Origin of the sequence: Gemella bergeri ATCC 700627 (assembly GCF_000469465.1) — a bacterium.
GTDB classification, from domain to species: domain Bacteria; phylum Bacillota; class Bacilli; order Staphylococcales; family Gemellaceae; genus Gemella; species Gemella bergeri.
Genome location: NZ_KI271821.1, coordinates 1 through 57671, shown reverse-complemented (window position 1 = coordinate 57671; position 57671 = coordinate 1). Strand labels below are relative to the sequence as shown.

Annotated in this window: 47 protein-coding genes and 2 other annotated features (1 of these 49 running past the window's edge); of the genes, 10 read left to right on the top strand and 37 right to left on the bottom strand. The window is 30.1% G+C overall.

Annotated features, from left to right (window positions below):
• From HMPREF1983_RS02850 to HMPREF1983_RS02825, 6 genes are all read left to right on the top strand, one after another.
• Positions 1 to 999: the 3' portion of a dihydrolipoamide acetyltransferase family protein gene (locus tag HMPREF1983_RS02850; RefSeq protein WP_052526603.1), read on the top strand. The gene continues 315 nt to the left of window position 1, outside the view; 999 of the gene's 1314 nt are visible here — the last part of the coding sequence; its start codon lies off the left edge, out of view; it ends in the stop codon at positions 997 to 999.
• Between the two features lie 2 nt (positions 1000 to 1001).
• Positions 1002 to 2411 (top strand): dihydrolipoyl dehydrogenase, encoded by a 1410-nt coding sequence (gene lpdA, locus HMPREF1983_RS02845; protein WP_021752783.1) that lies wholly within the window; start codon positions 1002 to 1004, stop codon positions 2409 to 2411.
• A 176-nt stretch (positions 2412 to 2587) separates the two neighbouring features.
• A complete protein-coding gene (locus tag HMPREF1983_RS02840) occupies positions 2588 to 3637 on the top strand; it encodes a PTS sugar transporter subunit IIC (RefSeq protein ID WP_021752782.1) in 1050 nt (349 codons plus the stop codon).
• A gap of 69 nt (positions 3638 to 3706) precedes the next feature.
• On the top strand, positions 3707 to 4612 hold the full coding sequence (locus HMPREF1983_RS02835; protein WP_040460875.1) for a phosphate acyltransferase: 906 nt from the start codon (positions 3707 to 3709) through the stop codon (positions 4610 to 4612).
• A 2-nt stretch (positions 4613 to 4614) separates the two neighbouring features.
• Positions 4615 to 5682 (top strand): butyrate kinase, encoded by a 1068-nt coding sequence (gene buk, locus HMPREF1983_RS02830; RefSeq protein WP_021752780.1) that lies wholly within the window; start codon positions 4615 to 4617, stop codon positions 5680 to 5682.
• Between the two features lie 97 nt (positions 5683 to 5779).
• Positions 5780 to 6601, top strand: coding sequence for a lipoate--protein ligase family protein (locus HMPREF1983_RS02825; protein WP_021752779.1), 822 nt, complete (start codon positions 5780 to 5782; stop codon positions 6599 to 6601).
• A 44-nt stretch (positions 6602 to 6645) separates the two neighbouring features.
• Here HMPREF1983_RS02825 and HMPREF1983_RS02820 read toward each other — a convergent pair whose 3' ends face one another.
• Both HMPREF1983_RS02820 and HMPREF1983_RS02815 read right to left on the bottom strand, forming a co-directional pair.
• A complete protein-coding gene (locus HMPREF1983_RS02820; protein ID WP_021752778.1) occupies positions 6646 to 7374 on the bottom strand; it encodes a DUF554 domain-containing protein in 729 nt (242 codons plus the stop codon).
• A 180-nt stretch (positions 7375 to 7554) separates the two neighbouring features.
• A complete protein-coding gene (locus HMPREF1983_RS02815; protein WP_021752777.1) occupies positions 7555 to 8433 on the bottom strand; it encodes a LysR family transcriptional regulator in 879 nt (292 codons plus the stop codon).
• 276 nt (positions 8434 to 8709) lie between these two features.
• On the opposite strand from HMPREF1983_RS02815, the gene recD2 reads away from it, so the two are divergent.
• Positions 8710 to 11037 carry an SF1B family DNA helicase RecD2 gene (gene recD2 / locus HMPREF1983_RS02810; protein WP_021752776.1) on the top strand — a complete coding sequence of 776 codons (2328 nt, stop codon included), beginning with the start codon at positions 8710 to 8712 and terminating at the stop codon, positions 11035 to 11037.
• Positions 11038 to 11099: 62 nt separating this feature from the next.
• Here the strand turns inward: recD2 and HMPREF1983_RS02805 are convergent, their stop codons facing one another.
• From HMPREF1983_RS02805 to HMPREF1983_RS02705, 21 genes are all read right to left on the bottom strand, one after another.
• Positions 11100 to 12248, bottom strand: a complete 1149-nt coding sequence (locus HMPREF1983_RS02805; protein WP_021752775.1) for an MFS transporter — start codon at positions 12246 to 12248, stop codon at positions 11100 to 11102.
• An 11-nt stretch (positions 12249 to 12259) separates the two neighbouring features.
• Positions 12260 to 12955 (bottom strand): CPBP family intramembrane glutamic endopeptidase, encoded by a 696-nt coding sequence (locus HMPREF1983_RS02800; protein WP_021752774.1) that lies wholly within the window; start codon positions 12953 to 12955, stop codon positions 12260 to 12262.
• Between the two features lie 200 nt (positions 12956 to 13155).
• A complete protein-coding gene (locus tag HMPREF1983_RS02795) occupies positions 13156 to 13470 on the bottom strand; it encodes a thioredoxin family protein (protein WP_021752773.1) in 315 nt (104 codons plus the stop codon).
• 187 nt (positions 13471 to 13657) lie between these two features.
• Complete coding sequence (gene lspA / locus HMPREF1983_RS02790; protein ID WP_021752772.1) at positions 13658 to 14110, bottom strand: signal peptidase II; 453 nt, start codon at positions 14108 to 14110, stop codon at positions 13658 to 13660.
• A 20-nt stretch (positions 14111 to 14130) separates the two neighbouring features.
• Positions 14131 to 14772 carry an endonuclease III gene (gene nth, locus HMPREF1983_RS02785; protein WP_021752771.1) on the bottom strand — a complete coding sequence of 214 codons (642 nt, stop codon included), beginning with the start codon at positions 14770 to 14772 and terminating at the stop codon, positions 14131 to 14133.
• Positions 14753 to 15280, bottom strand: a complete 528-nt coding sequence (locus HMPREF1983_RS02780) for a DnaD domain protein (RefSeq protein WP_021752770.1) — start codon at positions 15278 to 15280, stop codon at positions 14753 to 14755. The genes nth and HMPREF1983_RS02780 overlap by 20 nt, the downstream gene beginning before the upstream one ends.
• 2 nt (positions 15281 to 15282) lie before the next feature.
• Positions 15283 to 16569 carry an asparagine--tRNA ligase gene (gene asnS, locus HMPREF1983_RS02775; protein WP_021752769.1) on the bottom strand — a complete coding sequence of 429 codons (1287 nt, stop codon included), beginning with the start codon at positions 16567 to 16569 and terminating at the stop codon, positions 15283 to 15285.
• A 142-nt stretch (positions 16570 to 16711) separates the two neighbouring features.
• Positions 16712 to 18568 carry an exonuclease domain-containing protein gene (locus tag HMPREF1983_RS02770; RefSeq protein WP_425402394.1) on the bottom strand — a complete coding sequence of 619 codons (1857 nt, stop codon included), beginning with the start codon at positions 18566 to 18568 and terminating at the stop codon, positions 16712 to 16714.
• 33 nt (positions 18569 to 18601) lie between these two features.
• Positions 18602 to 19771 carry a CCA tRNA nucleotidyltransferase gene (locus HMPREF1983_RS02765; RefSeq protein ID WP_021752767.1) on the bottom strand — a complete coding sequence of 390 codons (1170 nt, stop codon included), beginning with the start codon at positions 19769 to 19771 and terminating at the stop codon, positions 18602 to 18604.
• A gap of 73 nt (positions 19772 to 19844) precedes the next feature.
• A complete protein-coding gene (locus HMPREF1983_RS02760; RefSeq protein WP_021752766.1) occupies positions 19845 to 21029 on the bottom strand; it encodes an acetate/propionate family kinase in 1185 nt (394 codons plus the stop codon).
• A gap of 184 nt (positions 21030 to 21213) precedes the next feature.
• On the bottom strand, positions 21214 to 22200 hold the full coding sequence (locus HMPREF1983_RS02755; RefSeq protein WP_052526602.1) for a hypothetical protein: 987 nt from the start codon (positions 22198 to 22200) through the stop codon (positions 21214 to 21216).
• A gap of 334 nt (positions 22201 to 22534) precedes the next feature.
• Positions 22535 to 23914, bottom strand: coding sequence for a Fe-S cluster assembly protein SufB (gene sufB / locus HMPREF1983_RS02750; protein ID WP_040460878.1), 1380 nt, complete (start codon positions 23912 to 23914; stop codon positions 22535 to 22537).
• Between the two features lie 42 nt (positions 23915 to 23956).
• Positions 23957 to 24391, bottom strand: a complete 435-nt coding sequence (gene sufU / locus HMPREF1983_RS02745) for a Fe-S cluster assembly sulfur transfer protein SufU (protein WP_021752762.1) — start codon at positions 24389 to 24391, stop codon at positions 23957 to 23959.
• Positions 24381 to 25610, bottom strand: a complete 1230-nt coding sequence (locus tag HMPREF1983_RS02740; protein ID WP_021752761.1) for an aminotransferase class V-fold PLP-dependent enzyme — start codon at positions 25608 to 25610, stop codon at positions 24381 to 24383. The genes sufU and HMPREF1983_RS02740 overlap by 11 nt, the downstream gene beginning before the upstream one ends.
• 6 nt (positions 25611 to 25616) lie before the next feature.
• On the bottom strand, positions 25617 to 26912 hold the full coding sequence (gene sufD, locus HMPREF1983_RS02735) for a Fe-S cluster assembly protein SufD (protein ID WP_021752760.1): 1296 nt from the start codon (positions 26910 to 26912) through the stop codon (positions 25617 to 25619).
• A gap of 1 nt (position 26913) precedes the next feature.
• Positions 26914 to 27654 carry a Fe-S cluster assembly ATPase SufC gene (sufC, locus tag HMPREF1983_RS02730; protein ID WP_021752759.1) on the bottom strand — a complete coding sequence of 247 codons (741 nt, stop codon included), beginning with the start codon at positions 27652 to 27654 and terminating at the stop codon, positions 26914 to 26916.
• A 259-nt stretch (positions 27655 to 27913) separates the two neighbouring features.
• The gene (yihA, locus tag HMPREF1983_RS02725) at positions 27914 to 28507 is read right to left on the bottom strand and encodes a ribosome biogenesis GTP-binding protein YihA/YsxC (protein ID WP_021752758.1); all 594 of its coding nucleotides are present in this window, start codon (positions 28505 to 28507) and stop codon (positions 27914 to 27916) included.
• Position 28508: 1 nt separating this feature from the next.
• The gene (gene lon, locus HMPREF1983_RS02720) at positions 28509 to 30806 is read right to left on the bottom strand and encodes an endopeptidase La (protein ID WP_040460873.1); all 2298 of its coding nucleotides are present in this window, start codon (positions 30804 to 30806) and stop codon (positions 28509 to 28511) included.
• 22 nt (positions 30807 to 30828) lie between these two features.
• On the bottom strand, positions 30829 to 32040 hold the full coding sequence (gene clpX / locus HMPREF1983_RS02715) for an ATP-dependent Clp protease ATP-binding subunit ClpX (RefSeq protein ID WP_021752756.1): 1212 nt from the start codon (positions 32038 to 32040) through the stop codon (positions 30829 to 30831).
• Between the two features lie 343 nt (positions 32041 to 32383).
• On the bottom strand, positions 32384 to 33862 hold the full coding sequence (locus HMPREF1983_RS02710; protein ID WP_021752755.1) for an aldehyde dehydrogenase family protein: 1479 nt from the start codon (positions 33860 to 33862) through the stop codon (positions 32384 to 32386).
• Between the two features lie 250 nt (positions 33863 to 34112).
• Positions 34113 to 34700, bottom strand: a complete 588-nt coding sequence (locus tag HMPREF1983_RS02705) for a nitroreductase family protein (RefSeq protein ID WP_021752754.1) — start codon at positions 34698 to 34700, stop codon at positions 34113 to 34115.
• Between the two features lie 188 nt (positions 34701 to 34888).
• Here HMPREF1983_RS02705 and HMPREF1983_RS02700 point away from each other — a divergent pair, with 188 nt between their 5' ends.
• Positions 34889 to 35233 carry a winged helix-turn-helix transcriptional regulator gene (locus tag HMPREF1983_RS02700; protein ID WP_021752753.1) on the top strand — a complete coding sequence of 115 codons (345 nt, stop codon included), beginning with the start codon at positions 34889 to 34891 and terminating at the stop codon, positions 35231 to 35233.
• 9 nt (positions 35234 to 35242) lie between these two features.
• Positions 35243 to 35731 (top strand): hypothetical protein, encoded by a 489-nt coding sequence (locus tag HMPREF1983_RS02695; RefSeq protein ID WP_021752752.1) that lies wholly within the window; start codon positions 35243 to 35245, stop codon positions 35729 to 35731.
• Between the two features lie 26 nt (positions 35732 to 35757).
• On the opposite strand, the gene ppc is transcribed toward HMPREF1983_RS02695, so the two are convergent.
• The 5 genes from ppc to yaaA form a co-directional block, all read right to left on the bottom strand.
• Entirely contained in the window at positions 35758 to 38448 is a 2691-nt protein-coding gene (gene ppc / locus HMPREF1983_RS02690; protein ID WP_021752751.1) for a phosphoenolpyruvate carboxylase, read from the bottom strand.
• 308 nt (positions 38449 to 38756) lie between these two features.
• Positions 38757 to 41204: a DNA gyrase subunit A gene (gene gyrA, locus HMPREF1983_RS02685; RefSeq protein WP_021752750.1), complete on the bottom strand. Its 2448-nt coding sequence runs from the start codon at positions 41202 to 41204 to the stop codon at positions 38757 to 38759.
• A 16-nt stretch (positions 41205 to 41220) separates the two neighbouring features.
• Entirely contained in the window at positions 41221 to 43137 is a 1917-nt protein-coding gene (gene gyrB, locus HMPREF1983_RS02680; protein WP_040460872.1) for a DNA topoisomerase (ATP-hydrolyzing) subunit B, read from the bottom strand.
• 102 nt (positions 43138 to 43239) lie between these two features.
• The gene (gene recF / locus HMPREF1983_RS02675; RefSeq protein ID WP_021752748.1) at positions 43240 to 44379 is read right to left on the bottom strand and encodes a DNA replication/repair protein RecF; all 1140 of its coding nucleotides are present in this window, start codon (positions 44377 to 44379) and stop codon (positions 43240 to 43242) included.
• Complete coding sequence (gene yaaA / locus HMPREF1983_RS02670) at positions 44369 to 44584, bottom strand: S4 domain-containing protein YaaA (RefSeq protein ID WP_021752747.1); 216 nt, start codon at positions 44582 to 44584, stop codon at positions 44369 to 44371. Before yaaA ends, recF begins: the two co-directional genes overlap by 11 nt.
• A 351-nt stretch (positions 44585 to 44935) precedes the next feature.
• Between yaaA and HMPREF1983_RS02665 the strand changes: the two genes are divergently transcribed.
• Positions 44936 to 45748, top strand: coding sequence for a phosphotransferase (locus HMPREF1983_RS02665; protein WP_021752746.1), 813 nt, complete (start codon positions 44936 to 44938; stop codon positions 45746 to 45748).
• 51 nt (positions 45749 to 45799) lie between these two features.
• Here HMPREF1983_RS02665 and rplT read toward each other — a convergent pair whose 3' ends face one another.
• From rplT to HMPREF1983_RS02620, 9 genes are all read right to left on the bottom strand, one after another.
• The gene (gene rplT, locus HMPREF1983_RS02660) at positions 45800 to 46159 is read right to left on the bottom strand and encodes a 50S ribosomal protein L20 (protein ID WP_021752745.1); all 360 of its coding nucleotides are present in this window, start codon (positions 46157 to 46159) and stop codon (positions 45800 to 45802) included.
• 57 nt (positions 46160 to 46216) lie between these two features.
• Positions 46217 to 46411 carry a 50S ribosomal protein L35 gene (gene rpmI / locus HMPREF1983_RS02655; RefSeq protein ID WP_004631723.1) on the bottom strand — a complete coding sequence of 65 codons (195 nt, stop codon included), beginning with the start codon at positions 46409 to 46411 and terminating at the stop codon, positions 46217 to 46219.
• Positions 46412 to 46437: 26 nt separating this feature from the next.
• Positions 46438 to 46965 (bottom strand): translation initiation factor IF-3, encoded by a 528-nt coding sequence (gene infC / locus HMPREF1983_RS02650; RefSeq protein WP_021752744.1) that lies wholly within the window; start codon positions 46963 to 46965, stop codon positions 46438 to 46440.
• 29 nt (positions 46966 to 46994) lie between these two features.
• Positions 46995 to 47107: a sequence feature (ribosomal protein L20 leader region), on the bottom strand.
• A gap of 91 nt (positions 47108 to 47198) precedes the next feature.
• Positions 47199 to 50852 (bottom strand): DNA-directed RNA polymerase subunit beta', encoded by a 3654-nt coding sequence (gene rpoC, locus HMPREF1983_RS02645; protein ID WP_021752743.1) that lies wholly within the window; start codon positions 50850 to 50852, stop codon positions 47199 to 47201.
• A 95-nt stretch (positions 50853 to 50947) separates the two neighbouring features.
• Positions 50948 to 54745, bottom strand: a complete 3798-nt coding sequence (rpoB, locus tag HMPREF1983_RS02640; RefSeq protein WP_040460867.1) for a DNA-directed RNA polymerase subunit beta — start codon at positions 54743 to 54745, stop codon at positions 50948 to 50950.
• A gap of 149 nt (positions 54746 to 54894) precedes the next feature.
• Complete coding sequence (locus tag HMPREF1983_RS02635) at positions 54895 to 55491, bottom strand: class I SAM-dependent methyltransferase (RefSeq protein WP_040460866.1); 597 nt, start codon at positions 55489 to 55491, stop codon at positions 54895 to 54897.
• A gap of 155 nt (positions 55492 to 55646) precedes the next feature.
• Positions 55647 to 56009, bottom strand: coding sequence for a 50S ribosomal protein L7/L12 (rplL, locus tag HMPREF1983_RS02630; protein ID WP_021752740.1), 363 nt, complete (start codon positions 56007 to 56009; stop codon positions 55647 to 55649).
• A 40-nt stretch (positions 56010 to 56049) separates the two neighbouring features.
• Positions 56050 to 56550, bottom strand: a complete 501-nt coding sequence (rplJ, locus tag HMPREF1983_RS02625) for a 50S ribosomal protein L10 (RefSeq protein WP_021752739.1) — start codon at positions 56548 to 56550, stop codon at positions 56050 to 56052.
• Between the two features lie 32 nt (positions 56551 to 56582).
• Positions 56583 to 56715: a sequence feature (ribosomal protein L10 leader region), on the bottom strand.
• A 98-nt stretch (positions 56716 to 56813) separates the two neighbouring features.
• A complete protein-coding gene (locus tag HMPREF1983_RS02620; protein WP_021752738.1) occupies positions 56814 to 57548 on the bottom strand; it encodes a MerR family transcriptional regulator in 735 nt (244 codons plus the stop codon).
• Positions 57549 to 57671 lie beyond the last annotated feature (123 nt).

Below are 57671 nucleotides of genomic sequence, written 5' to 3'. Positions count from 1 at the left end.
AAAAAGGATAATAATAATAATAATGATATTGATATCCGTTTGTTAGCCATTCCGCGTGTTAGAAAATATGCACGTGAAAAAGGTGTAGATATCCGCCTAGTACCCCCGACCGGCAGACGTGGGCTAGTTACAATTAAAGATATTGATAATTATTTAAGCGGTAGCAACCAAGTAACGATAGATAAGCATTCAAGAGTAGATATTAGTCCGGAAGCAGTTATTGAAGATATAAAACCTGCTGTTCAAGAAGAAATATACTCACAAATTTCTTCTATTCCTACATATAAAGAACGCACCACACGTGTTCCAATGTCCGGTATTCGCAAAGTAATTGCCAAAGCAATGGTTTCAAGTAAGGCAATTTCTCCCCATGTAACAGTGTTGGATCAAGTTAATGTTGAACGATTGGTAGAACACAGAAACTCGATAAAACCACTCGCTAAAGATAGAGAAATAAAATTAACATATACAGCATATTTTATTAAAGCTGTTGCCGCTACATTGGCAAAATTCCCGGAATTGAATGCTTCTATTGATAATGAAAAACAGGAAATTATTTATAAGAACTATATTAATGTTGGTGTAGCAACAGATACTAAACATGGATTATTTGTTCCAAATATTAAAGATACCAACCATAAAAGTTTATTTACTATAGCCCGTGAACTGGAAAAAAATACAGAATTAGCGCATACAGGTAAATTGGGTCGTGATGTACAAACTGATGGATCAATGACTATAACTAATGTTGGAGCAATCGCTACCAGCGGTGTATGGGCAACTCCAATTATTAATCAACCGGAAGTTGCAATTTTAGGTTTTGGACGTTTTGAGGAAACATTTATTCCGGATGAAAACAAACAACCAAAACTTGTTCCTATGTTAAAACTATCATTCTCATTTGATCATCGTATAGTAGATGGCGGTACAGCACAACGTGCATTAAATACAATTAAAGAATACCTAGCTAATCCTGAATTATTATTGGTGGAGGGATAAGTATGGTAGTAGGAAATTTTATTCAAGAATTAGAAACAATCATTATTGGCGGTGGACCCGGTGGGTATGTAGCTGCTATTCGTCTTGCACAACTTGGTCAAAAAGTTACTCTCTTTGAAAAAAATAAAGTTGGCGGTACATGCTTACACCGTGGATGTATTCCCTCTAAAGCATTAATTTCAGTCGGTCATCAATACGAGAATACTAAAAACACTTCAAGGGGTATTAAAGCCGATAATGTTACTATTGATTTTTCACTTACACAACAATGGAAAAATGAAGAAGTAATAGGTTTGTTACATAATGGTGTTAAGAATTTATTAAAGAAAAATGGTGTAGAAGTAATCTACGGTGAAGTTAATTTTGTTAATAATAATACCATTAGTGTTATTTTAGATGAATTCCACAATAATACCTATCATTTCAAAAATGCTATTATTGCAACAGGAACTGAACCTATTGAAATTGAAGGTTTTAAATTTAAAGATCGTATTCTCAGTTCAACAGAAGTATTAAATCTAACTGAAATTCCGAGTTCACTTGTTGTTATTGGTGGAGGGTATATCGGAATTGAACTGGCAGGAGCATATGCTACACTTGGTACAAAAGTAACAATACTTGAAGGAACAGATAAAATATTGCGTGTCTTTGAAGATGATATTGCCAATGTTGTTATAAATAATCTCAAATCAAAAGGTGTGGAAATTATTACCAATGCTCATGCTGAAAATTCAGAAAGCAGTGATACATCTGCACTCGTTAATTATTCAATAGGTAACGAAAAATACTCTATTTCAGCAGATTATGTCCTTGTTTCTGTCGGTAGAAAACCTAACTTTGAAGAATTAGGTTTAGAATATGCCGGTATAGAGTTAGATAGTAAAGGTTTAATACGTGTTGATGAACAACGACGTACTACTGTAAAACATATTTTCGCTATCGGTGATATTGTTCCCGGTCCTACACTTGCACATAAAGCTATGTATGAAGCAAAAATAGCCGCTGAAGCATTAGTTGGAGACAGCACCGCTGTTGTAGATTATTTCAGTATTCCTACTGTATGTTTTACAACGCCGGAAATAGCACTTGTCGGATATACTAAAGAACAAGCTAAAGAACATGGTTATGATGTTGTTGTCGGTCAATATCCTTTCGGTCACAATGGCCGTGCATTATCTATTGGACAAAATCAGGGATTCGTCCGCATAATTGCATTAAAAGATACCAACAAGCTAATAGGTGCTGCTATTGTTGGTCCCGGTGCCAGTGATTTAATTGCGGAATTATCTCTCGCAATAGAACAAGGATTAACCGTTGATGATATTTCCTTAACTATACATGGTCATCCGTCATTGAATGAAGTAGTTGTTGAAGCGGCGGATATGATATTGAAAAAAGCTATTCATGGATAACTCCGGAGAATTTAGGGGGGATTATCCCCCCCTTCTCTTTCTTACATAATTAATATTAATATGTTTATGTAAACTTTATGGTATATTTATTACAAATTTTATACAAAAATACAATTTTGTTTTATAATATTTAACAAGTATTTTTACTACTAAATATTTATAAGGAGGTTACTGTTATGGAGGAAAAAGTAACGTTTAAAACATTTATTATGAATGTACTCAATGGTATTGCTTTAGGTACTGTTATTTGCTTAATACCCGGTGCATTACTAGGTGAATTATTAAAACCTTTAGTCAAAGCATATCCAAGTTTATCGTTTTTATCAATGTCAACAACAATATCTAATGCCGTTATTGGTCTTGCATCCGGTGTTATTATAGGGATGATGTTTAAGTTTACACCTATACAATCTATTTCCATCGGATTAGCTACACTTTACGCAAGCGGTTCTATTGTTTTAACACCTGATAAAACAGGACTTATGTTAAAAGGTACCGGTGACATTGTTACTATGATTTTTACAGCAGCATTAGCTACCGCTTTTATACTATTAATCGGTGATAAAACTAAGAATTATGCAGTATTGATACTACCTCCATTGACACTGGTCGGTGTTGGTGGTATTGGTAGATATACACTGCCTTTCTTTTCAGAATTGACTAGAATTCTTGGAGACGGTATTAAACATTTACTAACACTTCAACCCATTCTACTAACAATTCTAATTGCTATTATCTTCGCTTGTTTAATAATAACACCGATTACTTCTGTTGGCGTTGCACTCGCTATTAATATTGACGGTATTGCTTCCGGTGCTGCTAACCTTGGTATTTGTGCTTGTGGTTTTACCCTTGCAATTGCAGGATGGTATGTTAATAGTAAAGGTATTAGCTTAGCACACTTTATCGGTTCACCTAAAATTTCAATGGCAAATGTTCTTGCTAAACCAAAAATTATGCTCCCTGTTATATGCAGTGCCGCATGCACCGGTGTTCTAGCAACATTCTTTAATATTAAAGGTACTGCAATGAGTGCAGGTTTCGGTTTTAGTGGATTTGTAGGGCCACTGGCACACCTAAGTACTACTAATGGAGGAATTTTTGAGATAATTAAAACCTTTCTGATTTTTGCAGGAGTACCAATTATCACAGGATATTTCTTTGTTAAGTTATTTACAAAAATTATTCCTATTATTAAAGAAGAAGACTATAAAATTAATTTATAATATAATGCACCTAATATCAACAATAAATTCTGTTTTTATTAGGTGCATTTTTTACAAGGAGATTTATGTATGATAAAAAATTTTAAAGAAATTGATGAATTATTAAAAAAAACTGTAGCAACTCCAAAAAAAATTGTTGTCGTTAAAGCCGGTCAGAAACACGCATTACAGAGTGTTTTTGAGTTTGCACGTGCAGGATATTTAACTCCTATTCTAATTGATTCTAAGGAAACCATTATCAATATACTTTCCTCTATTGATACTGAAAATATTTCATATGAAATTGTTGATGAAGCTGACGATACTTTGGCTGCCAAGAAAGGTGTTGAATTAATAAAAAATAAAAAAGCCGATTTTTTAATGAAAGGTCAACTTAATACCGCAACATTACTTCGTGAAGTTGTTAACAGTAAAACAGGTATTCGAAACAATGATGTACTTTTTCATTTAGCACTTTTGGATATTCCAAATTATAATAAATTGCTTGGTATCACAGATGGTGGTATGCTCCTATTTCCAACTGTAGAACAAAAAAAACAAATTATTTCTGGTGTGACTGATATTTTTACAAAATTAGGTTATGAAAAAACAAAAATCAGTTTATTATCAGCCGCAGAAAAAGTTAACCCTAAACTGCAATCATCCGTTGAAGCTGCTGAAATAGCCGAACAATATAAGAGTAACACAGATATTATAGTTGAAGGTCCTCTATCATTAGATATATCACTTAATAAACTTATCGCCGAAGAAAAAGGATATACCGGTATTATTCAAGGTGATGCAGACGTGTTGCTGGTACCGGATATTGTTTCAGGAAATGCTGTATCTAAATCATTTATTCTAATGGCAAACGCTCAAATGGCAGGTCTTGTGCTTGGAGCAACCGTGCCTATTGTTTTAACATCGCGCTCTGCTACTGAAATAGAAAAAAAATATTCATTAGCACTCGCATTACTTGTCAGTGGAGGTAAATAAATATGAAAAAAATATTTGTTATTAACCCCGGTGCAACTTCGACTAAAGTTGCTTATTTTGAAGATGAAAAACAAATATTCGGAACTGAACTCACTTATAATATTGATGATTTAAAAGTATTTAAAACAGTTTTTGAACAACTTGATTTACGTTTTAAAGACATTAAAAATATTATTAATACCCATTTAACGAATATTAACTTTGATGCTGTCGTTGGACGCGGAGGACTTTTACCACCTGTTGAAGCCGGTGCTATAGAAGTAAACGATGAATTAATTGATTGCTTGAAAAATAGACCTATCTTAGAACATGCTTCTAATCTTGGTGCTGCTCTTGCAGACAAAGTTGCTAAGGAATTTGGTTCTATATCTGCAAAATCATTTATCTATGATCCCGTTACTGTCGATCAAATGGACAATATTGCACGTATTTCCGGTTCTTCTTTAATAGAACGAAGTAGCACCGGTCACGCATTGAATATGCGTGCAGTTGCCAGAACGATAGCTAAAACTCTTAACAAACCGTATGAAGAAAGCAATATAATTGTTGTACATGTTGGTGGCGGTGCCAGTGCTAGTGCACATAAAAAAGGCCGTATGATAGATGTTATTTCAGATGATGAAGTAATGTTTTCAAGTGAACGTACGGGTGGTATTCCTCTGAAACAATATATCAAACTGTGTTACATGTACGATAAACAAACCGTTACCGAACTAACTCGAAAAAAAGGTGGTCTTGTTTCGTATTTTGGCACAAATGATGCACGAAAAATACATGAATTGATGAACAATGGTGATGAAAAAGCGTTATTGGTTTTAAGAGCTATGGCTTATCAAATTGCTAAAGCTATTGGAGAATTAGCAACTGTTTTAAAAGGCAACGTAGATGCAACTGTACTCACAGGAGGGATTGCTCATTCTAGTTTTATTGCAGAAGAAGTACATGAACGTGTAAAATTTATTGCACCGTTTTTCACCGTCCCCGGTGAAAAAGAAATGTCTGCACTCGCTAACGGTGCACTACGTGTTTTAAATGGCGAAGAAACAGCTCAAATTTTTAAAGAAAAATAAATTATTTATCTTAATCAGGCTGATAATTATATTGGCTTGATTTTTTATTTTTGATATAATAAACATGTAACAAAATAATTTCATTTTTGGAGTCAATATGCTTAAACTGTTAACAAACAAAAAATTTAATATTTTTAAAACAATAAATATTGTAAATCCACTTATCCCAATTGCAACCGATGAAATGTTTTTAAGAACCAAACTGTACGATAATGAATGTATATTACACATATATACATTACCTAATTCAGCTATAATCGGTACTCCTGACACAAGAATTCCATTCTTTTATGAATCGCTTTTTACGTTTTATAGAAATGATATGATACCTGCTGTTAGAAATGTCGGTGGTCTTGGAATTATCGCTGACACCGGTATTTTAAATTTATCTATTATTATGACAAAACCCAAAGAAAATTTTTCAATCAATGAAGGTTATTTTCTTATGACTGATTTTGTTAAAGCTATATTCCCCGAAGGAAGTAAATCAATAAAAGCATATGAAATTAAAAACTCATATTGTCCGGGAGATTTTGATCTGAGCATTAACGGAAAAAAATTTGCAGGTATTGCCCAACGGAAAATAAAAAATTCTGTCGTTATCTCTATTTACATAAGCCTGTTTGGTAATCAAAACCGACGTGCCGATATTATGAAAGAATTTTATGACATCGGAATTGCTAATCAACAAATTAATTACAATTACCCCATTATTAAACCTGAGTGTATGGATACTTTAGAAAATTTGCTTGGAATTTCTTTAACAGTAGAAGACATTTTAAAACGTATTAATAAGGTTTTAGCTTCTTTAAACATTGTTATAAAAGAAGGAATTTATACTGCCGAAATGTTAAAAAATTATGAACAAATTTTTATTAAATTAAAAGAACGTAATGAATATTTTTTAAAGCAAAAATAAAAATGGACCGATTCAAAAGCCCATTTCTTACAATATATACATAATCATATTAAGTGCAAAATCACATTAACCCACAACCAACTGAGCGGCATAACGATAACCATCGACGGTATCATATCAGCAACCGGAAACATTTTAACTTTAATTATTCTAAAACCTGTCGCAACCATCAAAAAACCACCGCATGCTTTAAAATCAGCAACCATATCCGGTGTTGTTAACGGTACAATAAATCCAGCTGAAAAATATAAGCAAGAAAAAATAACTAATTGCGGTACAGCAACAAGTGATACAATGTAACCAAAGTTACAGGCAAAAATTGCAGCTGTAAAGAAATCTAAGACAGATTTAGCAATCAATAAACTGGCATCTCCCGTCATTCCTTCATCAAGACTACCATATATACCTGTACCGCTAGCACAAAAAAGTACAATCGCCGTAATTAACACTGTTAATGATTCTATTTTCGATATTGTATTTTTACGTGTAGGTATAATTTTAACCATTGCCTTTTGTAATTGTGCACAACCACGATATATCCATTCACCAAGATGAAATATAATTCCCAAAATTGTACCGAGAATTATTGCAAAGATCACTGCCGGCATATATTTCATAAGTCCTATTGCTGAAATTCCCATTCCAATTGAGCATAATCCAAAAATTAGATTAAGTTGTTCTTTAAACTGTTCAGAAAACTTATTACCAAATAATGCCCCGACTATACCACCGAGAAAAATTGCCGCCGTGTTGATTAACACTCCTATCGGCATACTACCCCTCTTTTCTATATTAAATAATTTTATTCACAACTACTATTGTAACACGTATTAAAAAAGATAACAATATTTTTATAAGTTAGTTTTTATTAATAAAAAATTTATATTTATTTACATAATTTATTTTATGTAAATACTATCTTTGCATTAAAAATTTTTTCTCCTTTATTTTCTCTATTTCAATATAGACTCAATAAACAACTCTGCCATTTCAGAAATTTCTTTATCCTTTCTATGTGCGACACCAATAAAATACTCTATATCCTCTTCCAACGGTATCCACTTAACATCGGAAAATTTCCCAATTTCCTCAAATTCCGCAGGTAATAGCACCATACTGTTAAACGTAAGAACACTTTTTACAAGAACTGTCCAATTATCATCAGTAAAAACTATATTAGGATCAAAACCATATTCACGACACTTAATATATATTTCATTACCTAAAACATAACTTTTAGATAAAGAACTTAATTTTTCATTTTTAAAATCTGCTATAGATAATGAACTTCTATCAGAAAGATGATGATTTTTTGGAAGTACAACCGCCGCCTTATACGAACCTTTTTTCTTTTCTATTTTTTCCATAATAATAGAATTCTCATACTGAGGAAATGACAATAATCCAATATCCAACTCATCATTCGCAACCATATGCTGTAATTTTTTAGAACCATGTTGTATTAAACGTAACTCAACCTTAGGTTGTGTAGCAATAAAATTTGAAATTTCATCCATATACTGTATAGCAAAAAGTACAGTAAGCCCTACTTTTAATACCGTTTGATTACTATTATGAAAATCATTCATTTTCTCTACAACTTTATTATAATTTTTTAATAGCTCTTTTCCGCTTTCATAAAGTACCCTTCCACTTTCAGTAAGTATTAACTGTCTATTGCTTTGTTTAAATAACACTGTTTCAAATTCTTTTTCTAATTTTTGTATAGCAAGCGATAATGTAGGCTGTGTTACATAAAGTTCTTTAGCTGCCAATGAATAATTTTTTTTATCAGCTACAGTAACAAAGTAATTAAGCTGTCTTATGTCCATATATTCTCCCTCCTATTATTCTTTACACTGTTATTATAACAAATTATATTTTTATTCGCCACTGGTTTTAGCGTTAAACTATACTTACAATATTATTAATATAATTCAAAATTTTATATGTCATTTATTTTGTGTACTACTTTTAATCTTTTTACCATATATACTTTAATTTAATATATCTATTAAAATTATAACTATCATCATTAGCTATTTATAGACTTTTTATCTATTATGTATTATTATAGTGTTATTACTTAGTTTATTAGGAGTTAGATAATGAAAACTGTTGAAGGATTTTTAAATAAAATAATTTTTCATAACGAAGAAAACAATTATTACATTCTTTCTATATTTTTAAATGATAATTACGATTTTATTAACGGAGATTATTTCAGTGTTGTTGGAACATTCCCCGATATTAAATTTGAAAATGAAGTGCTTTATATGTTTAAAGGAGAAATTATCGAACACCGAAAATATGGTAAACAACTTAGCGCTATCGTTGCCGAACCCATTATTGAAAAAGATAAAGAAGCTATAATTTCTTATTTATCAAGCTCTATTTTTCAAGGTATCGGGAGAAAAACTGCTGAACATATTGTTGATATTCTTGGTATTGAAGCACTTGACAAAATTTATAATGATAGAGATTCTTTGTATAACATTAAAGGTATCACTAAACAACGAAAAGATGTTATCTATTCTACTATTATCACTAATAAACAAACTCAAGATGTTATTTTGAAACTTAATGAATATAATCTTAGTAATAATTTAATTTTAAAAATCTATAATTTTTATAAACATAACACGATAAAAACTATAACCGAAACACCATATTCTCTTATACGAGATATTAAAGGGATAAATTTTAAAACTGTTGATAAAATTGCTGAAATTAATGGGATAGCTGCTAATGATAAAGAACGTATTTTGTATGGTTTTATTTATACAATAAATACATTTTGTTTTTCTACCGGAAATACTTACATTATGAAGAATAGTTTGCTATATAATACCTTTAATACACTTTATGCATCACGTGAAGAAGTTTTAGCTAAGGAAGATATTGTAAACTCTTTGAACTATGCACTTGATTTAGGAAAACTTATCGAACTTGATGATAAAATATTTTTACCTGAAATATATTATTCAGAATACTCTATTTATAGTGATATTGAAAAACGTCTGAAACGAGAAAACACTATTAATTTAGATGATAAATTATTGGAAACATATATCAAGGAAGTGGAAGAAGAATTAGATATTGAATATGATATTGTACAAATTGCTGCAATAAAAAATTCTATTCTAAATAATGTTTCTATTTTAACGGGAGGTCCCGGCACCGGAAAAACAACTATTATTCTTGCAGTAATAAAAATTTTTCAAAAAATAAAAAACTATGATCTTAGTGATCTATTAAACGAACATAAAAATATTCTGACACTTTGTGCACCTACCGGAAAGGCTGCTAAACGAATGGCAGAAAGCACCGGTTTCTACGCTTCAACGATACATAAAGCGATCGGTTGGACTAATGAAAACGAAAATATGGAAGAGTTTATTAGCGATAAAAGTATTAAGTCTGAACTTATTATTATTGATGAAGCCAGTATGATTGATGTTTTTCTAATGTATAATCTTCTTAAAATAATCAATTTTGATGCAAAAATTATTTTAGTTGGAGATAATGATCAACTTCCTTCAATCGCTCCCGGTAACGTTCTTAATGATTTAATAAACTCTAATACTATATCAACAGTTAAATTAAATAGAATTTTCAGACAAAGTGAAAATTCTAGTATTATAAATATATCCCATTCTATAAAAAATAATATTCCATTTGATGTACTTGAAAATTTCGATGATAAAGAATTCCTAATGGCTAATAAAAACGAAATCCTTGATGTAATAACTACAACTTATAGTAACTTATTAAAAACATCCGGAAAAGAAAAGATACAAATTATCGCCCCTATTTACAAGGGAATGGCAGGTATAAATGAAATTAATAAAACTATCCAAAATATGTTTAATAAAAACGAAATTTATATTGAATATGGAGAATTAATTTACAAGGTTGATGATAGAGTTATGCAACTTGTTAATCGCCCGGAAGATAATATTTTTAATGGTGATATTGGATATATCTATGATATAGTAAAAGAAGCCGGAAAATTTAAAATTATAATCAACTATGATGAAAACTTTGTTTCCTACGAAAAACAAGAACTTAATCAAATAACATTAGCTTATGCTTCTTCCATTCATAAGGCACAAGGTTCTGAATTTGATAATGTAATAGTACCTTTTATAGATTCTTACAATTTTATGTTAAATAAAAATTTAACATATACCGCTGTAACTCGTGCAAAAAAGAAATTAATTCTTTGTGGAAATCCTAATGTATTTTATAGATCTATAGAACCAACGAATACCATTAGCCGACAAACAGCTTTAGAATGGTTTTTTAAATATAATTCGTCTGGTAATGAATTTGATAATACATTTAGTGAAGATACTATACTAACTTTTAAAAATATTAATATAATAGATCCGATGATCGGTATGAATGATATAAAACCGGAAGACTTTCTATAGTCTTTCGGTTTTATTAATTTAATTTATATATTAATATTTTATAATATGATAAAAATTATTTTTTACTTCTCTTTTATTTTCATTGCAAATATTGTTCCGACTAATGCTATTCCTGCCGAAACATAAAAAACATATGTTGTACTAATATCCCACAATCCTCCCATGAGATAAAGCCCTACAGCCATACTTAGTTGAAAACCTATAGCCATATATAAATTCTGCATATCAATAATTTTTTTTGTACTAAATCCTTTATTTAAAAGCAAAATAAAAGCAATATGTGACATTGCAAATGTTATTGCATGAAAACATTGCATTGAAATAAAAACATAAATATTATGAAAAGTTCCCAGCATTGCCCAACGTATTACGCCACCAACTCCGGATAAAATAAAAAGATGAGTTGGTTTTATCTTACTGATTATATTTTTTGAAAAAATAAAAAACAATATTTCAGCTATTACAGAAATATTTAAGATTATTCCTGATAACCATTTTGTAGATATATTCATACTTTCTAAATAAATAGCATTATAGTTATTATAAGCTGTATGAGCTAGTTGATATAAAAAAATGGATATAATTAAAAATAAAGCATTTTTATCTTTTATTACCCATGAATATTGTTTTTCCCTTTTTACTCCTTCCTTTTCTACTTTAAGACTACTTACTAATTTTGGTTGTGGCAAAAACATAAAAATTAAATATATCAATACCAAGAATACTAGAATATAATATAGCACATTGTTACCAACATAACCAATAATACCACCAATTAATATTCCAACCAAGGTGAAACTAACAGAACCGTATGTTCTAACCTTACCATAATCAATATTTTCTTCTTTTAAAAACAGCGACGCAAGACTTTCCACCAATGCTGATACTGTGAAATAAATCATTCCAAATAAAAATGTTATTATAGTTAAAATACTTTTTTCATTTGTAAAACCATAACTTATTACTAGAACCAACCCCACAGCAACTGATATTTTCAATGTTAAACTTAGGCTGTATTTTTTTACTAAATAGGGACTTATAAAAATACCACTAAGAAATCTGGCAAAATATAACATTGAAAATATTGAACTTGCCTCTAAAACTGTTATATTTTTCGCACTCGTTAAATAAAGTATCCAAAATGGTAAAAATACACCATTTACTGCAAATTGCAAAAAATAATTTATGGATAACCATGTTTTTGATGACATAATTCTCTCCTCTATGCACCTAAAAATATTTGAACAACAACAACTAAAATATTCATAAATATATGAGCAACCATTGGAGTAATAATACTTTTTGTTAAAGTATATAAATAACTAAATACTATTGACATAACAATATAAATTAACATAAGTGGAGAAAACCCATCATGCGGAAGAGCAAACACTATTCCTGTTATTACTGCAGGTATAGTAAATCTTATCCACGATTTACTTCCAAGAAAAATGTCATAAAAATAACCAAAAACAGCTTTTCTAAAAAATAATTCTTCCATAATAGGTCCTAATACGGTTACATATAACACGAAAATTGGCATGCGTTTTATAATTTCTACTACATTACTGGTGTTTTTACTTGTGGTCTGGAATTCAAAAAATTTCGCTAAATATTGCAAGATATAATTAACAGCCCCCTGTAAAAACATCATTGCCATAAATCCTATAAGTCCTATTGTAAAAAGTATTAAAAAATTATACCTTTTTCCACTATGTTCTATGTCGTTCGTTATTTTGCAACTATACACTCCTAAAATTATAGTTGCAGCTATTGATAAAGCCAAAACAATATTCAATCTTGTGTAAACATTTATTGATGTTGGTAAAATACTCGGTATTACAAATACAGCCATAAAATAAATTAGACCGCTAATTAATAAATATTTAATATTACCTCTTTTAAACGAAATTCTCATATTACCTCCATAAATAAAAATTATAATATCAATTATAACAATGTTGTACTTTTAATTCAAATACTTTACAAGTAAAAGAAGTTGTATAATAAATACAGGTATGAAAAATGTACTAGCCTCCAAAACTTGGGCAAGTTATGGAGGGCTATTTATAAGGTAGGGTCGCTCCCGATATTTTTAATCATTTTAGTTAGTTTTAATTATCTCATTGGCTTTTCGACCTTATCCAAAATTTCATCTAAGCTAAAGTATCCACTTTTTTGGATAGATAGTTTCCCTTCAATATATACTTCTACAGTAGGTGCTGATAATATTCCACGTTGAGCTGCAATATTCATATTTTCTTCTAGTGAAATATAGTATGTTGCAATATCACTATTATCCTTATTCCAAATATCAATTCTATTTTTTATAGCATGGCATGGCATACAAGTAGAAGTACCGTACTGGATTATAATAATGCTGTTATTACTTATTATTTCATCTAAATTATGTTTTTTTGTGAAGTTTATCATAGTATATCTCCTCTTAATTTTTATTGATACTTAAGGAAATGAAGTTTTTACATATATTTCTACAGATTATTAGATTTGTAAAAAGTTCTCTAAAGTAAATCACAAATCAATAAATCACAACACTCAACTGCTATAAATTCTATATAATTTTTTAGTTTTTTGTTAAACATATCTTCATCATATTATATTAATTTTCTTCTTTATATATTTTTACAAGTAAAAACAATACCCCTACACAAATAAATGTATCGGCAAGATTAAAAATTGGAAAATCATATCCGAATAATCTAAAATCTAAAAAATCAATAACTTCATGACGCACTATTCTGTCAATAAAATTACCAATTGCACCACCTACAACCAGTGAAAAAGTAAGAACATCAAATTTAGTGATTTTTCGTCTTTGTTTATAAATATAATAAAAAAGAATAATTAAAAATATAAGTGTTGTTACTATAAAAAAGTACCTGCTATCTTGAAGTATTCCCCAAGCTGCTCCACGATTTCTATGAGAGGTAATATTAAAAAAATTAGTTATAATTTCTTTACTATCTCCTAAATTCATATCATTAAGAATGAAGTATTTACTAAGCTGATCTAAAAAAATAAAAATTATTGAAAAAATAATAATATATATCATACCGAACTCTCCTTGCTAAATTATTCAATTAATAATCTTTCCAATTCGGGATCTGTATCTTTTTCGCCACGTGCAGGTAATTTATATCTACCTAAATGTATCAGTTGATGATGGATTTTTCCCCAATCTTTCATGGGAAATATCTCCATTAATTTCTTTTCTACTTCCAGCGGTGTAGCGTTTATATCAACAAGTCCCATCAATTTTGTAACACGTTCTACATGTGTATCAACAGCAATAGCCGGTATTCCAAATCCGACAGAAAGGACAACATTCGCTGTTTTTCTACCAACTCCAGGTAACTTTATAAGTTCTTCACGTGTTTGTGGTATTTTATAATTATAAACATCCCTTAACATATTAGCCATACCCACGATATTTTTTGATTTTGCCTTATATAATCCCAAACTTTTAATTAATTTTTCTATATCATTAACTTTGGCATCAGCATAATCATCAATAGTTTTATATTTTTCAAATAATCCAACGGTAGCACGGTTAACGTACTCATCTTTACATTGCGCCGACAGTAATACAGCAATGATTAATTCAAGATTATTGGAAAAATTAAGCTCACATTCAACATTTGGAAAAACTCTATCAAGATATTTACTTACTTTTTTAGCTTTTTCGTTTAATTTTTTATTTGTTAAGCCAGTCATATCCCAAAATATTCTCGCTTTCTTCCGAATTTATCATTTCATTGTTAATTTTATTATTTAGAATACCATTTACATAATTAATATTTTTTGAAATGTTTAAAGCTTCATCAATTTCACTTTTTAAAAATTTTCTGTCAATCCAAGATGAAATAATATCAATTTCTCTTGAAGTCAACATTCTGGAAACAATACTCTCAACTAATTTTAGTAATTCTTTTAAAGTATAAAAATTATCTTCAGTATTAAAAATAATAAAACTAATTCTATTATTTTTTGCTAATTTAATAACTCTTTTTCTAAGTAAACTGTCCAACATAGAAAATATATCTTTTTCGGACATATTTAGTGCTACTGAAAATGAATTTACAGAAAATATTTTCTTCCCTTGCTCTGTTAAGTAATTTATCTGAAGAAGAAAAATTGCTTCCTCTCCAGATAAATTATAATTTTTGTAATTCATTAAAAATTCAGCATCAACCAATAGCCCATTAGTGTTAACATTTAACATAATTAAGGTGTAAGTCTATTTAATAGACGTGGGAATGGGATAGTTTCACGAACATGACCATTTCCTGTAATCCATGCTACAGTTCTTTCCAATCCAAGCCCAAACCCTGAATGTTCAACAGAGCCATATTTTCTAAGATCCAAATACCAACCGTAAGCATCCAAGTTTAAATCATGTTTTTTGATATTTTCCAGCAATTTATCATAGTCATCAATACGTTGCGAACCACCAATAATTTCCCCATAACCCTCAGGAGCAATAAGATCAGCACATAATACTGTACCTGGGTCAGTCGGGTCTTCTATCATATAGAAAGGTTTAATGTCTATTGGCCAATTAGTAATAAATACAGGTTTATTATAACTGTTTGCTATAAATGTTTCGTGTGGAGAACCGAAATCATCACCATATTCAATATCATCAAAACCATTATCTTTTAACAACTTAATAGCATCTTTATATTTAATACGAGGAAATTCACCACAGGCATTTTTTAAAGACTCTAAATCACGACCGAGAATTTTTAGTTGTTCCGGGCATTTTTCAATAACATCAGTAATTAAATGATTAACGTAAGCCTCTTGTAATGTTAAACTTTCATTATGGTTACAAAATGCCATTTCAGCTTCAATCATCCAAAATTCAATTAAGTGACGACGTGTTTTAGATTTTTCTGCTCTGAACGTCGGCCCAAACGAAAATACTTTACCGAATGCCATAGCAGTAGCTTCTAAATATAATTGACCGGACTGAGAAAGATAGGCTTCCTCGTCAAAATACTTTGTATTAAATAATTCAGTAGTCCCCTCAGGAGCAGATGAGGTTAAAATTGGAGGATCAGTTTTTAAAAATCCTTCTTTTTCAAAGAAATCATAAGTTGATTTAATAATTTGATTACGAACGGTTAAAATAGCATGTTGTTTTTTAGAACGTATCCAAATATGACGATTATCTGCTAAAAACTCTACTCCATGCTCTTTTGGTGTAATTGGATAATCAATCGCTTCCGAAATAATTGTAAAATCTTCAATTTCCAACTCAATACCGGATAACTCTCTATTATTTTCTTTAATTAGCCCTGTTACTTTCAATGAAGATTCTTGAGGTAAATGACGTAATTGTTGATAACGCTCTTCTCCTAAACTTTCTTTTAATGCAACAGCTTGAATAAATCCGGCACCATAACGTAATTGTAAAAATGCTATCTTTCCACTACTTCTCTTATTGGAAATCCAAGCACCAATTGTTACTTTTTGACCTAGTTTTTCTTTTAAATTATTGATGTTCAAACTAAACTCCTCCTTAAAAAATTACTTTTAAATATTTCAATCTTTGATTATAAAAACTAATAAAATTATAACATAAAATAATATTTTTTTAAATAATAACGGAATAATATCAAATCAAAATTCTTCTATATTTATATAATGATTAATATTCTAAATTTTTTAAAACAACTATAGAATCAAAAATATTTTTTAAATAACAATTATATTCTAAAATATCTTTAGTAGCATAGCAAACATACATTAAACGGTTATTTTTATTTAGATCAATATATAAATCTCTAAAATTATCTGTTGACGAAAAATTAATATATTTTATATAGGATTTTTTCTCACGTTCACTAAAATATAAGTCACGGTATTTATTACTTTCAAAAATATATAAAATTCTGCCTTGCATTTTATTAAACAATATTTCATTTTTATCGGAAACGTAACTAACATTTAATTTGTTTTTTATATTTAAATAATAATATTTTTTTGTATGAATCGAATTAATTATATATTTTATATTTTTGTCATTAACAATCTTTAAGTACAAGCTGTTCTCTTGGGTAAAATTATCAAATTTAAAACTATTTTTCGTATTTATTATTGCCTTATCCAAATTTAAAATAAAATTTTTAGTTATAGGAATTTTCAACTTACTATTACTTATCTCATCTTTAAGTATACCTATATCCTGTTTAATAAAATAAATACTGTCATTATATAAAAACAAACTTTCTGAAATATACATTTCATTTAAAAATTTAACCAAACTATCCAGATTATCACGAATATTTTTTAAATTTTTATTGCTAGGATTTTGTGATATAGCAACATTTAACTCTGTTACCACATTTTTATAAAAATAAAATTTTATATTTTTAGAATTTAATTCTCTTCCTAACACATTGGCATTTTCAAATATCAACTTATAGTTTTTAAAATATATATTTTTAATAATACTTGAAATATTACAATAATTTGTAATAATATTTTTACTCATTTGAGCTTTTTTATTCCTTATATCAAAATAATAAGATTTATGACTATTTGATAAATAATCCATAATCTCATCTAAAAATATTTTTTCAGAATTTAAAAGATTTAATTCCGAAAAATCGCCGGTACTTGTCTCCAATACCCAAACAATTAACTTTATTCTAAGATTGGCTAAATTATTATCCTTTTTCTTGGGTAAAAGTGAAAATATGTTAAGCGGAACATAAGAACTTTTATTTTTTAATATTTCATAGTTTTTTATTTTAAACATTTTGGCATATTCTTCTTCCGGAATTGCAGAGAAAAATATTTTTCCTGGTATATTTTTGTTTTTATTTGAATAATATACTTTTTTGAATTTCACTCCGGCATAAAAAATATACCCTATATTATTTTTCATAAATTTTCTTTTTGTTCTACTAAATTTTATAAACCAAATAATATCGGATTTAACAGCTGTTAATATTTTTAATATTTTATTATAATTTTCCTGTTCAAGAGAAGATATTTTTTTTGTTATTTTTTTTAACAAATTAGATGTAACTATAACATCCGTCTTTGCATTGTGATAATTATTTCCATTATAAAGATTTAATGAATTAGCTAAATCAGATAATTTATAACTACTTTCCATTGGGAAGAATAATTGTGATAATTTGACGGTATCAAACATTTTAGTCGGTTTATAATATATTCCGTTTTTAATAAAATGCTTATATAAAATTCCATAATCGGAGTCTAAACCATGACAAATTAAAATAGAATCCTTTATAAAATCATATATTTTATTTGAAATATCAGAGAATTTCGGTTTATTACTAAGTTGCTCATCAGTAATTCCTGTAAATTCTACAACAAAATTGGATAACCCTGTTTCAGGTTTTATATAATAGTTTACACTATCAACTTCAACAAAATTACTATCCAATTTTGCTGCAGCAAATTGAATTATTTCTTTTTCTTCCGTTAATTCAATATCCACAATACAAAAATTATTATTTTTCAAATTACTCACCTCTCTTTCATTATAAAATTAAATTTTATTTATCTATATTTTATCCTTTAATTTTAATAGAAAATCTATTATCCCCTTATTATTGTTTTGCAAATTATTCAATAAAATATTTACTTCAATTAATCTACTAACCTCTTTTATCCATGATCCGGGTTTTTTATTTATTATTTTTATTATTTCTTCTGATGTTATTTCTATTTCAGAAAAATTTAAAATAGGTAGATAAATGTCCTTTATTTTTTCAGTTGACATAATCTTAAATATGTCTACTATGAATTTAACATCTTCTCTTCCAAAATCATAAATCATTACTTCAAGAGGAGTTTTTTTGTCAAATTCCAATTTTATTTTTTTATATTTTTTAATTTTCTTTATTTCATTATTAGAAAGTTTTAATTTCTTTAACTCTAATAACTCTATATTATTAAAATACATTAACCAATATAAAGCTTGAGAAAAAGTAAAATCAGCAAAATCAGTATACTCTTCTATAAATTTAATAAAAGGAATATAACAACCTATTTTGCTACTAATAAGTTGTCCTAAAGCATTTTTATTACCTTTTTCCTGTAATAATTTTTTAAATTCAACTACCACTCTTTCTATAGAAACAAATTTAATTAATTCTTTATTTTTAACAATAGCATTATAAGTTTCATCTTCTATTTTAAATTCTAATTTAGAAGAAAAACGAAATGCACGTAACATTCTAAGTGCATCTTCATTAAAACGTTCATTTGGAGAATTTACAGTTCTAATGATTTTATGATTCAAATCGCTAAGCCCATTATGAAAATCATAAAGTCGTCCTCTTGAATCCAGTGCCATTGCATTAATTGTAAAATCACGGCGTTCTAAATCCTTTTCTAAACTGCTAACAAATTCTACTTTATCCGGAGAACGATGATTAGTGTAGTCTAATTCCGTTCTAAAAGTTGTAACTTCATAATAATTACCTTTGTGGAAAATTGTTACAGTTCCATGCTTGATTCCTGTATCAATAGTCCTATCAAAAATAGTTTTTATTTCTTCCGGCAATGCATTGGTCGTTATATCTATATCCGAAAATTCTTTTTTTAATATATAATCCCTAACACAACCACCTACAAAATATGCTTTAAAGTTGTTATTTTCAAATATTTTAAGAATTTCAACAGCTGTATTAAATTTTTCTTTAAATAATTCATTACTATATTCTAACACAATTCACCTGCTTTTCATATTTATAAAATTAAAAGGCCGGAGTGAAAGCCCCAGCCTACTAAAATATTGCTATTTATTTAGATAAGTTATAAGTATCTCTAGCAATCATTACTTCTTCATCTGTTGGAATAACAAATGCTTTTACTTTCGAATTAGGTGTAGAAATCTCTGCGACTTTACCACGTACGCTGTTTTTCTCTTTATCAACCTCAACACCTAAGAATGATACGCCCTCAAGAACTTCTTCACGCACCCAAGTTGCATTTTCTCCAACACCTGCGGTAAAGACGATAGCATCGACACCATTCATTGCTGCTGCATATGCCCCAATATACTCTTTAATTCTTGTAATATATACATCAATAGCTTCAGCTGCATGTGGATCAGTATCTCTTGCAACTTCTACATCACGTAAATCAGATGAGATAGCTGAAACACCTTTAAGTCCTGATTCAAAATTGAAAATATGGACGATTTCTTCTAATGAAAGACCGGTTTTTTGTGCAATATAAGGTATTGTCGCCGGATCTATATCCCCTGTTCTAGTTCCCATAACCAATCCTGAAAGCGGTGTGAATCCCATAGAGGTATCAAACGATTTACCGTTTTTAATAGCACAGATTGATGCACCGTTTCCTATATGGCAAGAAATAGTTTTTAATTCTTTAGGATCTTTACCTAAAATTTCAGCAACTTTTTGTCCAATATATCTATGACTTGTTCCATGAGCACCATATTTACGAACACCATATTTTTCATAAAACTCTCTAGGTACTGCATACATGTAAGTAGATTTTGGCATGCTTTGGTGGAACGCTGTATCAAATGTTAACACATTCGGAACTCCCGGTAATTCTTTTTGGAATGAACGTACACCTTTAATATTTGCCGGATTATGCAAAGGTGCTAAATCTTCAATTGAATCAACTTTGGCTAGTTCTTCATCAGTTACCAGTACAGATGAATCGTAGAATTCTCCACCATGTACAACACGGTGTCCTACACCTTCAATTTCTTTAACATCTTTTACTATCCCTTTTGATATTAATTTTTCTAGCAACATTTCTATAGCTGTATCATGATTAGGAATATCCAATATTTGTTTATCTTTTTCTCCGTTAAACTCAATAGTAAAGATACTATTTTCAATTCCTATTCTTTCTACTAATCCTTTGGTAATAACTTTTTCTTCAGGCATTTCAAATAATTGAAATTTAAGAGATGAACTCCCCGAATTTATAGCTAATATCTTTGTCATAAGTGCCTATCTCCTCTTAATTGTTGTTTTACATTATATTAATTATTATCTCACTAATCGCTTACAATTACAAGTGCTATTTAAAAAAATTTACAAAATAACGATATAGCTATATAAGTAAGAAGATAACAATATTTTAGAGTAATTTTCTCAACTTTATTTATTTTATTATTAAATTTTTATGCTATTCTATATATTTATATACACGACTGATAATTGTCCACTCATCTTTTAGACGTGAACCTATTTCCAGTTCCCCATGTGCATTTATTCTATATCGATGATCCAGCATTTTAGGTGAGTTAAACTTAGATGATTTAGGATTTTCACTCAAAACAGCATACACTAAATTATCCTCTCCAAGTGAAACATCAACAATAAAATCATCATTTGTTAATTCTGTGTTATTTTCTATATAACATGCTTTTACCCATTTAGCTACTTGTTCTTTTGACAATTTTTTCGTATCAATTAAAGGCTCTTCTTTTATTTTTCCACTCGATGATGAATTATTTCCTGAAATTATTGTTTTTTCTTTAGTTTTTTCATTCAATCCTCTTATAGTAAACGTTCTTTTATACTCCCCTTTAATCTCCAAATGTTTTGCCTGTGCAGAAGTTTTACTTAATGATATTATTACTTCTACCTTATCTCCATTTTTCAAATTATTATTTTTATTATAAGTAACCGTAGGTTCTTGTAAGAATTTTTTTACATCTTCGCTATCTGTATTTACTGTTGGTATATTTTTTATATCCACTTCCGGTTTTCCATCTCCATCAGTCCCAAAAGGAACAAATTCAATCTCATATTGTGACATATTAACAGTAATAGTTTTATTTTTTATAAAATAATTATACCCGAAAATACCACCAACTCCTAAAACTAAAATTATCACCACGCTAATAAAAATAACTAACATTTTCTTCTTTTTAGGTTTTTCTCTATAATATTCTTCATTAAAGTTATTATAGTTATTTTGATGTATACCTGTATAATTTTCTTGAGACTGTTGATTGTTAAATTTATTATGCTGATAATCAGTGTTATAATGCCCAAATTGATCATATTGATAATTTTCATCATTAAAATTTTGATGTTGATAATTATCCTGATTGTATTCAGAATAATTATTTACATTATTATATTGTTCTTTATTATTTTTATTCATAACCATATTTCTCCTAAAATCATTGTTTATTATTATAATATCACAATATTTTAAAAAACAAAATAATCCAACTATTGGTACAAATATCTCCTTCATTTTCGTTAACTACTTTTTTTAAATCTAAATCAAAATCATCATATTTTCTCATATCCTATATTTATTATACACTCTTTTTTAAAAAAAGAAATTATGGATTTTATATCCACAATTCCTCTCATCAGTCTTTCATTTTTTAGAAGATAATTTTCTCTATTTCCTCTATTTAACATAGAGCCTAATTAACTTATTTGTTTTATATTTTCAATGCTTTGAAATTTATTATATAACCTTATTATTAACCGATTGAGCCTTCCATTTCAAATGAAATTAATCTATTTAATTCAACTGCATACTCCATAGGTAATTCTTTTGTAAATGGTTCGATAAATCCCATAACAATCATCTCTGTTGCTTGTGCTTCATCTAACCCTCGACTCATTAAATAAAACAGTTGCTCCTCTGATACTTTTGATACTTTGGCCTCATGTTCTAATGATACATTAGAATTTTGAATAATATTATACGGAATAGTATCTGATGTTGAATACTCATCTAAAATCAGCGTATCACATTCAATATTAGAACGTGAACCTTCAGAATCTTTACCAAAATGTATCCAACCACGATAGTTTACTTTACCGCCACGACGCGACATAGATTTAGATACTACTGTAGAAGATGTCCTTGGTGCCAAATGTATCATCTTAGAACCTGCATCAAGTACCTGCCCCTCACTCGCCATAGCAATCGACAATGTACTGCCGCTGGCACCTTCTCCAACTAGAACACATGCCGGATACTTCATAGTTAGCTTGGACCCGAGATTTCCATCAACCCACTCCATTGTTCCGTTTTGTTCGACAATAGCACGTTTTGTTACCAAATTATACACATTTGTTGACCAGTTTTGAATAGTTGTATATCTAAAACGTGCATTAGGTTTAATAAATATCTCTACAACTGCTGCATGCAATGAACTTGCAGAATAAGTCGGTGCTGTACAACCTTCTACATAATGTACAGAAGAATTTTCCTCAATAATAATTAATGTACGTTCGAACTGTCCCATCTTTTCACTATTAATTCTAAAATACGCCTGCAACGGTGCATCTATAGAAACATTTTTAGGGCAATAAATAAATGAACCGCCTGACCAAACCGCTGAATTTAATGCTGCAAATTTATTATCATTATAATCTACAGCTTTTGAAAAATATTGTTTGAATATTTCTTCATGATTTTTTAATGCTGTATCGGTATCTTCAAAAATAATTCCCAACTCTTCAAATTTTTTGTGCATATTGTGATAAACCACTTCCGATTCATATTGTGCCGATACGCCGGCAAGATATTTTTGCTCCGCTTCCGGAATACCAAGTTTCTCAAATGTATTTTTGATTTCTGTTGGTACTTCGTCCCAAGAACGTTCTGTTTTTTCAGATGGTTTTACATAATAGGTTAAATCTTCAAAATCAATTTCAGATAAATCTCCACCCCATGTAGGCATTGGCATTCTATAAAATTCTTTCAAAGCATGCAACCTAAAGTCCAACATCCAGTCCGGTTCTTCTTTTCTTTTTGAAATAGTTTCAACTATTTCTTTCGTTAAACCTTTTTCAGTTTTAAATATTGAAACATCAACATCAGAAAATCCATACTGATAATCGGTAAACATTTCTTCGTTTTTACTCAATGCACTCACTCCTTTTTCTACACTTTAACTATTTTTATTTTCTTCTAATATTTTTTCTGTAATCTTCCATGCCAGTGTAGCACATTTAACACGTGCCGGTAATTTTGAAATATTTTCTAAAGAAATACTGTCTTCAAGATTGTCGGCATCGTACTCCGTCCCCATAATCATATTTAAAAAATCTTTTATTTTTTCATTAGCCTTTTCAACACTAAGACCTTTTAATTCTTCTGTTAACATAGAAGCAGAAGCAAGAGAAATAGAACAACCTGTCCCAATAAATTTAATATCAGTTATAATGTTGTTCTCAATACACATACTGACGGTAATTTTATCACCGCACGAAGGATTGAGCATTTCCAATTTATAACTATCTTCTATCACTCCATAATTACGCGGGTGCTTACTGTGATCCAAGATCACTTGTTTATATAAATCTTTTAAATCACTAAAACTCATTATCAAAAAATTCCTTCGTTTCTTTTAATGTTTTAATAAAGAAATCAACTTCTTCTTTTGTATTATAAAAATACAAACTAACTCTGGCAACAGAGTAAACACCTAATTTTTGTAATAACAACTGGGTACATTGATGCCCCGCACGAATACATATACCTTTTTCATCTAAGAAACTCGTTAAATCATGTGGATGAACACCCCTTAAATTGAATGAAATTAATGATACTTTTTCACTAATATCATCAGTACCATATATATCTATATCTTCAATTTTTGAAAGTTCATCATAGAGGTATTTAGTTAATTTCTTAGTATATTTTTCTATACTTTCTAAATTAAGATTAGTTAAATATTTTATCGTAGCACCAAGACCGGCAGCTTGTGCTAATAACGGCGTCCCCGCTTCAAACTTATCCGGTAAAACTGCCCATGTCGCAGAACGTTCTTCAACAATACCAATCATACCGCCACCAAATTCAACAGGATCAAATTTTTCTAATAATGCTTTTTTTCCATAAAGCACCCCTATTCCGGTAGGTCCGCACATTTTATGAGCACTAAACGTCAAAAAATCACAGTTCATTTTCTGAACATCAAGTGTTAAGTGTGGTGCCGATTGTGCCGCATCTACTATAAAATGAATATCTCTATCTTTTAACAATTCTCCAATTTTGTAAACAGGATTAATATTGCCTAATACATTAGAAGCGTGACAAAGAGAAACAACCTTAGTTTTGGCAGTAATATAATCTTGCAGTTGATTTATGCTTATTCTACCTTTTTCGTCCAGTTCAAGATACTTTAATACAAGATTTTTTCGTTTCGCAAGTTGTTGCCACGGTACAATATTAGCGTGATGTTCCATATAGCTAAGAACAATCTCATCCCCACTGTTTAACTCTTGTTCTATCATTCTTGCAACAAAGTTCAAACCCTCGGTAGTCCCACTTGTATAGATTATTTCCTCATAACTTTCAGCATTAATAAAATTTTTTACGAGTTCTTTTGACTCCATATAAATTTTCTCTGATTCATCACCTAAAGTATAAACCGAACGATGAATATTTGAGTTATAATTTTTATAATAATTTGTTATAGCATCTATTACCTGAATAGGTTTTTGTGTAGTTGCACCGTTATCGAAAAATACTAACCTGTTATTTCCAATTTTTCGCTTTAAAATAGGGAAATCTTCCCTAACATTGCTGAATTTTTCCATATTATACTATTCACTCTCGTTATTATTTATTTTTTCATCAATAAGTACAGTTGCCATTTCTTTGATAAAATCAACTGTTAATTCTGATATAACCGGTGATAAAAAACCATGAACTAATAATCTACTTGATTCTTTTTTTGATAACCCTCTACTTTGCAGATAGTAAAGTTGTTCCTCATCAATTCTTCCAAGAGAAGCACCATGTCCTGCCATAACATCATTTTCATCAATTAACAACATTGGATTAGCATTACCTTTTGCTTCGCTTGATAACGTTAACATTCGTGAACTTTGATAAGCGTTTGAACCGGTAGCACCTTTTACAATAAACCCCACTCCATTAAAAACAATATGCGATCTATCTAACATAACTCCATGTTGAAGTATATCACCCCTAGAGTTTAACCCTTGATTTACTACTTCACTATTAAAATATGTTTTTTGTTCTTTTACCCCAAGAGTTACTATTTTCAAGTTAGCTTCCGAACCATTCCCAAGAATATTTGTAGTATTATCATGATAAACATCAGCCTCATCCATAGCCGCTACATTCCAGTTAATAAGCGAATTATCGTTTGTCAATCCTCGACGTAAAATAGTCCCGCGTTTTCCTTTTGGTAAATTGGTTATAGAACTATAGTTTACTTTGGCATTCTCTTCTGCTACAACTTCTACTACAATACTAAACGGTGTATCATCTTTTTTTAAATTGTTTATATAGTTTTCTACAAAATTAAGTGATGAATTTTTGCCGGCTTTTATGGTTACATGATTAAATAAACTTTGTTTTTTATCGGTTATTACAATATACTGAATAGGTTCATCAATAACGACATTATCCTTAGTTTCTACAAATAAACCTGCATTTAATAAACTATAGTGAACAGCCGTAACCTTACTTTCTGCATAATCAACAACAGATAAAAAACTATCTTTAATGTGATCATTATTCATAGCTTCAAAAATATTTTTAATAACCAATTTTTCCTTATATTGTTCAGGAATATTAATATATAATATTGTATTGTTTTTTTGAATTACAACAATATCAGAATCTTTAATATTGTACTTATCCTTTATTTCATTAATATTAATTTTCTCATTAGAAAGTCTTAAATTCGAAAAATTAATATTAAATAATTGCCAACTTTCTAAATCCATAGACTCTAATTTAGGAAAAGGCAAAGTATAACTTTTATACATAGCCAGTTTTCTGATATTTAAAAACCACGTGGGTTCGTTTGTATCAGAAAAAACGCTTTTTAAAGTTTTAATACTTAATTTTAACTTATTGTTTTCCATATTAAACCTCTTCTTTTAACCAATCATATCCTTCTTTTTCTAAACGTAATGCCAGTTCAGACCCACCGGTTTTTACAATTTTTCCATTCATTAGTACATGGACAAAATCAGGAACAATGTAATCTAATAAGCGTTGGTAATGAGTGATAATTAAACATCCAAAATTTTCACCACGCATTTTATTAACACCTTTAGAAACAATTTTTAATGCGTCAATATCCAGACCTGAATCAATCTCATCTAAAATAGCAAATTTAGGTTCTATCATCATTAACTGTAATATCTCATTACGTTTTTTTTCACCACCTGAAAAACCGTCGTTTACATAACGTTGAGACATTTTTAAATCCATATCTAGAAATTCCATTGTTTTATCTAATTTTTTTATATACTTCATCAATGGAATATTATCTTCGCGCTGCGCATTAATCGCAGATTTTATAAACTCAGATGTCGGAACACCCGGTATTTCTGACGGATATTGCATAGCTAAAAATAAACCTGCACGTGCACGTTCATCAACTTCCATATCCAATACTTCCTCACCGTCAAGTAAAATACTTCCTCCGTCTACCTCATATTTAGGATGTCCCATTATGGCAGACGCAAGTGTAGATTTCCCGGCACCGTTAGGACCCATTACAGCATGAATTTCTCCTGATTTAATTTTTAAGTCTAACCCTTTTAAAATTTGTTTTTTATTAATCGATACTTCTAAATCTTTAATATCTAGAACTGACATCTAAAATTTCCTCCATATACTTTTTTGTTATAAAATAATTAAATCGATACCCCACTAATTATAATATTTTTTACTTTAATTATCAAATTTTTAATTTTAAGGAAACTTTTTTTAATGCTTATTAACAGTTTTTCTTAAAAAATCGACTTACTTATTAAAGAGATTCTATAACGAGATGTAAAGGATATTTTTATACCTTAATATTTATTATACAACCATTATAGATAAATCTCTAATAAGAAAATCGATTTTATATTATTTATACTAAAATTTTTGATATTTCTTCCACTATTTTTTCTTTACCTAATTTTGTAACTGAAGAAAACTCAATCACTGAAATATTATTTGTTAAATCTAATTCTTTTTTTATTTTTGCCATATTTTTTGAAAGCTCATTTTTTGATATTTTATCAACTTTAGTTAACACTAAAACAAATGGAATTTTATAATAGTTTAAAAATTCATTCATTTCTATATCATCTTGTGACGGCTTATGTCTACTATCTACCAAATGTAATACAAAACTTAAATTTTCACTATTAACAAGATACTCTACTATCATATCGTATAACTTTTCTTGTTCACTTTTAGAAAGTTTAGTATATCCATACCCCGGAACATCAACTAATACTACTTTATTATCTATATCAAAAAAGTTAAGCGTTTTTGTTTTTCCCGGCTTCGATGATACTCTAGCATAATTTTTTCTTTCTAATAATGTATTAATAAATGTCGACTTACCAACATTTGATCTTCCACACATAGCAACTTCCGGTTTATTGTGTTTTGGATATTGTTTTTTAGATACAGCACTTATTATTAAATCAACATTATGGGTATTTAACTTTTTCATATTATTCTCCAAACACCACACCAAATACTTGATGAATATTATCTACAGTATAAATAGTCAATCTGTTCAAAACTTCTCTTGGAATATCAATCAAATCTTTTTTATTTTTAGTTGGAATAATAATAGTATTAATATTCATTTTTTCTGAACTTAAAACTTTTTCTTTTACCCCGCCAATTGGAAGGATTTTTCCATGAAGAGTCATTTCTCCCGTCATAGCAATATTATTATCAACCGTTTTTTTCGTAAGTGCTGAATATACAGAAGTCGTTATTGTTATTCCTGCCGAAGGTCCATCTTTAGGTACTGCACCTTCAGGAACATGAAGGTGAATATCTATTTCAGAAAAATTAATATCGGAAAGCCCCAACTCCTCCGCATTAGATCTTAAATATGAAATAGCCATTTGTGCCGATTCTTTCATTACATCACCTAATTTACCGGTAAGAACAATTTTTCCACTTCCTTTAGAAATACTTGTTTCTATTTCCAAAGTATCACCTCCTACACTAGTGTAGGCTAACCCATTAACTAATCCGATTTGCGGTTCACTATTTTTATCTTTCATATTATATTTTTCAGGGCCGACAAAACTTTCTAAGTTATTGACACCAACTTTTATTTTTTCTTCACCTTTTAATACACGTAATGCAGCTTTCCTGCATACCGAAGCAATTACTCTGTCTAAACTTCTGACTCCGGCTTCATAAGTGTAACTGTTGATTATCTTATTCACCGCTGCTTTTGAAAATGTAACATTGTTAATTTCTAAGCCATTCTCTTTTATTTGTTTCGGTATTAAATATTTAATTGCAATATTCTCTTTTTCTTTTACCGTATAAGATTCTAATTCTATAATTTCCATTCTATCACGGAGCGGTGCTGGAATCATCCCTAAATTATTAGCAGTTGCAATAAACAATACTTGTGATAAATCAAAAGGAATATCCAAATAGTGATCCACAAATTCATTATTTTGTTCAGGATCAATTACTTCCAACATCGCTGCTGCCGGATCTCCTTTTATATCTGAAGCCATCTTATCTATTTCATCTAATAAAATAACTGGATTTTTAGTTTTTACTTTTTTTAATGATTGAATTAATTTTCCCGGTAAGGCTCCTAAATAGGTTCTTCTATGCCCTCTTATTTCTGCTTCATCTCTTATACCACCTAAAGATATACGGATAAAACTTCTGTTCATAGAAGTTGCTATTGATTTTGCTAAAGAACTTTTCCCTACTCCCGGAGGACCGGCTAAGCAGAGAATTGGTGATTTCATATCCTCACGCAGTTTTTTAACTGCTAAAAATTCCAAAATACGCTCTTTTATCTTTTCCAAGCCGTAGTGATCTTCATTTAAGATTTTTTCTGCATTTTTTATATCAATCTCATCTTTAGTGACATTATTCCAAGGGAGTGCAACTACAGTTTCTAAATATGTTCTAATAATAGAATGTTCCGGACTCATTACCGGAGTTTTTTCTAATCTATCCAACTCTTTCATAAGAACATCTTCATCTTCTTTAGCTAATTTTATATCTAAAATTTGCTTTTTCAATTTTTCTAAATCATCATCTTCCGGAACAATTTGTTTAAGTTCATCTTGAACTACTTTCATCTGCTCACGTAAAAAATATTCTTTTTGTTGATTATCAATATTTTCTCTAACTTTTTTATCAATTTTACGTTTTAAATCTACGCCCGAATCAAGCATATCAAATCCTTTTAAAATAGCAGCAACTTTTTTATCTAAACTTAATGAGTATAACACACGTTTTTTAAAAAATCTATCAATTGGAAAATACTTAATATTCTTATTAATAAATTTCTCCAAATCATCTGTTTCATAAAGATCTATCTCAAAATTTTCATTAGCTAAGTATGTACTAAGTTCGGTTTTTAATTTTATCAACGCCACATTTTCATTAATATCACCATGTTCAGTTTCTTTTGTGGTTATATCTAAGTACTCTACCATATTATCTTTATATACACCACTTTTCACTTCCGCAACACCATAACATGAATATTGATAAATTTTATTTTTCTTATCAACAGTTAATTGACCGTATGTACCAAAGAAAATGTTAAAACCTTGTGCATCGTACATATCCTCTTCTGAAAATTCTTCATCATAAGTATCAATAAATTTTCGATTATTAGCAATAAAAACGGAAAATTTATCTTTTTTCAATCTTTTTATAGTTTTTAAAAATCTTTTATCCTCTATATCTATTGTGTAAGTATTAGACGGGAAAAATAAATCTTTATGTTCTAATAAATAATATTTACCCAAAACTAACTCCTCTCTCAATCAATTATTTTAATATTGGTTTTGTTTTGTTAATTACATTCTCTTTAGTTACAATACATTCTGTAATATTTTTTTCGCTCGGTATATCATACATTACGTCAAGTAATATTTCTTCAATTATAGAACGTAACCCTCTTGCCCCTGTTTTTCTTTTTATTGATTCTTTGGCAATTTCTTCTAATGCTGAATTTTCAAATATTAACTTAACATTATCTAATTCAAATAAGTATTCATATTGCTTTAATACTGAATTTTTAGGTTCTTTTAATACCCTTATTAAATCTTTCTCATCAAGTTCTTCTAAATAACAAATGACAGGTATTCTACCGATAAATTCCGGTATAATTCCAAATTTTACCAAATCTTCATGTTTTACTTTTGAAATAATATCTTCTTCGTCATTAAGTTCATCACTCTTAGAAAAACCAATAATTTTTTCTCCCAAACGACGTTTTATTATTTCTTCAATTCCTGAAAATGCTCCACCAATAATAAATAAAATATCTTTTGTATTTATTTTTATCATTTCTTCCCCGGGGTGCTTTCTTCCTCCTTGTGGAGGTACACTTGCAATCGTTCCTTCCAAGATTTTTAATAATGCCTGTTGAACACCTTCACCGGATACATCACGTGTTATTGAAACATTTTCACCTTTCTTAGCGATTTTATCAATTTCGTCAATATAGATAATTCCTCTTTCAGCTCTCTCTATATCATAATTGGCATTTTGAATAAGACGAAGTAAAATATTTTCAACGTCCTCTCCTACATATCCGGCTTCTGTTAAAGTTGTTGCATCGGAAATAGCAAAAGGAACATCTAACATTTTAGCCAAGGTTTGTGCTATTAAAGTTTTTCCTGAACCTGTACTTCCTATTAAAGCAATATTACTTTTTTGTAACTCAATATCGTTATCATCTTTTTTTGTATTTATTCTTTTATAATGATTGTAAACAGCAACAGCAACTGATTTTTTTGCTTTATCTTGACTTATTACATAATCATTTAATTTATTCATTATTTCATGTGGCTTTAATAATTTAAATTCTTTTTTTGTCAAATTATTTCTATACTCTAATTCTTCTTCAATCATATCAGAACACAAGTCTACACACTCATCACAAATAAATACATCGTTACCTGCAATCATCTTAAACACTTCATCAGTGCTTTTACCACAAAATGAACAATGTATTTTTTTAGTATCGTGTTTCATTAATTACACCTCACAATCTTGAACTTTATAACTATTTTATCTTTCGTTATAATTGTATCATAAAGCTCAAAAAGATACACTACATTATACCATATATCCCCTATATTTTCTAGTAATTTTGGTACAATCTACAAATATTTATGTATCGTTCTTTCTTTTATTTTAATTTATAAAAATTTCAGCATTTCTATCATAACATGTATTATTTTACTTTTTATTCTTAATCAATGAATTTAAAAAACAACAGCAATCTGTTGTTTTCTTAAAATTATAATAATAAATTATCTACTTAAAAAATAGAGATGTAGATTTTTGTTCTACACCTTTATTTTTTTACAAAGTCTTAATTATAAAATCCTGATATATCATCAGTTAAATCAATTAAGATATTTTTCATTTGTGAATAGTGTTCAAGAATAACTTTATGAGTTTCACGTCCAATACCTGATTTCTTATATCCGCCAAATGGTGCATGCTCTGGAATTTGATTATAAGTATTAACCCACATTCTTCCGGTTTCAACACTACGAGCAATATTTAATGCTCTATTAATATTTTTAGAAAATACTGCTCCAGCCAGTCCATATTCACTGTCATTTGCCTGATTAATAACTTCCTCATCAGATTTGAATTTAATAATTACCGAAACCGGTCCAAATACCTCTTCTTGAGCGATACGACATCCGTTATTTATATTGGTAATTAATGTTGGTTTAACAAATGCTCCTTTGCCACAACCATTTTCCGTATATCTTTCTCCACCTACGAGAATCTCTCCGCCTTCTTTTTTAGCAATTTCAATATAGTTAATAATTTTTTCGGCTTGTTTTTCATCAATTTGGCTTCCCATTTGTGTTTTAGGGTTTAACGGATCCCCTATTATAAGTTTAGTAAATCTTTCTTTTACTTTCGCTACAAACTCATCATAAATACCCTCTTGAACAAATATTCTTGAACCGGCGCAACACACTTGCCCTTGGTTAAATAAGATACCTAATTGAACACCATCTAATGCTTTTTCCATATCTGCATCATCTAAAATAATATTTGCTGATTTACCACCCAATTCTAATGTTGCGGGTATCAATTTTTCTGCAGCAGCTAAAGCGATTTTTCTTCCCACTTCTGTTGATCCCGTAAATGCCAGTTTATCTAAACCGTTATGATTTTTTAGAAACTCACCTGATTTGCTTCCACGTCCTGTAACTACGTTTAGTACCCCTTTAGGTAATATATCTTGAATTAATTCTACAAATGTCAACAAGCTAAGTGAAGTTAAACTTGACGGTTTAATAACGATAGTATTCCCTGCTGCCAATGCCGGTGCAAGTTTCCACGCTGCCATTAAAAACGGAAAATTCCAAGGTATAATTTGCCCAACCACACCTATAGGCTCTCTTAAAATTAGACTTAAAAATTTCTCATCCAATACCGTTGCTTGTCCTTCGTCAGCTAAAATACATCCCGCAAAATATCTAAAATGTTTTGCACTTAACGGAATGTCAACACTTAATGTTTCTCTTATTGGTTTACCATTATCAAGTGATTCTGTTATTGCTAACAGTTCCGTGTTTTCATCAATTATATCTGCAATTTTATTTAATAAGGCAGCACGTTCGCTAACTGTTGTTTTTTTCCAAGTTTTAAAGGCTTTTCTTGCAGCGGCTACTGCACTATTTACATCTTCTTCAGTCGCATCTGGGAAGTTCGCTAAATACTCTGAATTAGCCGGGTTATAAGATTTCACAACTAATTTATCTGATGAGTCCACCCATTCCCCATCAATATACATTTTAAAATTTTCTTTTTTTAATTTTTCCATAAGAAAATCTCCTTTTTAATTTTTTTATCATAATAACATAACAATGTATGCGTTTCAATTTTTGTGCTTATAAATTTATTATTTATAAAAAATATAATTTTATATTTTCTTAAATTTAAAATATAAAAAATTAAAATTAATCTTTACTTTTTTGAGTTCTATTCATTATTATTCGTAATTATTAATAAATAAAATAAACTTTCTCTTTATTACAATAATTAAAAAGAAAGTTTATAATTTTTTTAAAAAATTATTTTATTATACGTGTTCTATCAGTTCTTTCAATAGGCGCTGCCGGAGCTGTAATTTCACCAAATAGCATTTGTGCACGTAATACCATATTAGTTGGAATATCCCATTCTTTAGCTACAGCATCATCAATTAATGGATTGTAGTGTTGTATATTTGCACCTACTCCAGCCTCTGACAATGCATTCCATACAGCAAATGATGCAATACCTGTTGATTGTTCAGACCATAATGGAAAATTATCAGCATATGTTGGGAATTGTTCTTGCAATCCTTTTACTATATCATGATCTTCAAAGAATAAAATTGTTCCGTATGCTGCAGAAAAAGTATCTAATTTATCTTTAGTTGTTTTTTTAGCATCTTCATTAGGTAATATTTTAGATAATTCATTAAATGTTATATTCCATAATTTATCATGGTTATCACCTAACAACACTACTGCATGTGCAGTTTGTGAATTAATAGCACTTGGTGAATATTTTATCGCATTTTTTATAATTTCTAACACTTTCTCTTCTGAAATTGGAAGATTTTTTCCTAATGCGTAATTGCTTCTTCTTGTTTGATATAATTTCTCTTGTGTCATATTGAAATCTCCTTTTTATTTTTAAATTTTATCTTGCTTCAAGAGCATTTTTGTTTTATAATTTATATATATGATTATATAGTTGTATAAAAAAAATATCAAGTACGTTTTTTTATTATACTTAGTATCTTTTTTGATAGAATTTCATAATATCAATATAAATTTTAATAATATTTAGGAGGTAAAATATGAAAAATGAAACTTTATTTGGAGTTTGCCCATTTTTTACTACACAAAAAATCCTTTCGGGAAAATGGACTATTTTGATACTACATATTCTTAGTAATAAAGAAAGAAGATTTAATGAATTGCAACGTGAACTTGGAGAAATTACTCAAGCTACCTTAACTAAGCAACTTAAACAACTGGAACGTGACGGTCTTATTCATCGTGAAGTTTATGCTCAAGTACCCCCGAAAGTTGAATATAGTTTAACATCAATAGGAAAAAATTTTCAAAAGGTTCTTGATGAACTGGAAAATTGGGGTGCTGATTATATTGAGCATTTAAAAACAACAGCTCAAAAATCGTAAGGTAAAACCATGAGTACAGTACAAAAAATTAAAAATTATCTACCGTATTTAAATGAAAAACAACTCGAAATACTTTTTGATATTATTTTATCTTGGCAAAATAATGCAGCCACCCCCATAGAAACTAATGAAAAAATAATAGAAGAAATTTACTCCGAAACGATAGAAAAAATAGAAAATCCATTTATTAACTTATCAAACGAAGAATTACTAGAAGAATATGGTCCATTATTTTACAACTTTAAAGGTGAAAACTCTCCAAATGATATTGAAATAAATTACCAAAATAGTGATAAAAAAATTTCGATAGAGAATTTAACTGATCAAGAAGAAGATATTTCCGGTAATAAATTTATTTCACAACAAAAAATAAATTCCTTCAATGATGATTTTGATCCGTTATTTCCAAATAATAATTTTGACACTCTATCTAAAAATATAAAATCAAAATATGAAGATTTAGATTTTTCAACATTAATATCAAAAAAACCGAAGTAACATTTTCTATTACTTCGGTTTCATAATTATCCGGAATTTCTTAAACCTGTTGCTATTCCATTTATCGTTATATGTATTGTATTTATTTGAGAATCGGGAATTTCTCCTTGTCTTGCACGTCTTATAAGTTCTATTTGAACATAATTTAATGTATTAAAATATGGTAATCTATGCTCTAAACTTTGTGTTAAATAAAAATTATCCTCTAAAAAATTACTATGTTTAGAAATTTTTAAAACAACCTCTTTTGTTAAATTCCATTCTTTTAAAATTTCATTATATACTTTTTTTGTCTTTTCATCGCTACAAAGATTTGAATATTCTTTTGCAATTCCCATATCTGCTTTTGACATTACCATATCAACATTTGATAATAATGCTTTGAAGAATGGCCATTGTTCGTACAATTCTTGTAGAAAAGAGAGATTTTTACTATCTTTTCTTATAAAATTAGAAAATGCTGTCCCTACTCCATACCAACCGGGTAACATTATTCTGCTTTGTGACCATGAAAATACCCAAGGTATGGCACGAAGTCCTCCTATATCCGTAATTTTCTTACGCGATGCCGGACGTGAGCCGATATTTAAACTTGAAATTTCTTTTATTGGAGTAGCCTCAAAAAAATAATTATAAAATTCTTTATTTTTAAAAACTAATTTTCTATACGTTTTATAACTATCTGCAACAATTTCATCCATCGCATTTGTAATTTTTCTATATAAATTCTCATCTAATTCTACTTTATCAGAATTCATTCTTTCTATTACCGCCGAGAACAATGTTTCTAAATTATAGTAAGCGGCATCTTTATTACCATATTTTGCTCCTATTACTTCGCCTTGTTCTGTTAATCGAATTCTATCTTGTAAACTACCAAGCGGTTGTGATACTATCGCATCATAACTGGGACCACCACCACGACCGACAGTTCCACCTCGCCCGTGGAAAAATGTTATCTTTATTCCATGTTTATCGCCCAATAAAGCCAGTTTTTGTTGAGCCTTATATAACGACCAACCCGAAGATAAATAACCTCCGTCTTTATTGCTATCAGAATAACCTAACATTATTTCTTGATAATATTTGTTATCTTTAATCCATTCTTTAACTATATCCAATTTCAAATAATTATCCATTACTTCATATGAATTTTCTAAATCCTCAATGGTTTCAAATAATGGGACAAGTTGAAGCCTTGCAAAATCTTTTCCTACTAATCCAACTTCTTTTAACATAATAGCAAGTTCTAACAAATCCGAAATGCTTGTTGTATGTGAAATAATACTTTGTTTAATAATATTATCACCTAACTTATCTTTTAAAATTCTTGCAGTCCTAAAAATTTCAAGTTCTTTTTTTAATTGTTCTGATTGTTTTGAATTATCTCCGATACTGAGCGGTCTAGGATCTTCAACTAATTGCTTTAATAACACTTTACATTTATCTTTTTCCGATAAATCACTGTAATTTTTCACTATATTGGCACTTCTTAACAGTTCAGCTACACAAACTTCGTGAACACTGGAATCTTGCCTCATATCAATACTTGCTAAATAAAAACCGAAAATTTTTACAACGTTTAATAATTCTTCAAATTCTCCGGTTATAAATACTTCCCCATTATTTTCCAAAAGAGAATTTTTTATAACTTCTAAATCTTTTTCAAATTCATAGGTTGTTAAATAAATATTTTCTGATTTTATATCATTTAGTAAATAATTTTTTGTATTTAATAGTTTTTCTTTAATGTAAAAAATAGATTTTCGATAAAGTTCTTTTTCTCTATATTCAGAAACATCTGTTGATTTTTCTGAAAGATTTTTCAATTCATCACTTACGTTAATAAATTGAGAAGAGATAGAAAATGTTCTATATAAATTTTCCAATTTTACAACATAATAATCTAATATTACTTCACATTGTTTCATAGCTGAAAGTTTTAATGTCTCTGCGGTTACATAAGGATTTCCATCACGGTCCCCTCCTATCCACATACCCATAGTAATCGGTGTTTCATTTATTAAAGAAATATTATTTTCTTTAAGCAAATTTTTATATTCCGTTATTAGAGCAGAAATAGCCTGAATAAAAGAACGATTATAATATTCAAGGACATTAGTTATTTCATTTGATACTTTTAATTTTTTTTCTCGAATAGTATCGCTTTGTAAAATAATCTCTATATGTTTTTGAAGATTATTTCTCCATTTTGTTTCATTTATTAGTCCTTGCTTAATATCACGATGTTTTCTAAGCAGTGAATGTATCTCTTCAGTTAAATCTAACATCGTTTTTCTTTGAACCTGTGTGGGATGAGCAGTTAAAACCGGAACAACGTTTATATTCTCTAATATAGTATTATCTGTTATGTTTTCTATTGCCGATTTAAGTTTTCCTGTATAATTTTCTCCGGCATTATTTTTGTAGTTTACTTCAAACGCTAAATCTACATCTTCCGCTATATTTATAAGAAGCGGTAACACTGAGAAAAATTTTGCTACTGTATACATTTCCTCTTTTGTTAAATCTTTTACAACAGTATTTAATTCACCATATTTTTTGTTATCCGCCAACTTTTTTAACGTCATAATTTTTTTAAAAGTTTCTTCTGATGTCATTTTTCTAGTGGCTTCCAACAACATTTCAGTTAATAACTGAATCTCTTCTTGAACAATATTTTCGTTAATACTACTCTCTAATCTCGTACTTTGCATGTAATACTCCTTAGTATCTTTATATGAAATTTAATAGCATATATTCATTATATAGCTTTTTAAAGAAGAAAACAATTTATTTTTTAATATTTTCCAGTTTTTTTTCTTAATTTGCAAACTTTTATGGATATTTCAAACAAAATGTTCTGATTTTAGAAAAAACAACTTATTTTTTTATTTCAGCAACAAAAAGTTATACTAAAATAAAATTAAAAGGATTTAGTCCTGTTATGGAAAACTAAATCCTTGGTATAAACTTTCTGACTACCTTTTATGGTCAGTATAATATAATAAATTTTTATATCAAATTATTCTTCTTCGTAATTTTCTTCTTTTTCCGCTAATGTAACTGTTGCCACTTTTTGATCATCAACTAAATTGATTACTTTAACCCCTGTTGCTGTGCGCCCTAGTGTACTAATTGTTGAAATGTCAATTCGAATAATAACACCTTGGTTTGTCATTACCATCAGATCTTCGTTACCTGCAATTGATTTTACCGCAACGATTTTACCTGTTTTCTTCGTAACTTTTGCTACTTTGACACCTTTTCCACCACGGTTAATTACATTAAATTCCGTTGATTTAGATATTTTTCCAATACCGTTTTCAGTTACAGTCAAGATTTTTTTCGTTTCATCTACTACTTCCATACCGATAACATAATCATCTAAACCGAGTGTAATACCTTTTACACCACGACTTACTCGTCCCATAGTACGTACTTTTTCCGCATTGATACGAATTGCTTGTCCATTAGCTGTTACAATCATAATATCCTGTTCATCAGTAATTCGTTGAACGTCTATTAGAGAATCACCATCATCAAGTTTAAGTGCTATTTTCCCTTTTTTAAGAATACTTGCGTAATCACCGAGTTTAGATTTTTTAATAATACCAAACTTAGTAGAGAAGATTAGATTTGTTCCAACTTCTTGTAAGTCAGAAATGGCAATAATAGAATTAACTTTCTCTTCTTTTTCGATTTCAAGAAGATTTATTATCGGTATTCCTTTTGATTGTCTACTCATTTGATTAACTTCATATCCTTTAAGTGTGTATACCTTACCTTTATCCGTAAAGAATAATATATGATCATGAGTTGAACAACTTAACATATATGCTATATTATCTTCATCATTTGTTGTCATTCCATTAACACCACGACCCCCGCGTCCTTGGGATTTATATGTACTAGCTGCCAAACGTTTGATATATTGGTTGTGTGATAATGTAATAATTATTTGTTCTTTTTCTATTAAATCTTCATTCTCTATCGTATCCACTTGTCCTTCAATTATAACACTACGACGTGAATCCCCATATTTTTCTTTTATTTCAAGTAATTCTGTTTTAACAATTTCACGAACACGATCTTCTTTATTTAAGATATCTTGTAAATCTTTTATTAAATTCATTAATTTACTATACTCATCTTCAATTTTTTCACGTTCTAAACCTGTTAAACGTTGTAGTCGCATGTCTAATATAGCTTGTGCTTGAATATCAGATAAATCAAATTGTTTTATTAATCCTGTTTTAGCCTCTTCTGTTGTCTTAGAACCGCGAATTAAACTAATTATTTTATCAATATTATCAAGGGCAATTCTCAATCCTTCTAAAATATGAGCACGATCCTGTGCTTTTTTAAGATCAAATTTTGTTCTTCTTACCACTACTTCTTTTTGATGTTCTAAATAATGATATAATGCCTCTTTTAAATTTAATAATTTAGGCACACCATTTACAAGGGCAATCATATTTACACCAAATGAGCTTTGTAAAGGTGTCAATTTGTAAAGGTTATTTAAAATTACATTACTATTAACATCTCGACGTAATTCAATAACAATACGAATTCCTTTCAAACTACTTTCATCACGTAAATCTGTTACACCTTCTATTTTTTTATCACGGGCTAATTCCGCTATTTTCTCTACCAATTTTGCTTTATTTACCTGATAAGGTATCTCTGTAATAACAATACGTTCTTTCCCATTTTTCATCTGCTCAATCGCAGTTTTACCACGCATAATAATTGAACCACGTCCTGTATTATATGCTTTAACGATACCACTACGTCCCAGTAAATATGCTCCAGTTGGAAAGTCAGGTCCTTTTATTTTTGTCATTAGTTCCGCTATTGATATATCAGGATTATCGGACAGTGCCACAATACCGTCAATAACTTCTCCTAAATTATGTGGTGGAATATTTGTAGCCATACCTACCGCTATACCACTACTTCCATTTACTAATAAGTTAGGTATTTTTGCCGGTAATACTTTTGGTTCTTTTTTGGTACCGTCATAGTTATCTTGCATATCAACAGTATTTTTATTTATATCACGTAACATTTCGGATGCAATTTTACTCATACGTGCTTCTGTATAACGCATTGCAGCAGCACCATCTCCGTCAATAGAACCAAAGTTTCCTTGTCCGTCAACCAACGGATAACGACTATTAAAATCTTGTGCTAAACGAACGATTGTTCCATATGTTGCTGAATCACCGTGAGGGTGATATTTTGCCATTACTTCCCCTACTACCGCTGCACTTTTTCTATATGGTTTATCATATGTTAACCCCAATTCATTAAAAGCATATAATATTCTTCTATGTACAGGTTTTAAACCATCACGTACATCCGGTAATGCACGTGAGACAATAACACTCATTGAGTAATCCAAAAAAGAATTTTCAATTTCTGTTGTTATATTTCTCAAGGTAATATTATTTTTATTATCTTCCATGTCCTATCCTTTCGTATTAAACATCTAAATTAATAACATTCAACGCATTTTCTTCAATAAACTTACGTCTAGGTTCAACTTTTTCACCCATTAAAACCTCAAACGCCGCATCTGCACGTTGTGCATCATCAATACTTACTTTATACATTAAACGATGTTCCGGATCCATTGTTGTAGCCCATAATTCTTCAGCATTCATTTCTCCAAGACCTTTATATCGTTGAACGGCATATTTTTTATCTTTAGCATATTCTTCAATATGCTCTTTTAATTCCTCTTCTGTATGTGAATAATATTCTTTTTTTCCAACTTTTAAACCATATAATGGGGGTCTTGCAATATAAACATATCCTGCATCAATTAATTCTTTCATATATCTAAAGAAGAATGTTAATAATAACGTACGAATATGACTTCCATCAACATCGGCATCAGTCATAATTACAATTTTATGATAACGTAATTTATCAATATTTAATGTTTCACCAATCCCCATTCCTACAGCTGTAATTAAAGAGCGAATTTCATCACTAGATAATACTTTATCTATTCTTACTTTTTCCACATTTAAAATCTTACCTTTTAATGGTAAAATAGCTTGGAATGTACTGTTACGCCCAAGTTTTGCACTCCCTCCTGCAGAATCTCCTTCGACTAGGAATAATTCACATTCAGTTGCATCTTTGCTGGAACAATCTGCCAGTTTTCCCGGTAGATTTGTGAATTCTAAAGCATTTTTACGACGTGTTGATTCACGAGCTTTTTTAGCAGCAATTCTTGCACGTGATGCTTGTAATCCTTTTTCGACAATAATTTTTGCAGTTTTAGGGTTTTCCAGTAAAAATCTATCTAACTCTTCTGAAAATAATTTATTAGTTATGGTACTCATTTCTGAATTTCCAAGTTTTGTTTTTGTCTGTCCTTCAAACTGTGGGTTAGGATGTTTTATGGAAATAATAGCAACAAGGCCTTCCCTAACATCATCACCTGTTAACGATTCTTTTTCTTTAATCAGTTTGTTTTTCTTTCCATAAGAATTAATAATTCGTGTTAAGGCTGTCTTAAAACCACTTTCATGGGTTCCACCTTCATGGGTGTTAATGTTATTTGCATAACTTAAAACATTGCTGGCATAACCCGTATTATATTGCATTGAAATTTCAACCTCTTTACCGTCCATTTCTCCTTGTACATAAATCGCTTCATGTAGGGCATCTTTATTCTCATTAAGCATTTCAACATATTCTAATAATCCGCCTTCATAACAAAACGATTCTTCTTTTTCTTGCCCTTCTCTTTCATCTTTAAGAATAATCGTAATTCCCTTATTTAAGAATGCAAGTTCACGAATACGCATACGTAAAATATCATATTCATATTCCGTTGTTTCTTGGAAAATTTCCGGATCAGCTTTAAAACGAACTGTTGTCCCTGTTTTATCAGTTACACCAACAACTGTAATATCTTGTACAACTTCTCCACGCTGAAATTTCATCAAATAAATATTACCATCACGGTGAACGTACGCCTCCAAGTCGGTAGATAGAGCATTAACTACACTAGCTCCAACTCCATGAAGTCCTCCGGATACTTTATAACCGCCACCGCCAAATTTACCACCAGCATGCAATACTGTTAAAATTACTTCTAATGCAGGTTTTCCCGTCTGTTCCTGAATATCAATCGGAATACCGCGTCCGTTGTCCTCTACTCTTATCCAATTATCTTTTTCAATCGCAACAGTAATAGTATTACAATACCCTGCTAATGCTTCATCAATAGAGTTATCTACTATCTCCCAAACAAGATGGTGTAACCCTTTACTTGATGTTGAACCAATATACATACCGGGTCTTACCCTAACAGCTTCAAGCCCCTCAAGAACTTGAATCTGGTCTGCATTATATTCTTGCATTTCTTTTTTCTCTACCATGATTATTCCTTTCATTTTATTGCATTTATCATTTTTAACTAAATATAACTTTTTTACTATAAAACATTATCATTCATTTACGAATAATTACAAAATATTTTTTTAATAACTTGCTTCACTAACACTACCCTGTTTTATATAGAATACCTTAGATTTTTTTAATAATTCCTCTTTTATCTCAGTTATTGAAGGTGTTGTTATAAAAGTTTGAACATTTTCATTAATTGCATCCAACAACTTTCGCTGACGTGTTTTATCAAGTTCACTTAAAACATCATCCAAAAGAAGTACCGGATAAGTTTCTGTTTTTTGTTTCAGATAATCTATTTCTGAAAGTTTTAGCGATAAAACAATACTACGCTGTTGCCCTTGTGAAGCATAGACCTTTGCATCTAAATTATTAATATAAAAAATTAAATCATCATGATGTGGACCTACCTTTGTACTTCCACGCATAATGTCATCAAATGATTTTTTCATCATATTTTTAACAATATTTTCTTCAGTAAATCTTTTATCATCAATATTCTCAATGTCAAGTTGTTCTAAAATAGAACTTTTGTAGCTTATTTCCAATTTCTCCGTACCATTCGAAATATTATTCATATTATCCTTTGCAAGTTTTGCAATATCTCTTACAAAATTGACACGCTCTTTTGTGATATACACAGCAATTTTTACCAACTGGGATGTTAAGGTTTCAAGATATGTTAATGATAATTCATCTTTCGGATTTTTTCTCATGTCTTTTAAATAAGCATTACGCTGTCTTAACAAATGCTGATACATAAGATTATATCTATGATATACTCTTGAAAATTGATAAAATTCTCTATTAATAAATTCTCTTCTTAGTGCCGGAGAACCTTTTACAATTTGTAAATCTTCCGGCGAAAATAAAACGACATTAAGTTCCCCCACAAAGTCCGTGAGTTTTGTTTTTTTTATCCCTGCTATCTTTGCATTTTTTCCCTTATTACTTATTCCAAGCATAATATTTATATTTTTATTTCTTTTGTTTAGTACACAAGACACCGCTGTTGCACTTTCTCCAAATTTAATACATTCACTATCACTTTTAGTACGATAACTTTTCCCCAGTGCTAAACAAAAAATAGCCTCTATTAAATTTGTTTTACCATTAGCATTATCACCGACTAAAACATTAAGAGAGGGATGTAACTCTAATCCAAGCGCTTCATAATTTCTAAAATAAAGTAATTTTAATTCTCTAATCTTCATCACTAATTAAAAATTCTTTATTTTTTATCTTTACTATGTCACCTGAATATAGTTTTTTCCCTCTACGCTGTTCTAATTCATCGTTTAAAAATACATCTTCTTCCGAAAGAAAAAATTTTGCCTGTCCTCCAGAATTAATAAAGTCTTCCATTTTTAAAAATTGAGATAAAGTAATATACTCATTATCAATTACTACTTTTTTCACTTTACACCTCCTGTAAAATTAAAAAAAAATATTTCGTATATAAATATATTTTATACTCTTTAATTATATCAAAAAACAATTTTTTTTTCAAGGAAACATGTTATATTAACTTTATTTTTTCTATCTATTTTTCAATTATATCAACCATTTTTTTGAGATATTCTTTTAGGTAAATTAACATAAAATTTAAAATGTTTGTGATAATATTTTTTTACTAATTACATCTAAAAAATAGGATTTTAATATACTAATTTATAATTTTAATTTATTAGGTGAAAACTTTTTCATTTTACATAAACATGCTAATATTATATAATATGGGTGATTTAAAATTAAGAGTGAGTGATATATATGTATAAAAAAGAAAAACTGGAAAAAATTCTCGAAGAAAAAATAGTTACCATGATAGAAACAAGCTATGGTATTACTAACAAAAATTACATCGTTCATACTGATCAAAATAGCTATTTTTACAGAACACAAAAAGATGACACTAAACTTGTTAATAAAGAAAACGAAAAAGAAGCTATTAAATTATTAAAAAACGAACCATATTTTCTTAATGTGATTCATTATAACAATAATAACCTTATTACACCATACCAAAAAGATTCTAAAACATTTATCTCACAAAAAAATTTATCCAACATCATTGAAATAGCAAAGTTGCTTAAAAAGTTTCATTCAAAAAAATTTCAGGCAAAAAATTCATTCAATATAATTGATACTTTTTATTCTTATTTTAATCTTATCGATGAATTAGATATTGATAATTTTATTTATTTGGTTGATGAAATAAAAAAGGTTTATAAACCTGACAGATTATGTCATAACGATTTAGTTGAAGGAAATTTTTTATTTACTGAAAATAATCTGTTTTTAATAGATTATGAATATGCCGGGCAAAATGATTATTACTTTGATATTGCCAGTTTTATATCAGAAAATGAACTAGATTATCAAGAAACAATCACTTTCCTTAAAGCATACTTTACAGATGAACAATGTGATTTTTATAAACTAGATATTTTCTTACGTTTTTGTGATTTATTATGGTACACTTGGGCTACCCTACTTTATGGAAAACGTGGTGAAGAAATTTATCATGAAATTGCCATACAGAAATATCAAAGTCTTAAAACTCCTAGAAAAATTATTTATTAAATATAGATAAAAAGAAACTAATCTAATGACTAGTTTCTTTTTTAAAACTTATTATTTAGCTAATGCTACTTTTGCTTGTTCGCAAATGCTTGAAAAAGCTTGAGCATCGTGAATAGCTATTTCTGATAACATTTTTCTATTAATATCAATACCTGCAACTTTTAGACCGTTCATTAAACGACTATATGATAATCCGTTTAGTCTAGCTGCAGCATTGATACGAACGATCCATAATCTTCTGAAATTACGTTTAGTTTGGCGACGATCTCTAAACGCATACATTCCAGATTTCATTACTTGTTGTTTTGCTACTTTGAATAATGTATGCTTTGATCCAAAATAACCTTTAGCTAATTTCAAAACTTTTTTACGACGACGACGAGTCACTGTTCCACCTTTTACACGTGGCATATCTAATTCCTCCTTTAGTATAACTTATAAATAAGTATTTACATTATAAATTCTATATTACTTAACTAATAAAGTTCTAATACGTTTGTAATCACCACGAGATACTAATGATGCTTTACGTAAGTGACGTTTTTGTTTAGTAGTTTTTCTTGAAAACCAGTGAGATGTATAAGCACGGCTACGTTTTAACTTACCGTTAGCTGTTTTTTTCACGCGTTTTGCTAAACCACGGTGAGATTTCATTTTTGGCATTATCAAATTCCTCCTATATTAAACCTTTATTTCTCTTTTTTTGGTGCTAGAACTAAAAACATACTGCGACCTTCCATTTTAGGTTTTTGTTCGACAGTTGCTATATCGCTAGCTTCGTTAGAAAAGTTTTCTAAAACTTTCTGTCCAATTTCTTTATGGGTGATTGCTCTCCCCTTAAAGCGAATAGAAACTTTTACTTTATCTTCTTTTGCTAAGAATTTTTTAGCATTTTTTAATTTAGTTTCAAAATCGTGTTTTTCTATCGTAGGAGATAAACGTATCTCTTTCGTTGTAACGATTTTTTGTTTCTTGCGTGCTTCTTTTTCTTTTTTCTGTTGCTCAAATTTGAATTTACCATAATTCATAATTTTAGCAACCGGTGTTTTTGCATTAGGCGCAACTAAAACGACATCTAAATTCATTCTTTCTGCTATTTGCAATGCCTCTGCTTTAGATTTTACTCCTAATTGTTCTCCGTTTTGACTAATTAAAAGAAACTCTTTCGCTTTAATACCTTCATTTACTTGTGCAGTATCTTTACTAATGACCAGCACCTCCTATTTATAAAATTCATTAAATACTAAAAGCAATAAAAAACTGGGTGCAAAACACCCAGCATAAAATTCTACATTTCATCTACATAAACCTGAACAATCAACATTGGCAGGTGAGAAACGGGTGCTTCTACTTTTGTATTCAACATTATCTATTGTACATATTTATTTAATGTTTGTCAATAGAAATACAAAAACTTTTTTTATATTCTATATTTCTATCATGTTTTTAATTAAATAGTCTCTAATTCATCGTGTAATTCCTGTTCAATAGGTTTACTTAATTCTTGTTCCATTTCTTGCTCTAAATCTTCTTCATATTGAACATCAATATTGTTATATCTAGGCATACCGGTACCGGCAGGTATCAATTTACCAATAATAACATTTTCTTTAAGTCCCATTAACATATCTGTTTTGCCTTTAACCGCTGCATCTGTAAGAACCCTTGTTGTTTCTTGGAATGATGCTGCTGATAAGAAACTTTCCGTTTCTAAAGATGCTTTTGTTATACCAAGAATAACCGGTTTCGCTGTCGCCATATTTCCACGATGTTTAAGAATTTTTTTATTCTCATCAGTAAATCTATGAATATCTACTAATGAACCCGGCAACAAATCGGTATCTCCTGCATTGATAACACGCACTTTTCTCAACATTTGTCTTACCATTACTTCAACGTGTTTATCACTAATTTCAACACCTTGCATACGGTAAACTTTTTGTACTTCTGTCAATAAGTAACTTTGTACAGCTTCCAAACCTGCAATAGAAAGTAATTCTTTGGGTTCAATAGAACCTTCAGTTAATGCTTGACCACGTTTAACTTCATCGTTTTCTTTAACTAACATACGACTTGTACCGTAATCTTGATACTCTCTTTCTTCTCCAATTTCACTTAATACAAATATTCTACGAATATGATTACTATCCACTTCTACTTTTGTTACAGTTCCATCTACCTCTGAAATTAGAGCTTTTCCTTTTGGATTACGTGCTTCAAATAACTCTTGAATACGAGGTAAACCTTGAGTAATATCTGCACCCGCTACCCCTCCGGTATGGAATGTACGCATTGTAAGCTGTGTTCCCGGTTCTCCGATAGACTGAGCAGCTATTGTACCTACTGCTTCGCCTACTTCAACTTTTTCTCCGGTTGCTAAGTTTTTACCATAGCATTTCTCACAAACTCCATGACGACTATTACATGTAAATGCCGAACGAATTACAACACTTTCAATGCCGGCTTTTTCTATTTCTTTCGCTGTATCTAACGTGATTAATTCACCATCTTCAACAATGACTTTACCGGTTTCCGGATGAACAACAGTTTCTTTACTGTATCTTCCCTCTAGGCGTTCTTGTAAACTCTCAATTTCATCAGTCCCATTTTTAAGTGCTGCTACTCTTAAACCTCGAGATGTTCCACAATCATTTTCACGAACAATAACATCTTGGGCAACATCAACAAGACGACGTGTCAAGTACCCTGAATCGGCAGTTTTTAACGCTGTATCTGCAAGCCCTTTACGTGCTCCATGAGAAGAAATAAAGTATTCCAATACTGTAAGTCCTTCTTTAAATGATGAACGTACCGGCATTTCCATGATTCTACCTGATGGTGATGCCATAAGTCCACGCATACCCGCAAGTTGAGTAAAGTTTGACGCATTACCACGTGCTCCTGAATCACTCATCATATAAATTGGGTTAGTCGCAGGAAGAGAGTCCATAAGTTGATCTTGGATAATATCTTTAGCTTTTGCCCATTGTGCAATAACATTTTGATAACGTTCTTCTTCCGTTAATAAACCACGTCTAAATAAATTAGTGATTTTATCAACATTTTCTTGTGATTCTGCAAGAATATCATACTTATTAGGTAAGACAAACACATCACTTACTCCAACGGTAATACCCGCTCTTGAAGAATACTTAAATCCTAAATCTTTCATTCTATCCAACATCATAGATGTTTCAGTAATATGGAATCTATTAAAAATTTCTGAAATAATTTTTGACAAGAAACCTTTTTTAAATGGTATTGCGGTTTCTTTTTCTTTAATATAGGCTTTAAGCCCGCCTTCTGATAATTCGCTTGTCGCAACAAAGTATTTTTCCGGTGTTGCTATCTCCAAGTTATCTTTAGTTGGTTCATTCAAAAATGGAAAACCGGCCGGAAGTATATCATTAAAAATAACTTTACCAATTGTTGTAATTAATAATTTTTTATTTTGTTCTTCTGTAAATGTCGGATTATTGAATGATTTTGCTGCAATACCAACACGAGTATGCAAATGAATATACCCATTTTGATATGCCATTCTTGCTTCGTCAGCATCTTTAAAAATCATACCTTCACCGATTGCTCCCGGTCTTTCTAATGTTAAATAATAGTTACCAAGTACCATGTCTTGAGATGGTGTAACAACGGGTTTTCCATCTTTCGGATTAAGAATATTTTGAGCAGCCAGCATTAACATACGTGCTTCGGCCTGTGCTTCTTTTGATAGAGGTACGTGAACAGCCATTTGGTCACCGTCAAAGTCAGCGTTAAACGCAGTAGTTACAAGTGGATGCAATCTTATCGCACGACCTTCTACTAAAATCGGTTCAAAAGCTTGAATACCTAATCTGTGCAATGTCGGTGCACGGTTAAGCAATACCGGATGTTCACGAATAATATCTTCCAGTATATCCCAAACGTGATCTTCCATTCTTTCAATTTGATTTTTTGCGTTTTTAATATTATTCGCCAATTCACGTTTTACTAATTCTCTCATTACAAATGGTTTAAACAATTCAAGCGCCATTTCTTTCGGTAATCCGCATTGATACATTTTCAAATTCGGCCCAACTACGATAACTGAACGACCTGAATAATCAACACGCTTACCTAGTAAGTTTTGACGGAAGCGTCCATGTTTACCTTTAAGCATATTAGATAACGATTTTAAAGTTCTGTTACCAGGACCGGTAACAGGACGACCACGACGACCATTATCTATTAAAGCATCTACCGCTTCTTGTAACATACGTTTTTCGTTTTGAACAATTAAGCCGGGTGCTTTTAATTCTATAAGTTTTTTTAAACGGTTATTACGATTAATGACACGTCTATATAAATCGTTTAAATCACTCGTTGCGAAACGTCCTCCGTCCAACTGAACCATTGGACGTAATTCAGGAGGTATAACAGGTAAAACGGTCATAATCATCCATTCCGGTTTGTTTCCGGAATTTTTAAAAGCTTCAAACACTTCTACACGTTTAATAATTTTAACAATTTTTTGTCCTGATTTATAATTACTTTCACTTAATTCTTTAAGTTCATTTTTTAAATCTCTTAATTCTTTTTCAATGTCTAACTCTGCCAATAAATCTCGGATAGCTTCTGCTCCCATTTTGGCTACAAATGAGTTAGCACCAAATGTACTACGTGCCTCACGAACTTCACGCTCTGAAACAATTTGCTTTTTCATAAAATCCGTTTCGCCTGGATCAATTACAATATATGAAGCAAAATAGATTACTTCTTCTAATTGTCTTGGGCTAAGATCCAATAACAGACCCATACGACTCGGTATTCCCTTGAAATACCAAATATGACTGACCGGAGTTGCTAAATCCAAATGCCCCATTCTTTCTCTACGTACTTTTGATAAGGTAACGTCAACACCACATTTATCACATTTTATATTTTTGTATCTTACCCTTTTGTACTTACCACAAGCACATTCCCAATCTTTTGTTGGTCCAAAAATTCTTTCACAGAACAACCCGTCATTTTCCGGTTTTAAAGTTCTATAATTTATCGTTTCCGGTTTTTTAACCTCTCCATAAGACCAACTTCTTATTTTTTCAGGAGAGGCCAAACTAATTTTCATATATGCAAAATTATTTACGTCTATCAAGGAGCATACCTCCTTTATTATTTTGTATAATAGCCTTGAATAGTATTTTGTGATTCATTGTAAAATTTTTATTTTTCATTATCAAAATCTTCTTCGATTTCTTCATCTTCTATATCTTCTACATCAGCATACTCATCATTATTTGACAGTAATAAGTCAGCTAGTGATTGATAACCACTATTTTCATCAACTTCTTCATTTTCTTCATCTTCGGTATCAATATTTACATCTTCATCAGCTTCTTCATTCTTAACTTCGTCTTCTTTTTTTTCATGTAAATGTCCTAAACCTGTATGAAAATCTATAGTATCACCTAGGTCTATATCACCCATATCTACTTCGTTATCATCATTATCCATTACTCTAAAGTCCATACCCAAAGCCTGAAGTTCTTTCATAAGAACACGGAATGACTCCGGTACTCCGGGACGTGGAATATTCTCACCTTTAACAATAGCTTCATAAGTTTTAATACGACCGTTCGTATCATCTGATTTGTAGGTCAAGATTTCTTGAAGTGTATAAGCTGCGCCATATGCTTCTAATGCCCATACCTCCATCTCACCAAATCTTTGTCCACCAAATTGTGCTTTACCTCCAAGTGGTTGTTGCGTTACTAATGAATATGGACCAATTGAACGTGCATGAAGTTTATCATCAACCATGTGAGCAAGTTTAATCATATACATAACCCCAACTGAAACACGACTATCAAACGGTTCACCGGTACGTCCGTCATAAAGAACTGTCTTAGCATCTTTTGCCATACCGGCCTCTGCCACAGTTGACCAAACATCGTCATCATTAGCACCATCAAACACCGGTGTCGCTACGTGGATACCAAGTTGTTTAGCCGCCATACCTAAGTGGAGTTCTAATACTTGTCCAATGTTCATACGTGACGGTACTCCAAGCGGATTTAACATAACATCAACAGGTGTCCCATCCGGTAAATAAGGCATATCTTCTTCAGGTAAAATATTTGAGATAACCCCTTTATTTCCGTGACGACCAGCCATTTTGTCCCCAACACGAATTTTACGTTTTTGAACAATAAATACTCTAACCAATTCGTTAACACCATTGGCTAACTCCGCACCATCTTCACGTTTGAAAATTTTAACATCCGCTACTACCCCATCAGCACCATGTGGCACACGCAATGAAGTATCACGTACTTCTTTAGATTTCGCACCGAAAATCGCATATAATAGTTTTTCTTCCGGTGTTTGTTCCGTTAACCCTTTAGGTGTTACTTTACCAACAAGAATGTCCCCATCTTTTACTTCCGCACCTATACGAATAATACCACGAGAATCTAAGTTTTTAAGAGCATTTTCTCCTACATTAGGTATCTCACGTGTGATTTCTTCCGGTCCAAGTTTTGTATCTCTTGCTTCTGTTTCATACTCTTCTAAATGAATAGAAGTATAAACATCATCTTTAACAAGACGTTCACTCATAATAACAGCATCTTCATAATTATACCCGTCCCAGTTAACAAATGCTACCACTAAGTTTTTACCCAGTGCTAATTCTCCTTTATCCATAGACGGTCCGTCAGCAAGAATATCTTTCGGTTCAACTCTGTCTCCTACTTTAACAATAGGTTTTTGATTATACGATGTACTATGATTAGAACGTACAAACTTGTGTACAATATATGTATCTAACTCACCTTTAATTTCATTTCCATCAAGAATTTCAAGGCGTCGTACTTTTATTTTAGCACCATCCACATATTCAACAATACCACGATATTTAGCTATAACCGCCGCTCCTGAATCACGTGCCGCTAAATGTTCCATACCTGTTCCAACAAACGGTGCTTCAGTTACCATCAAAGGTACCGCCTGACGTTGCATATTTGCACCCATAAGTGCACGGTTAGAGTCATCGTTTTCTAAAAATGGAATACAAGCTGTTGCTGCTGATACTACCTGTTTAGGTGATACATCCATGAAATTCATCATTTCTCTAGGTTTAATCGTATTATCTCCTCTAAAACGACAAACAACTTCATCATCTAAGAAATATCCATTTTCATCTACATTCGAGTTAGATTGCGCAACTACATATTTATCTTCCTGATCTGCTGTTAAATATTGAACATTTTCAGTGACATAAGGTCGTCCTTCATTATTGACTTCTACTTTTCTATATGGAGTCATAATAAAACCATACTCATTAATTCTTGCAAATGAAGATAACGAGTTAATTAACCCTATATTTGGTCCTTCCGGCGTTTCAATCGGACACATACGACCATAGTGAGAATAATGGACGTCACGAACTTCCATTCCGGCGCGTTCTCTTGTTAGACCACCAGGTCCTAGTGCAGACAATCTACGTTTGTGAGTAAGCTCACTTAACGGATTGGTTTGATCCATAAATTGTGATAATTGAGAACTTCCAAAAAACTCTTTAATAATCGCAGTAACCGGTCTAACATTTATCAACTGTTGCGGTGTAATTTCGTTAGTATCTTGTATACTCATTCTTTCTCTAACAACACGCTCCATACGAGAAATACCGACACGAATTTGATTTTGAAGTAATTCACCTATACAACGAAGTCGACGATTACCAAGATGATCAATATCATCAACTCTACCTATTAATTCATATTCAAACGAATCATCATTTCTTCTATTTCTGATTAATAATAAGTAGTAATTAATACTTGCGATAATATCGGCAATAGTTAATGTTAAAATATCTTTATCCGGTGAAGCATTACCTATAACATGTAATACTTGATCTGCTGTCAACTCATCAACATTGTAATCATTTCCAACTTTAACCTGATTAACAATTTTAAATAACTGTAATTTTAAACTATCACTTCCGTCAAGTGATTCATTCATATCAAATTCTCTTATATTAGCTGTAGTTTCTAATTCCTCATGAATGCTATCTAAAATTTCACGAGTTAATTTAATACCTTTTTCTACTAAAATTTCACCTGTTTCTGTATCAACAATCGGCTCTACTAAAATTTGATTTTCTAATCTTTCAGCAACATGAAGTTTATTATTAAGTTTATATCTTCCTACTTTTGCCAAATCATAACGGCGTGGATCAAAGAAACGTCCATACAATGTAGATTTAGCTGTTTCAACATTCGCAGGTTCTCCGGGACGAAGTTTATCATAAATTACTTTTAAGGCTGTTCCAACATCTTGATTCTCATCTTTTTCCAATGTATTAAGAAGCTCGGCATCTTCACCAAATAACTTAATAATTTCCTCATCTGAATTAAATCCCAAGGCTCTGATAAGTGTTGTTAGTGGAATTTTTCTTGTTCTATCTATTCTGGCATATGCCAAACCTTTAATATCTTTCTCAAATTCTAACCAAGCTCCTCTGTTAGGAATCACAGTTGTTTTATACGCATTAGGAATATTTTTTACCTTTAATTTATCATCTTCCGTAAAATACACAGAAGGTGATCGAACTAATTGTGAAACGATAACACGTTCTGCACCGTTTATTATGAATGTTCCTGTCTCCGTCATTAGCGGTAGTTCACCCATAAACACTTCTTGTTCTTTAATTTCATCACGTTCTTTATTAATCAAACGGACTCTTACACGTAATGGTGCTGAATATGTAGCATCACGCTCTTTTGATTCATCAACATTATACTTGGGAGTTCCAAGTTTATAATCAATAAATTCTAAACTTAATTTTTCATTATTACCTTCAATTGGAGAAACATCTCTAAAAACTTCTTTTAAACCGGTTTCTAAAAATTTCTCATAAGATAACGTTTGAATTTCTATTAAGTCTGGTAAATCGATTACTTCTGAAATTCTCGCATAGCTACGTCTTTGTCTGTGCTTACCAAATTTAACTTTTTGCAACTGTGTCACCTCTTAGTATTTCTCTTATAAACTAAAAAGAAAATATTATACATTTTCTCTTTTTCTTATATAATTTTATATAACTCTATTACGCTAAAATAGAATTACTTGCAATTTACCATTTTATCATAATCATAGTAAATTGTCAATTATTTTACTGCTTTTAAAATGTAATATCCTTTATTTTTACTAATAATTTCTACATTAGAAAATAATCCCTCAAGTAATTTTTTGCAACTTGCCATTCCTTGTTTTTTTTGTATTACAACCCACAATTCTCCGGCTATTACTAAATGATTATAACTATCTTTCATAATTTTATGAACAATTTGCTTCCCGGCTCTTATAGGAGGGTTAGTAATAACTATATCAAACATACCTTTTACATTATCAAAAGAACTACTTTCTATTACTTCTATTTCGTTTATCACTTTATTTAATTCAATGTTTTTTTTAGCTAATTCAAGACTTCTATTATTTACGTCTATCATAGTAAATGTGTAAGTTGGATTTATTTTCGCTAGATAAATGGATATAACACCGTAACCACAACCGATATCAGCTACTTTTACGTTTAATTTTTCACTAGAAAAACTTTCCAGCAAACTCCGAGTTCCAAAATCTACATTATCTTTTGAAAATACCCCATTATCTGTATAAAATTTTAATTTAGTATTATTAATTTCAGAATATATAATTTTCTCGCAACTATTTGTTGTCGGATTGTTAGTATAATAATGCCCCATTATAAATACTCCTCCAATCAAGAAAATAGCATACCTCAAAGTAAAACACTTGAGATATACTATTTTTGTTATTATCATCGTATCAAATATTCTCAAATAGAATATTATTGTTTATTTACATCTATCTATTTTTTATCTACTTAATAATTTAGAAATTATTTAACTTCTACAGAAGCTCCAACTTCTTCTAATTTAGCTTTAATTTCTTCAGCTTCTTCTTTAGAAGCTCCTTCTTTAACAACTGATGGTGCACCATCAACTTTTTCTTTAGCTTCTTTTAATCCGTCGCCTGTGATTTCACGAACAACTTTAATTACTTTTATTTTTGAATCACCAGCTGATGTTAATACTACATCAAACTCAGTTTTTTCTTCAGCAGCTCCGGCTACAGCAGCTCCAGCTACAGCTACAGGTGCAGCAGCAGTTACTCCGAATTCTTCTTCAATTGCTTTTACTAGGTCGTTTAATTCTAAAACTGACATTTCTTTAATAGCATCTAAAATTTGTTCTTTAGTCATTATAAATTTCCTCCGATTTTAATTGTGTTTTAATTTTTTATTAAGCTTCTTGTTCAGCTTTTTGGTCTGCTACAGCTTTAACAACTAAAGCAGTATTGCGCATTGGCGCTGTTAATACAGATAACAACATAGAAAGTAATCCATCACGGCTTGGTAATGCGGCAATAGCTTTAATTTCTGAATGATCTGCAATTTTTCCTTCTATAACACCGGCTTTAAGTTCCAAGTTTTCATGTTCTTTAGCGAAATCATTTAAAACTCTGGCAGGCGCTACGACATCGTCTGTTGAAAAAGCAAATGCGTTCGGTCCTGTTAGAACTTCATCTAACCCCTCAACACCGGCTTCTTTCATAGCACGACGAACTAGTGAGTTTTTATAAACTTTAAAAGTTAAACCTTCGTTACGCATATTATTACGCAGTTCTGTTACTTCTGCAACATTTAAACCACGGTAGTCAGCAATAACAACTGATGAACTAGCTTTAATTTCTTCAGCAATTTGGTTAACTAACTCTTGTTTTTTCTCAATAGCTTTTGACATTGAATTTCCTCCTAAGTAGATTTATCAATCCCAGTACCAATAAAATACCTTTTTGTATGCGAGAACATACAAAAAGGCACATAAGTTTCTTTTCGAATTTTTGTCCTCGGTAGGTTAATTAAGGATTACTCCCCCTACTGTCTACGGTACATTTAAACTGACTTTATTAGTGTAGTACATATTTTAAATTTTGTCAATAGATTTATTAAAAGTTTTTGAATTTATCAATTACCTATCATCGAAAACTACAATCTATCAATTAATTAATTAGTTTTCTCATAATAATATCCTATTGCTTCACTCGTAAATTCTGCTACTCCTATTCCAAATTTATTAATATTATTTCTAAATTCCGGATTTTGCCCATAACCTTTTCCTATGAAAGAAAATACTTCTAATGTACAATCAAATCCATATTTATTAATATGATTGTACAGCTTATCAATCTCTTCTTGTACTTTTTTATCATCAATGCCTAAACCATCTGCTTTATATTTAGCTAAAGTTTTAAACACATTATTAAATTCTTCATTAGCTATATTTTCAATACCGACTCTTCGTCTTTTTGCTTCTGCTATTACTTCTTTACCATACTTTTTCATTGCACGTTCTTCATATTTTTCTAAATCTTCATGTTTAAATCCTACAAATTTTTCCTCTACAGTCATCGTCTTTTCTCCTTTTATATGCTCTATTGTTTTATCAATCGTTTTAAGTAACTGATCGAAACGATCTTTTTCCTTTTTGATTAATTCTCGTTGTCTAATTAAAATTTCCACATGGTTAACGTTATCATTTAAAATATTTATTATATCATGCAAAGAAAACTTTAAACACTTATAAAACATAATCTGTTGTAGTTTATCTAATTCTTTCTCACTGTACTTGCGATAACCATTCTGTTCTTTAATTGGTGACAGTAACCCTATTTCATCATAATAATGTAGTGTCCTAACACTCACACCGGAAATTTTTGACATTTCTCCTATTGTGTACATATCTACCTCCTAGTATTTGTTTTTTTACCAGCTGATATATATAGTTTACATTATAACGTAACGTTAGTGTCAATAACAAAAAAATTTTTTATCAAATGACGAATTGCAAATAAAAGTGCAACA

Excerpts from the sequence above, each read along its gene's own strand:
- recD2 (WP_021752776.1), top strand. The coding sequence starts at position 8,710 with ATGAAAACTGTTGAAGGATTTTTAAATAAAATAATTTTTCATAACGAA.
- HMPREF1983_RS02755 (WP_052526602.1), bottom strand. The coding sequence starts at position 22,200 with ATGAATAAAAATAATAAAGAACAATATAATAATGTAAATAATTATTCT.
- ppc (WP_021752751.1), bottom strand. The coding sequence starts at position 38,448 with ATGCAAAGTACGAGATTAGAGAGTAGTATTAACGAAAATATTGTTCAA.
- rpmI (WP_004631723.1), bottom strand. The coding sequence starts at position 46,411 with ATGCCAAAAATGAAATCTCACCGTGGTTTAGCAAAACGCGTGAAAAAA.
- HMPREF1983_RS02795 (WP_021752773.1), bottom strand. The coding sequence starts at position 13,470 with ATGATAAACTTCACAAAAAAACATAATTTAGATGAAATAATAAGTAAT.
- sufU (WP_021752762.1), bottom strand. The coding sequence starts at position 24,391 with ATGAGTTTTAGTGATTTAAAAGATTTATATAAACAAGTGATCTTGGAT.
- HMPREF1983_RS02635 (WP_040460866.1), bottom strand. The coding sequence starts at position 55,491 with ATGGGGCATTATTATACTAACAATCCGACAACAAATAGTTGCGAGAAA.
- HMPREF1983_RS02740 (WP_021752761.1), bottom strand. The coding sequence starts at position 25,610 with ATGGAAAAATTCAGCAATGTTAGGGAAGATTTCCCTATTTTAAAGCGA.
- HMPREF1983_RS02665 (WP_021752746.1), top strand. The coding sequence starts at position 44,936 with ATGTATAAAAAAGAAAAACTGGAAAAAATTCTCGAAGAAAAAATAGTT.
- sufD (WP_021752760.1), bottom strand. The coding sequence starts at position 26,912 with ATGGAAAACAATAAGTTAAAATTAAGTATTAAAACTTTAAAAAGCGTT.
- HMPREF1983_RS02705 (WP_021752754.1), bottom strand. The coding sequence starts at position 34,700 with ATGACACAAGAGAAATTATATCAAACAAGAAGAAGCAATTACGCATTA.
- clpX (WP_021752756.1), bottom strand. The coding sequence starts at position 32,040 with ATGAAACACGATACTAAAAAAATACATTGTTCATTTTGTGGTAAAAGC.
- HMPREF1983_RS02710 (WP_021752755.1), bottom strand. The coding sequence starts at position 33,862 with ATGGAAAAATTAAAAAAAGAAAATTTTAAAATGTATATTGATGGGGAA.
- rplL (WP_021752740.1), bottom strand. The coding sequence starts at position 56,009 with ATGACTAAAGAACAAATTTTAGATGCTATTAAAGAAATGTCAGTTTTA.
- HMPREF1983_RS02820 (WP_021752778.1), bottom strand. The coding sequence starts at position 7,374 with ATGCCGATAGGAGTGTTAATCAACACGGCGGCAATTTTTCTCGGTGGT.
- recF (WP_021752748.1), bottom strand. The coding sequence starts at position 44,379 with ATGAAGATTAGAGAATTAAAATTACTTTATTTTAGAAATTATGAAGCG.
- HMPREF1983_RS02695 (WP_021752752.1), top strand. The coding sequence starts at position 35,243 with ATGAGTACAGTACAAAAAATTAAAAATTATCTACCGTATTTAAATGAA.
- lspA (WP_021752772.1), bottom strand. The coding sequence starts at position 14,110 with ATGATATATATTATTATTTTTTCAATAATTTTTATTTTTTTAGATCAG.
- rpoC (WP_021752743.1), bottom strand. The coding sequence starts at position 50,852 with ATGAAAATTAGTTTGGCCTCTCCTGAAAAAATAAGAAGTTGGTCTTAT.
- sufC (WP_021752759.1), bottom strand. The coding sequence starts at position 27,654 with ATGTCAGTTCTAGATATTAAAGATTTAGAAGTATCGATTAATAAAAAA.
- yihA (WP_021752758.1), bottom strand. The coding sequence starts at position 28,507 with ATGAAAAAGTTAAATACCCATAATGTTGATTTAATAATAAGTGCTGTA.
- sufB (WP_040460878.1), bottom strand. The coding sequence starts at position 23,914 with ATGTTTACCGATTATCAGTATGGATTTTCTGATGTTGATGTTTCAATA.
- HMPREF1983_RS02840 (WP_021752782.1), top strand. The coding sequence starts at position 2,588 with ATGGAGGAAAAAGTAACGTTTAAAACATTTATTATGAATGTACTCAAT.
- nth (WP_021752771.1), bottom strand. The coding sequence starts at position 14,772 with ATGACTGGCTTAACAAATAAAAAATTAAACGAAAAAGCTAAAAAAGTA.
- HMPREF1983_RS02805 (WP_021752775.1), bottom strand. The coding sequence starts at position 12,248 with ATGTCATCAAAAACATGGTTATCCATAAATTATTTTTTGCAATTTGCA.
- rplJ (WP_021752739.1), bottom strand. The coding sequence starts at position 56,550 with ATGTCAAAAGCTATTGAGAAAAAACAAGAGTTAGTTAACCAAATTGCT.
- lpdA (WP_021752783.1), top strand. The coding sequence starts at position 1,002 with ATGGTAGTAGGAAATTTTATTCAAGAATTAGAAACAATCATTATTGGC.
- HMPREF1983_RS02835 (WP_040460875.1), top strand. The coding sequence starts at position 3,707 with ATGATAAAAAATTTTAAAGAAATTGATGAATTATTAAAAAAAACTGTA.
- HMPREF1983_RS02815 (WP_021752777.1), bottom strand. The coding sequence starts at position 8,433 with ATGGACATAAGACAGCTTAATTACTTTGTTACTGTAGCTGATAAAAAA.
- HMPREF1983_RS02825 (WP_021752779.1), top strand. The coding sequence starts at position 5,780 with ATGCTTAAACTGTTAACAAACAAAAAATTTAATATTTTTAAAACAATA.
- gyrA (WP_021752750.1), bottom strand. The coding sequence starts at position 41,204 with ATGGAAGATAATAAAAATAATATTACCTTGAGAAATATAACAACAGAA.
- buk (WP_021752780.1), top strand. The coding sequence starts at position 4,615 with ATGAAAAAAATATTTGTTATTAACCCCGGTGCAACTTCGACTAAAGTT.
- HMPREF1983_RS02620 (WP_021752738.1), bottom strand. The coding sequence starts at position 57,548 with ATGTACACAATAGGAGAAATGTCAAAAATTTCCGGTGTGAGTGTTAGG.
- HMPREF1983_RS02700 (WP_021752753.1), top strand. The coding sequence starts at position 34,889 with ATGAAAAATGAAACTTTATTTGGAGTTTGCCCATTTTTTACTACACAA.
- HMPREF1983_RS02760 (WP_021752766.1), bottom strand. The coding sequence starts at position 21,029 with ATGACAAAGATATTAGCTATAAATTCGGGGAGTTCATCTCTTAAATTT.
- gyrB (WP_040460872.1), bottom strand. The coding sequence starts at position 43,137 with ATGGTAGAGAAAAAAGAAATGCAAGAATATAATGCAGACCAGATTCAA.
- rplT (WP_021752745.1), bottom strand. The coding sequence starts at position 46,159 with ATGCCACGTGTAAAAGGTGGAACAGTGACTCGTCGTCGTCGTAAAAAA.
- HMPREF1983_RS02780 (WP_021752770.1), bottom strand. The coding sequence starts at position 15,280 with ATGTTAAATGTTAACACTAATGGGCTATTGGTTGATGCTGAATTTTTA.
- HMPREF1983_RS02800 (WP_021752774.1), bottom strand. The coding sequence starts at position 12,955 with ATGAGAATTTCGTTTAAAAGAGGTAATATTAAATATTTATTAATTAGC.